The sequence below is a fragment of the Shewanella litorisediminis genome, assembly GCF_016834455.1.
GTDB lineage: Bacteria > Pseudomonadota > Gammaproteobacteria > Enterobacterales > Shewanellaceae > Shewanella > Shewanella litorisediminis.
Window position 1 is genome coordinate 165,343 of record NZ_CP069213.1, and the last position, 57,671, is coordinate 223,013.

Consider the following 57,671-nt stretch of genomic DNA (forward strand, 5'->3'; position numbering starts at 1 on the left):
ACAGTACCGTGCAGGGTTTCGCCATCGGCCTGTATAAGTATTGCCGCCCCCGGGGCTTCTGCGAGTTTGCGCTCTATGTTGGCGGTGATCCTTTCCATGTCGACCTGACGCCCTTCCATGGTTACAAGCCCGGTTTTACTGACGGTGATCAGCACGTTATCGCCCTTGGCACGGGACTTTTGCGCCGACTCGGGCTTGTTGTAGTCAATGCCCATGGGCTTGACGAATGAGGTGGTCACAATAAAGAAAATCAACATGATGAAAATGATATCCAGCATGGGGGTCATGTCGACCTTGGCTTCTTCATGCTCGGCAGCGTATTTTTTAAATGCCATATCAATTCCCCCTTTTCAGCTGTCACTTTACTGCGCAGATGGTGCTATACCGATGAGGGTTTGCGCGGAAAAGAAACTGATAATTTATACATCGCATTGTCCTAATGGAATGTCCAACGCTTTTCGCCACGTATCAGTGAGTGAATGCTAAATCAGTGACGGGGCTCACTTTTATGGGGGATTTTTGAGGCGGCGAAAGGAGGTGTGGTCATGGGCTGGCTTCGTTGCTTAAGTCGGGGTGCAAGGCCAGGATAGCCAACAGGCCCCGAACATTTGCAAAAAAACGGCGTTACTTGCGGGAAGGTTCAAATGCCTCGTAGCGGGGAAGGCTGGCATCCAGGTCGTCCCAGTTGGCTTTTGAGGTGACGAAATTGTGAGACAGGGGACGCTCGCAGATGTCGGAATCGAGGGAGCCAATTCGCAGACGATAACGGCCCGGATACTTGGCGTTGGCGCTGTAAAGGGGAGAGGCGCAGACTCTACAAAAATACTTGCGCTTGCCCGGTTCGCTCTCGTAGAAGGTCAGCATGTTGTCGGAATCACTGAGCTGTAAATCTTTTGCTTCAATAAAGCCATTGGTGGCATAGGCACTGCCGGTGGATTTGCGGCACAGGGAACAGTGACAGTGAATAATGTCGCTGATAGCCCCATTCAGGCTGTACTGAATCGCACCGCACAAACAACTCCCTTTGTACATAACGTCCTCTGAAATCTGATAAGTATGAGCCAGGGTGGCTCGTTATTTTAACCGTTCATCAGGATTGTCTAAAGCGGATAAACCTTCGGATGGCTTGCACTGGCGTGCTCATGGAAGAGGTCATCCAAATAGGTGGCCAATTCTTCGGGCTTCAATGCGGCGGGGATGATGACGTCATAAACAGGGCGTCTCATACCCGTGCCGGACACCAGAAATAAGTGCCACGCTCCATTTTCACGGTGTACTGACATACGTTTGCCAAATACATCAAAGAGGTAGCTTTCTGTCATGGTTGGTCCCGGTGATAGTTTGTGTGCTGGCATCTATGGTGGATTGATAGTGGAATAGCTTTGATGCGCTTTCAACAGCAATTTTGTGCTGATTAAAACAACAGAGGTTTATCCCTGGCGGTGCCTTAGGGAGTTGGGGGCATCAGAGCGTTTGCCTCAGGAATCATTTGGTGCGGACAATAAAAACGGCTCCCAAAGGAGCCGTTTTAACTGTCTTACTTCAAGACGCTATCAGGCTTTTGGGCCGGCGTTCTTGATGGAGTCAGGTACCTGGTACTTGGCAAAGTTGGCCTGGAACTCTTCGGCCAGCTTCTGCGCGTATTCGGCGTACTTGGCCTTGTCGGCCCAGGTGTTAACCGGATTCAGCAGGGCTGTATCAACACCTGGAACGGCCACAGGCACTTCCAGATTCAGCTTCTCCAGGTGTACGGTTTCAACACTGGCCAGTTCGCCGCTCACGATGGCATCAACGATGGCGCGGGTGGTTGGGATGTCGAAACGCTTGCCCACACCGTAAGGACCACCGGTCCAGCCGGTGTTCACCAGGTAAACCTGGCTGCCGAATTCTTCGATACGCTTCATCAGCAGTTCGGCGTAAACACCGGCTGGGCGTGGGAAGAATGGGGCACCGAAACAGGTTGAGAAAGTTGACTGGATAGCGGCGGTAGAGCCCATCTCAGTGGAACCTACCTTGGCGGTATAGCCAGACAGGAAGTGGTAAGCGGCCTGTTCCTTGGTCAGCTTGGACACAGGAGGCAGAACACCGGATACGTCACAGGTCAGGAACACCACGGCGCGTGGCTCGCCGCCACGGTTTTCTTCCTGGCGCTGGGCAATGTGCTCCAGTGGGTAGGCGGCGCGGGTGTTTTCGGTCAGGCTGGAGTTTTTGTAGTCAGGTACGCGCTTGTCGTCCAGAACCACGTTTTCCAGCACGGTGCCGAAACGGATGGCATCCCAAATTACCGGCTCATTCTTCTGGCTCAGGTCGATACACTTGGCATAGCAGCCGCCTTCGATGTTGAATACGCTGCCTGGTGCCCAGCCGTGCTCGTCGTCACCGATAAGGAAACGCTTGGGATCGGCAGACAGGGTAGTCTTACCGGTACCGGACAGACCGAAGAACAGGGTGGTGTCGCCGTCTTTGCCTACGTTGGCAGAGCAGTGCATTGGCAGCACGCCCTTGGCAGGCAGCAGGAAGTTCTGCACGGAGAACATGGATTTCTTCATCTCACCGGCGTACTTGAGACCGGCGAGCAGCACTTTGCGCTCGGCAAAGTTGATGATAACTGTGGCTTCTGAGGCGGTGCCATCGCGCTCTGGCTCACACACGAAGCCGGGGGCGTTCATGATTTGCCAGGTGGGCTTGCCGGCCTGGTTGAAGTGCTCAGGGATAATAAACAGGTTGCGGGCAAACAGCTGATGCCACGCGTATTCGGTGGTCACTGTCACTGGCAGGTAGTGTTCTGGGTCGGCACCGACTTCCAGATCGGATACGAACACTTCTTTGTCGGCCAGGTAAGCGGCTACGCGATCCCACAGGGCATTGAAGGCCTCTGGAGCGAAGGGCTTGTTGACGTTGCCCCATTCGATATCGGCTTCAGAACCGGCTTCTTTGACGATGAAGCGGTCATTGGGAGAACGGCCTGTACGGGCTCCGGTTTTGGCAACCAGGGCGCCATTGGCGGTTAATTCTCCTTCACCTCTTCTCAGCGCCAGTTCTACCAGCTCGGCCGTTGAGGGATTACGGTGTACGCGGTTAATTCCTTCCGCCATAGGTAAGGTCTCCAAATATCAAGAGGTTTTGTTTTATGGGTACCGATCTGTGTTGCCGGTTTGTGGTACGCCCTGATTTATCGGGTCGAGCGCCCGCGGCGATTGTAACTTAAGCGGCCTTGAATGTGTGAGCCGGATCTGAAAAAACGTCAAAAAAAACGGACGCCCCCGGGCGTCCGTTATCAGTCGGTGATCTGGCTCACTGTTTGGTGGCCTGGTCATCTGAGAGGGGCACATTGGCATAGAGGGCTTCTATGTCGATGGCATCAAATCGGTAGAAGGTATTACAGTACTCACAGCCCAATTCCACCTGACCTTGCTCCGCCAGTAAAGACAGGATTTCTTCCTTGTCTATGCTGCGGATGGCACTGGCGCTGCGCTCCCGGGAACAGGTGCACTTAAAGCTGACGTTGATGGGGTCAAACAGACGTACCTGCTCTTCGTGGTAGAGACGATGCAGCACTTCTTCTGAGGGCAGCTCCAGCAACTCTTCCTGCTTAATGGTGGCAGTGAGGGTGGTCAGATGCTCGTACTCGGCGTTGTGATCGCCTTCGCTTGGCAACACCTGCAGGAAGATACCGGCGGCGCGCTCGCCATCGGCGAACAGCCAAATGCCCGTGGGCAGCTGCTCGGATTGCAGGAAGTACTCCTGAATGCATTCGGCCAGGGTGGGTTTGTCCAGTGCGACCACGCCCTGATAACGCTCGCCGTCATCCGGTGTCAGGGTGATAACGATATAGCCGTCACCAAACAGGTCGTTCAGGCTGGCATCATCGGCCAGAGTGCCTTCCCAACGCGCAACGCCACGCAGTTGCTGGTGGTTATTGCCATTGATCACGGCCAGTGACACAGGACCATTACCCTGTACCTGTACGGCGATGTCGCCGCTGAACTTGAGGGTGGCGGTGAGCAGTGAGGTCGCGGCCATCAGCTCGCCGAGGAAGCGGCGCAGTACGGCAGGATACTCATGGGCGTTCACCACGGATTGGTAAGTATCGGCCAGTTGTACCAGTTCGCCGCGCACGTCGGCATTTTCAAACAAATAGCGGTATAAAGTGTCTTTGTTCATCACGTTAATCTTCATGCGCCAGGCGCTGGGTTAATAATCGCCGGACTTGGCCCTGAGCAGCTCACGGCGCTGCTTCTTGTCGGGTTTGGTGTCCGGTGACGGATTGTTCAATATATTCAGGCGTCGTGCCTCGGCATTGGCGGTACGTTTCTGTATGCTCTGTGCCGTTTCTTCATACAGGCTTTGCGCCAGAGTGGCATTTTGTCGCTGTTCCGACAATTCTTTAATGACCACCTCTTTTTCGTCATATCCCTGACGTATTTTGAGCACAGCGCCAACTTCCGCATTCTTGCTGGATTTGGTGCGGGCCCCGTTGTAATGTACTTTACCGCCGTTAATCATTTCCTTGGCCAGAGCTCGGGTCTTGTAAAAACGAGCGGCCCAGAGCCATTTATCGAGGCGGACGGATTGTGGTATTTGATTCCCGGATTCCATGAATGCTCCACATTTGCAATTATTTGCTACATATAGATAGTGGCCGGATCACGTTGTGCAGGTTCATACGCTTGATCCATACACAGAAATGCCATTTTAGCGGCCTGCCTCACACCCTTTTTGGGCGCGCAAAGTTAGCATAAATGGCGAAAAATCGCCACAGCCTGCGCTGTTATGGGGTTGTTGCCATCCAGTGGCTGAGTTAGCATGTTGCAGGTTTTCCTAAATTATTCTAATCAGAACAGAGACCTGTTAGAGGGTCCGTAAATTATGGATTTATTGGATAAAGTTATCGCCCGGGCAGGACGCATCCCGCACAAGCCACTGAGTCGGCTGGTCTTTTGGCTGGCCTTTGCGGCTTGTTGCTATTTGGCAGCTCAAATCAGCTGGCGCTTGATACCTGCCCAGTCTGAGTCGGCGGCCTGGCGTCCCAATCCCCCTTCCTCCAGTACCAACGGTAGCGGCGGCGTCGATGTCGATGGGCTTAAGTCTCTGTCTCTATTCGGTAAAGCCGATACCAGCAAGCCCAAAGAGCAGCCGGTACAAGATGTCATAACCGATGCACCCAAAACCTCGTTGTCGATTGTGCTGACCGGTATTGTGGCTTCCTCCGCCGAACAAAAAGGCCTGGCCATCATCGAGTCCGGCGGCAGTCAGGAAACCTACGAGCTGGGTGAAAAAATCAAGGGCACTTCCGCTTCGCTCAAGGAAGTGTATGCAGATCGGGTGATTATCACCAATGCGGGACGCTACGAAACCCTGATGCTGGACGGTGTGCCTTACACCAGCGGTGCCAGTGCTCCCGCGATGAATACGAGTCGTCAGCGTGGCTTTGAAGATGAGGTTCGCCGCATCGACAAGCGCGGAGACGAAGACGTGGCGGCAGAACTCTCTTCTTCGCGGGATGAACTTCTCGCCGACCCAAGCAAGTTAACAGATTACATTTCGATTTCTCCGGTCACCCAGGGCGAAGAGCTGGTGGGTTACCGATTGCAGCCCGGTAAAGATCCCGGACTCTTTTCCCAGGCAGGTCTCAAACCGGGAGATCTGGCCAAATCCATTAACGGCTATGATTTGACTGTCAGCACCCAGGCTCTGGAGCTGATGGGACAGCTGACTGAACTGACCGAAATCTCTGTCATGGTAGAGCGGGAAGGTCAGCTGATTGAAATCATGTTCAGTTTGCCGCAATAAGCGAAGTTTTAGGGGACAATAATTAGATGAACAATCAAGGATTCCGACGCAAACTGATCGCCAGCCTGGTGGCTGGTACAGTGCTCCTTTCGCCTGCGATTGCCTGGTCTGCCAACGAACAGCTGGCACCCAGTTTCAAAAATGCCGAGATTCAGGAATTTATTAATACTGTTGGCAAGCGACTGAACAAAACCATCATTGTCGATCCGACCATCCGCGGCAAAATCAACGTCAGAAGTTACGATAACCTCACCGAAGATCAGTACTTCCAGTTCTTTCTGAACGTGCTGCAGGTGTATGGCTACGCCGTGGTGGAAATGGAAAATGGCGTACTCAAGGTCATCAAGGACAAGGATGCCAAAACGTCCAATATCCGTGTGGCCGACGACAACGCGCCGGGTCTGGGTGATGAGCTGGTCACCCGCATCGTGCCCCTGTACAACTCTGAGGCCAAACAGCTGGCGCCGCTTTTGCGTCAGCTTAACGACAACGCCGGCGGCGGTAACGTGGTTAACTACGATCCCTCCAACGTGTTGATGCTCACTGGCCGTGCTGCCGTGGTGAACAAGCTGGTGGAAATCGTTAAACGTGTGGATAAGCAGGGTGATACCGAAGTCCTGGTGGTGCCTTTGCAGCACGCTTCCGCCTCTGAAATGGTGCGGATTATCGATACGCTTTACCGCGCTTCTGCCAACCAGGCACAGCTGCCCGGTCAGGCGCCCAAGGTGGTGGCCGACGAGCGGATTAACGCTGTAGTCATCAGCGGCGATGAAAAGAGTCGCCAGCGCGTAGTGGAATTAGTCAAGCGTCTCGATGCCGAGCAGGCCAGCACAGGCAACACCAAGGTACGCTACCTGCGTTATGCCAAGGCAGAGGACCTGGTCGAAGTGCTCACCGGCTTTGCCCAGAAACTGGAAGAGAGCAAAGAAAGTACGGCTCAGCAAGGCCCCGGCAAGCGTCGCAGCCACATCAACATCATGGCGCACACAGACACCAATGCTCTGGTGATAAGCGCCGAACCCGATCAGATGCGCACCCTCGAGAGCGTAATCAATCAGCTGGATATCCGTCGTGCCCAAGTGCTGGTTGAAGCCATCATCGTGGAAGTGGCAGAAGGTGACGATGTGGGCTTCGGGGTGCAGTGGGCTACCGAATCCGGTGGTGGAACCCAGTTCAACAACCTCGGCCCCACCATAGGTGAGATTGGCGCGGGTATCTGGCAGGCCCGTGGTGAAGAAGCCTCTGAAGTGACCACCATCGACGGTAACGGTAACCCAATCGTTTCCAAAAACCCTGAAAAACGCGGTGACATCACACTGCTGGCTCAGGCGCTGGGTAAAGTTAACGGCATGGCATGGGGTGTGGCCATGGGCGACTTTGGTGCTCTGATTCAGGCCGTGTCCTCCGACACCAACTCCAACGTGCTGGCAACGCCGTCCATCACCACCCTGGATAACCAGGAAGCGGCATTTATTGTGGGTGATGAAGTCCCCATTCTTACCGGTTCGCAAAACTCCAGTAACGGTAACTCCAACCCCTTCCAGACCGTAGAACGTAAAGAAGTGGGTGTGAAGCTGAAAGTGACCCCACAAATCAACGAAGGCAACGCGGTAAAGCTTGCCATCGAACAGGAAGTCTCGGGTATTAACGGCAAGACGGGTGTGGACGTGACCTTCGCCACCCGCCGTTTAACCACCACCGTCATGGCCGACTCGGGCCAAATCGTGGTGCTGGGCGGTTTGATCAACGAAGAAGTGCAGGAGAGCGTGCAGAAGGTGCCTATCCTGGGCGACATTCCGCTGCTTGGTCATCTGTTCAAGTCGTCTTCCAGTGGCAAGAAAAAGAAAAACCTGATGGTGTTTATCAAGCCCACCATTATTCGTGATGGCATTACCATGGAAGGCATCGCCGGGCGTAAGTACAACTATTTCCGTGCCCTGCAGCTTGAGCAACAGGAACGTGGCGTTAATCTGATGCCAAATACCGATGTGCCCGTGCTTGAAGAGTGGGACCAGTCGCAGCATCTGCCACCGGAAGTGAACGATATCCTTGAACGCTACAAAGAAGGCAAGGGGTTGGACACTGACATGCGTGAAAAGGACGCCGCACTGAATTACATCAACGAGAACAAGTAACGGGCGTGCCTATGAGTGACATCAATCAGGGCGAAGTGCTGGAACGCCTGTCCGATGAGCTTGGCGTAGAGGCCGAGACCCAGGTAGACGAGGCGTTTCGCTCCAACAGCCGCGAGCGACTGCCCTTTGCCTTTGCCCACCGTTTTGGTTTGGTGCTCGCCAAAGACGAGCAGGGTGTGCTGGGGCTGTATTACACCGACAAAACACCGCTGGCTGCCTTACTGGAAGTGCGCCGCTACGCCGGTGAAACCGTGCCATTGCAGCGTCTTGACGCTGGCGCCTTCGAGGCCAAATTGACCCAGGCCTATCAGGCCAATTCTTCCGAGGCCCAGCAGCTGATGGAAGACATTGGCAATGAGATGGACCTCTTCACCCTGGCCGAAGAGCTGCCTCAGACCGAGGATCTGCTGGAGGGTGACGATGATGCGCCCATTATCCGGCTTATCAACGCGCTTTTGTCGGAAGCCATCAAAGAAGAGGCCTCGGATATCCATATCGAGACCTACGAGAAGCAGCTGGTGGTGCGTTTCCGGGTGGATGGCGTGCTCAAAGAAGTGCTTAAGCCCAACCGCAAACTCTCGTCACTGCTGGTCAGCCGTATCAAGGTAATGGCCCGTTTGGACATCGCCGAAAAGCGCGTCCCCCAGGATGGCCGTATTTCGTTGCGTATCGGCGGCCGTGCCGTGGATGTGCGGGTGTCGACCATGCCGTCTAGCCATGGTGAGCGCGTGGTGTTGCGTTTGCTTGACAAGAATGCCGGTAATCTGGATTTGGCCCAGCTTGGGATGACAGAAGCCATTCGCGAGCAATTCGACGAGCTTATCCGCAAGCCCCACGGTATCTTGCTGGTAACCGGGCCCACGGGTTCGGGTAAGAGTACCACCCTCTATGCGGGCCTCACCGAAATCAACTCCCGTGACACCAACATCCTCACGGTGGAAGACCCCATCGAATACGAGCTCGAAGGCATAGGTCAGACCCAGGTGAATACCAAGGTGGACATGACCTTTGCCCGCGGCCTGCGTGCCATTTTGCGTCAGGACCCTGACGTAGTGATGATTGGTGAAATCCGTGACCTGGAAACCGCCCAGATTGCGGTGCAGGCGTCCCTTACGGGCCACCTGGTGATTTCGACTCTGCACACCAACACCGCATCCGGTGCCATTACACGTCTGCAGGACATGGGGGTTGAACCTTTCCTGGTGTCGTCCAGTTTGCTCGGTGTATTGGCTCAGCGACTGGTGCGGACCCTGTGCCCAAGCTGTAAGGCGCCCCATGTGCCCGATGAGCGTGAACGTGAACTTCTCGGTATTGGCGGCGGTGATGCGGTTATCTACCGCGCCACCGGCTGTAAGGCCTGTGGCCACAATGGTTATCGCGGTCGTACCGGCATCCACGAGCTGCTGCTGGTGGATGACACTGTGCGTGAACTTATCCACGGCGGCAGGGGCGAGCTGGCGATTGAGAAGTATATTCGTCAATCGGTTCCCAGTATTCGCCACGATGGTATGCAAAAGGTCCTGGCGGGCATTACCACCCTCGAAGAAGTACTGCGGGTGACCCGCGAGGAGTAAGGCATGCCGGCTTTTGAATACAAGGCGCTCGATGGCAAGGGCAAACAGCAAAAAGGCGTAATCGAGGCCGACAGTGCCCGCCATGCCCGCAGTCAGCTACGCGACATGCGCCTGATGCCGCTGGAAATCGAGCCCGTTGTCGAAAAGGAAACCAAGGCCAAGTCCGTCGGCTTCAGTCCCTTCAAGCGTGGGATAAGTGTGGCGGAGCTGGCGCTGATCACCCGTCAGATTGCCACCCTGGTGGCGTCTGGCCTGCCGGTTGAAGAAGCGCTTAAGGCCGTGGGGCAACAGTGTGAAAAGGACCGTCTCGCCTCCATGGTGATGGCGGTGCGCTCACGAGTGGTTGAGGGTTACTCCCTCGCCGATTCCATGGCCGAATTCCCTCATATCTTCGATGATTTGTATCGCTCCATGGTGGCCTCGGGTGAAAAGTCCGGTCATCTGGAGGTGGTGCTCAATCGTCTGGCCGATTACACCGAGCGGCGTCAGCAGCTCAAATCCAAACTCACTCAGGCCATGATTTACCCCGTGATGCTGACCCTGGTCGCCATTGGCGTGGTTGCCGTGTTGCTCGCCGCTGTGGTGCCCAAGGTGGTATCCCAGTTTGAACATCTGGGCCAGGAATTGCCTGCGACCACCCAGGCCCTGATGGCTTCGTCTGCCTTTGTGCAGGACTACGGTCTGCTGATTTTGCTCTTGGTGGTGGTGGCCTTTGTGGTATTTCAGCGGTTGCTTGCCAACGATAACTTCAAGATGAAATACCATCAGTTTTTGCTGCGTCTGCCGGTCGTTGGCCGGGTCAGTCGCAGTATCAACACCGCCCGTTTCGCCCGCACCCTGAGTATTCTCAGCGCCAGTGCAGTGCCGCTGCTGGATGGGATGCGTATCGCCGGTGAAGTGATGCAGAACTTAAGGGTGCGCGAAGCGGTCGAAGAAGCAACGGCCAGAGTGCGCGAAGGAACCAGCCTGGGAGCGGCATTGACCAATACCAAGTTGTTTCCGCCCATGATGCTGTACATGATTGCTTCGGGTGAGAAGAGTGGTCAGCTGGAGAACATGCTCGAGCGGGCTGCGGATAACCAGGACAGGGAATTTGAGGCCAACGTGAACCTGGCGCTGGGGGTGTTTCAGCCGGCACTGGTGATCAGCATGGCTGCGGTGGTGCTTTTTATCGTACTCGCCATCCTGCAACCTATTCTGGAAATGAACAATTTGATTGGTGGCTAAGTACCACCTCAGCGGTTTTTACAAGGAGAAAGCGTCAATGCAAAAGCGCAAGCAACAAGGTTTTACCCTGCTGGAAATCATGGTGGTTATCGTGATCCTGGGCCTTCTGGCCGCCATGGTGTTGCCAAACGTGTTGGGTAACAAAGAATCTGCCGACATCAAAAAAGCGGTGGCCGATATTGTGGCTCTGGAAAATGCACTGGATATGTACAAGCTGGATAACAGCGTGTATCCCACCACTGAACAGGGCCTGGATGCCCTGGTGCAAAAGCCAACCATGTCTCCTGAGCCACGTAACTACCGTGACGGTGGCTATGTGAAGCGTCTGCCCCAGGACCCATGGCGCAGCGATTACATGCTGCTCAGCCCAGGTGAAAACGGCAAAATTGATATCTTCAGTGCTGGCCCCGATATGCAGCCAGGTACCGAGGATGATATCGGTAACTGGAACCTGCAAAAATACCAGTAATACGGGTGTGATGTGAGACAACGCGGTTTTACCCTGATAGAAGTCTTGCTGGTGGTGCTGCTGATGGGCATCGCTGCGGCTGCGGTTACCCTGAGTTTACCGGGTTCCGGGGTAAAGCCTGTGTTGGATAAGGCCGCGAGTCAGTTTCTCGTGGCCACAGATTTGATTCGGGATGAGGCCGTGCTCAGCGGCCAGTTTCTCGGAGTGGTTGTCGATGAAGATAACTACCAGTATGTGGTGCTCCATGAAGGCAAGTGGCACAAACTCGAAAACGACCGCTTACTGGCCGCCAGGAACATGGAGCCCGGCGTTCGTATGAGCCTTGTGGTAGAGGGCTTGCCGCTGGATCAGGAAGAGGAAGACGAGTCCTGGTTCGATGAGCCTTTTATCGATGAACCCACGGCTGAGCAAAAAGCCAAAAACCCCGAACCGCAGATATTGGTATTCCCCAGCGGCGAGATGACCGCCTTTGAACTGACCTTTCTTGGCCGTGATGATTTGGGCCAGGAGGTGGACGTGCTGATAAGTGGTGATGCCTTGGGTCGACTCAAGCTGGGAAGGGGGGATGATGAAACCCCTTAACTCGCTGACCCGACCTGTGAAGATGAAATCGCGGGGCATGACGCTGCTGGAAGTCATGATGGCGCTGGTTATTTTCTCCATTGCCGCCATTTCACTGACCAAAAGCATGAGCGAGATGATGGGCAACTTGCCCATCCTCGAAGAGCGCACCCTGGCTCAATGGGTCGCCGATAATCAGATGGTGGATGCCAGGCTGGAAAAAGGTTTTCCCTCCATCGGTAAAAAAGACGGTGAAGTGGAGCTGGCCGGACGTACCTGGTACTGGCGCAAAGAGGTGGTGAAAACCACCGACGATAATTTTCGCATGATCCGCATCAAGGTCAGCGACGATGACAGATATTCACGGACCCTGGCCGAGATAAGCAGTTATGTCTTCAAGAGAGAATAAGCCTCAGCGGGGATTTACCCTGATTGAGATGCTGCTGGCCATTGCCATTTTTGCCTTGCTGGGGCTGGCGGCCAATGCGGTGCTGGGGACTGTGCTGAAAAATGATGAAGTGACCCAGGACTTCAGCAACAGACTGCGTTACCTGCAACAGGGATTTGGCGCGATTGAGCGTGATTTGGGCCAAATGGTGGCCCGCACCCCGAGACTGCTGGAAGGCGGACGTGGTACCACAGTGCTTCAATCGGGCAGCGATATGCTGGACAGCGAGAGTGAGGCTTTATCCTTTTTTCGTATCGGTTGGCTCAACCCCGATGGCAAGTTGCCCAGGGGCAGTGTGCAGTCGGTGGCCTATGTGGTTGTTGAGGGTAAGCTGGAGCGTTGGTACTACCCTTATCCTGAGCCAGAGTTTGGGGCGCAGCCGCTGAAAACCGTGCTCTTTGACAAGGTATTGTCGGTGGAATACGCCTTCTTCGTTGGCGATAAATGGGAAAAGCGCATCGAGGCGACCACTCTGCCGGAAGCCATCGCCATGGAAGTGGAACTTGAGGGCATAGGCAAAATCCAGCGTAAATTTTTACTGCCAAAAGGCAGCATGCCCAAGTCAGATGATGACGAGGACAAAGATAAGGATAATGGCACAGGCCCCGGTGATGGTTCGGGCAATGAGGCTGGTAATGGCTCCGGCGAAGACAAAGGCAACGGCAATGCGGATGAGTCGGAAGATGACACTGGCCGCCAGGGCAGGGAGGACATCTGATGAACAAACAGCGTGGTGTCGCTCTTATTGTCGTTTTGCTGATCATTGCCATCGTGGCCGTGATAGCCTCCAACGTGACGGCGCGTAACCAAATCAGCATGCGCCGCACCATGAATCTGGCCCAGTACGATCAAGGATACTGGTATGCGCTGTCGGCTGAAGAGTTGGCCCGTAAGGTGCTGAAACAGGATTTGGACGACAGCGAAGGCAAGGTGCATCTTCAGCAGTACTGGGCGCTGGCCAATGTAGTTTTTCCGGTGCAGGGCGGTGAAATCGCCGGCAAGATTTCAGATATGCGGGCCTGCTTCAATCTCAACGCCCTGTCTGTGGCGTCAAAAGAGGTCGAAAACGGGCAACCACAGTTGCCCCTGGCGGCCAAGCAGTTTAAGGCCTTGCTGGTTGCACTGGGAGTGGATGATTTTGGTGCCGAGCGCCTGACTCATACCCTGAAAGATTATTTGGATGAAGACACTGTTACCAGCCCCTTCGGTGCTGAGGATGCAGAGTATGAATCCCGGCCTTCGCCTTACCGCGCGGCCAATACCCTGATGAACCACAAGAGTGAACTCAGGGCGGTGATTGGATTTAACGAAGAGGTGTATCGCAATCTGTCACCCTATGTGTGTGCCATTCCCGGAAATGACAGGCAATTGCTGAACGTTAATACCCTCAAGGTGGAGCAGGCAGCACTCCTGGTGGGAATGCTCGATGGACAGGTCAGTGTGGGCGAGGCCGAAAGCATTATTAATCAGCGGCCATCGGAAGGTTTCGATAATCTGGATGAGTTCTGGCAGTTGACCGGCGCCAAACCCGACGACAAGCTCAAGTCCAGCATAGTGCTCGACAGTAAGTTCTTTTTACTGGAAGCCGGGTCAAAATTGGATGACCGGATTTTCAGGCTCGACAGCGTGCTGGCCCGCACCGGTGGTAACCAGATGGACACCCTGACACGCCAATATGGCGGCCAGCAGTAGAGGCATGGTGACACAGAATAACAACACAGCCTCCCCAGTGTGGGGGCCGGAGAATGACAGTGAGTGAAAGGCTATTTATCCGCCTGGGCACCAAGGCTCAGGACAGCTGTTCCTGGCTGATTTGGTCTGAGCAGGAACAGGAGATCATCGCCTCGGGAGAGCTGCCGGGTGCAGAGTCTCTCGCCAGTCTGACCGAAAGAGCGGGAAACCGACCGGTAGACATTCTTGTGCCCGCGTCCAGCATGACGCTTACCGAAATACACTTGCCGGAAAAAGGCCAGCGTCAGGCGCTCAAGGCGTTGCCATTCATGCTGGAAGAAAACATCGCCCAGGATGTGGATGACATGCACTTTGTGGTGGGCAGCCGCGATGGTGAGCGCCTGTCTGTGGCCGCGGTAGCCCATGAGCAGATGCAAACCTGGCTTGGCTGGCTCGCCGACGCGGGGTTAAAAGCGCGCAAGCTGGTGCCGGACTGTTTGGCTCTGCCACTGGAAAGCTGTGAATGGGCAGCCATGTTGATGGGGCAGGAGCTCTTGGTGCGCACCGGTAAAGGTTCGGGTCTTAACCTGCCACAGGACTGGTTGCCGGTGGCCTTGCCGATGATGCTTGCAGATAAAGCCGCAGCGCCCACGGTGGCCACCTACAACGACATGAACATTCCCGGCGCCGATGTCAGGCCGCAAACCCTCGACCTGCCCATGTTGGTGCTGGCCCGTGGCGTATTGCAGGCGCCAATGAATCTGCTGACCGGTAGCTATAAACCCAAGCGAGAGCTCAGCAAGCATTTGCTGCAGTGGAAGAATGCCCTGATTGTGGTGGCAGTGGCGCTCTTGTTGTCTTTGGTGGACAAGGGGCTGACCATCTATCAGGTGGGTAATCAGGCCGATGTGCTCAAGGCCGAAAGTGAGGCCATCTATCGTCAGGTTGTGCCCGGCTCCAGCCGTATCGTTAACCTGCGCTCTCAGTTGGATAACGAAGTACGCAAGTTGTCCGGCAGTGGCAGCGGCGCTGAGTTTTTCAGCATGCTGCAGCGTCTGAAAACCTCGTTTTCAGACGTGCCAGAGCTAAAACCCAATAGTCTCAGATTTGACAGTGCCCGCAGCGAAATCCGCATGCAGGTGACTGCGAAGGATTATGCCCAGATAGAAAAGTTCAAAGAGCTGGTGGGCAAAGATTTTGAATTGGAAGCCGGTGCCATGAACAGCAGTGACGAAGCCGTCACCAGCACCCTGACCCTGAGGAGTCGCTAAGATGGACAAGCTGAAAACCTGGTGGGATGGACTGGCGACCCGTGAGCAGCAGTTGGTGGGCGCGGGCGGATTCATGCTCGCTATCGCCGTGTTTTATTTTGGCATCTGGAGCCCAATCTCGAGTGCAGAAGAGGCGGCTCTGGGGCGGCTTAAAGCGCAGCAGCAGACACTGAGCTATGTGAAGGACACGGCCAACCGTCTTGCCGGTTTGCGCCAAAGTGGCAGTCGTCCTCAACTGACAGGCAGTATCACCAATGTAGTGAACCAAACAGCCAGCCGTTATGGGCTGACCATTACCCGGATGCAGCCACAGGGAAATAAAATACAGCTGTGGATGGACGATGTGCCCTTCGATGCCTTACTGGGTTATTTGGGCGATCTGGTGCAGCAAAAAGGCCTGTCGCTGGAGCTGCTGGATGTGGGGGAAACCGACACTCCCGGCATGGTAAAGGTTCGTCGTATTCAATTGGCCCAGTAAGGGCAAAAGGGTTTAACGAGTGTTTAAAAAGATAGTTATTGGCGTACTCCTCTATCTGGTATTTATGATTGCACTGCTGCCGGCCTCACTGGTGGTGGCCATCGCACCCCTGCCTCAGGGGATCAGTATTGGCGGTGTAACAGGCACCCTGTGGCAGGGTGAAGCGGCCACGGTACAGGTCAAAGACCGGCAGCTTGAGCAGGTTAAATGGGATATACATGCCCTTAAGTTGCTCACAGGTGCCCTGGTGGCCGATGTGCAGATAGGCGGCCGGGCATCAGCGCTGCAGATGAAAGGCGAGCTTGGCTGGTCTTTTTCCGGTGCACGGGTTGCCAACCTTAAACTGGATACCGGGCATGGATTTTTGCTGGGTAACACCAAGCTGCCTTTTGGTGCCAAGGTGCAGGGTGATGTCAGCCTGATGTTGGCTGAGTATCGCCAGGGTCAGCCTTTGTGCGACGCCCTCACTGGCAAGGTATTTATTCAAAACGCCAATCTTAACAACCAATTTGGTGAGTATCCCCTTGGCAGCGCTGAGCTGAATCTGACCTGCGATGCCGGACAGGTGCAACTGATGGCCATGGAAGATAAAAACCAGCTGGGTCTGACTGGCACTGTGCTGCTGGCTGACCAGGGTAAACTGGTAGTGAAGGCGAAAATCCGCGAAACCGATTTTCAGACTGAAGATATGAAAAAGGCACTGGCGTTCCTTGGCCGAAAAGATGCAGAGGGTTACTACCCGCTGGTGTGGCAGGGAAAGGTGCCCGGCCTCTGATTGAGCCCCCAATAAAAAAGGCGCCATTGGCGCCTTTTTTATTGGGGGCAAGTTGCCTCATTCCTGAATGGCGTGCTGGCAGCTACCTACCTGAGAGGTTTTTCAATTCCTACCGAAGGACACAAGTCCTCACCCTGAGAGACTGGTATGTAGAGCTTCTTCTGAAAATCAGCTCAACCAATATCTCACCGGGTACTAATTTATACGCTGCAGCTCTTTCAATAACATCCGGTAGTCATGGATGGCAGGGAAGTCATTGAAGATTTTATTGGGCTGCCTGCTGTCGGGATTATTGATCCCAAGCTGAAAGCCCACACCGGCATGCTTGGCAGCAGTGAGTATTGCTTCACTGTCGTCGATAAAGAGACATCGCTTGGGGTCGAGTTCGAAACGGGAAAATACCGCTTGCCAGAATAGCGGCGACTCTTTCGGATAGCCGGTTTGATGGCTGGACAGCATCTCATCCAAACCTGTCGCCAGTTCGGTATGTTCGAGCTTCAATGCCAGACTGTTCGGGTGGGCGTTGGTGAGCAGGATACGGCGTTTCCCGGCGTTTTTGAGCGCATTCAGAAAGGGCATGCTGTCCTGTCGCAGTTGTATGCGGTCTACCAGGGTGCGGTGCAGGGCCATGATATCCAAACCGAGTTCCCGCTCCCAATAGTCGAGGCAATACCATTCCAGAGTGCCTGCTACCTTGTCGTATGCTGCTCTGACATGGATGGCTGCGGCCTCGCTGCTGATGCCGTGCAGGCGGCTCAGTGTGCCGGGGACCAGTGATAACCAAAAGTGGTTGTCAAAATGCAGGTCGAGCAAGGTGCCGTCCATGTCGAGCAGTACTGTGTCAATTCGGTCCCAGGGAAACATTGGAAAATTCCATTGGTAGATTAAAAATGGGGTAGTAAGATTGTACCCCATCATGATTGATGAAACTCAAGAGTCAGGGGCGAGCATGGGAGAGCGGCGCCAGAAGCCGGAAATACTGCACACTGAGGTCGTGGCCAAAAGCCGCTTATTTCAGATAGAGCAGGTGCATCTGCGCTTTGCCAATCAGGTAGAACGCTACTATGAGCGCATGAAGGGCTCGAATCGTGGCGCTGTCATGGTTGTGCCCGTGCGAGGTGAGCACTTGTTGCTGGCTCGGGAGTATGCCGCCGGCACTGACAACTATGAGCTGGGCTTTCCCAAGGGTTTGGTGGATCCGGGCGAATTGCCCGCCGAGGCCGCCAACCGGGAATTGCAGGAAGAAATTGGCTTTGCAGCCCGTAAACTTACCCTGCTTAAGGAGTTGAGTCTTGCGCCGGGATATTTTTCCAGCAAGATGCAGATTTTTCTGGCCGAAGATCTCTACGAAAGTTGCCTCGAAGGTGATGAACCCGAGCCGATTGAGGTAGTGCCATGGCCTCTCGAGGATTGGCAACAGCTTCTTGAACTTAATGATTTTTCTGAATCCCGCAGCGTCAGTGCTTTGTTTTTGGCACAAAAGCATCTAAACCTTAAATAAAGAGTTCCGGGCCGCGTGAGGCAGTGCCCCCCTTCTGGAGTGGTTATGAAGCCAGAACACTTGGTCGATGAGGCAATTGCCATCGCGACCCAGGCAGGTAACAAGATCCGTGAAATTTACCTGGCCGGTGATTTTGAGCGGATAGTGAAATCAGACAATACCCCTGTGACTTCTGCCGATCTTGCCGCCAATCAAATCATCATGGATGGGCTCAGGCAACTGACGCCGCACATCCCGATTTTATCGGAAGAGGCCGCCGATATTCCGCTATCTGACCGAGCCCACTGGCCTTGCTATTGGCTGGTTGATCCCCTCGATGGCACCGGTGAGTTTATTGCTGGCAGTGGCGATTTTTCTGTCATTATCGCGCTGGTGGAACATAACCGTCCTGTGATGGGAGTGGTGTATGTGCCCATGACGGGAGTGTGTTACTACGCGGTGGCGGGCCTTGGCGCTTACAAGCGCAGTGGTGGCATGGAAGTCAGGATCACCAGTCGTCAGCTGCCTTCCGGCGTTGTCCCTTCGCTGCGACTTGCCGTCAGCCGTCGTCAGGATCCTCAATCGGTATTGAAGCTCTTTCATCACCCCCGCCATTGTGAGCTGGTGGTGATGGGCGGCGCAGCCCTGAAAAGCTGTCTGGTGGCAGAAGGCCGTGCCGATTGTTATGTCCGGGTGGGACCCACAGGTGAGTGGGACACAGGGGCGGCGCAGATCATTATCGAAGAGGCCGGCGGCCAATTGATGGATATAGAGCTGCAACCCCTCAGCTATAACGAACGTGACACCTTTGAAAATCCCAATTTTGTGGTGGTAGGTTCGCCCAATCTCGATTGGGACAAGATTCTTGTTGGTGAATAATATTTTGCAAATTCAATCTCTCTGTGCGCGCGACTGGCAGGATGCCTATGATGTCGAACGTACCTGTTTTGGTTCTCACGCCTATCCCGACTTCTTCTTTCGCCAGGCGGTGGATGCCTGGCCCGATGGTTTGATTGGCGCCTTTATCGACGGTGAGCTGGTGGGGTACGCCCTGTGCGTCCCCGGGAAAGAGCCCACTATCGGCTGGATCCTCTCTGTTGCCGTGCTCGACTCCCATCGAGGCTGTGGTGTGGGTAAAGCGCTGATGAACCAATGCTTGTCGTTGGGGTTTGCCAGCCTCAAGCTCACGGTGGCACCGGACAATCCTGCCAGACACCTCTACTTCAAACTTGGCTTTCAGCAACAGGCATTCGAGCGGGATTATTTTGGTCCCGGTGAAGACAGGTTGCTGCTTGTGCGTTGAGTGAACTTCGTGGAATTCCTGGCTGAAAACAGTGTTTTTTATTATTGTGAACGTTGTTTTTAATTTTTGCAGCTGTTAGCTTGTCACTACTGATTGAGACGGCAAACAGGGTGAGGGATGGCAAGGCGCAAGGAACACAGCCATGAGCAAATCCGCGAGATGGCAATTAATGAGGTAGAGCGCTGGTTGGAGGCTGAGCCCCTGCAGGATCTCAGTCTTCGCAAGGTGGCTCAGCGAATAGGTTATGCCCCCAGTACTCTGGTGAAGGTATTCGGCAGTTACCCCTGTTTGCTGCTCGCCGTTGCCGGGCGCTCGCTTGAAGTGCTGGACAATATCTTTGCCAGGCACTTGGCCAATAGCCAATCCCACAACGTCCAGGGCTCCAAGCCCCACTTGGATGCATCACAGGCGAAAGCGGCACTCAATGCGATGGCGCAGAGTTACGGGCAGTTTGCCCTGTCCTCACCGGGGCGTTTTTCTCTGGTGTTTGAGCTGAAATTGCCCGCCGAAGCGCCACTGCCTTCGGAGCACTGCGCCCTGATAGAATCCCTGTTGCACCGACCAGAATCTTGCTTAAGTGCCATGTTTCCTTCGCTGGGTGCATCCCAGCTCAGATATCAAACCCGCCTCCTGTGGGCTGCGCTTCATGGTCTCGTCGCCTTGTCGCTGCAGGACAAGCTGTTTTTGCTCGAACATTCGTTGGCCGAACTCCTGACGGTTCAGCTTGGAAACCAATTGCACGCGATTTCTGTGCTCGATGCCCTGCACACGGAGGTGAAGCCATGATATTCAGTCGCCGATTTTTGCCCTATTTTTTGACCCAGTGCCTGGGGGCGCTCAACGACAACATATACAAGAATGTGCTCTTGCTGCTGGTGGCCTACAGTCAGGTCGACAAGTTGCCCATGGACCCCAACTTGTTTGTAAACTTGGCCGCCGGGGTGTTTATTCTGCCGTTTTTCCTGTTTTCGGCCCACGCCGGTGGTATCGCAGACAGCATGGACAAGGCGAAGCTTATCCGCAGGCTTAAGCTGCTGGAGCTGGGTATTATGTCCTGTGCTGCGGTGGCGCTGGTCAGCGAGCATTATCTTGCCATGCTTCTGCTGTTGTTTATGACCGGTAGCCAGTCGGCCTATTTTGGTCCTGTGAAATACTCCCTGTTGCCTCAGGCGCTGAAAGAAGATGAGCTGGTGAGCGGTAACGCCTGGGTTGAAATGGGCACCTTTTTATCCATTCTGGTGGGCACCCTGAGCGCGGGATTGCTGGTTGCCAGTGAAGGTGCCACCTGGCTTGCTGCCATCACAGTGGCAACCCTCTCACTGGCGGGCTATCTCAGCAGTCGCGCCATTCCGGCACTGCCACCCCAGGGCAAGGTTCACAAGATACAGTTTGCCCCTCTGTCGGGCACCTGGCGTAGCGTACAGCGGGTAAGGCGCAGTCCCACCATTTGGATGGCGATTCTGGCCATCAGTTGGTTTTGGTTTCTGGGAGCCACTTACCTGACCCAGTTCCCCAATTTTGCCCGTGAACACCTCCATGGCGATGCCACCGTGGTCTCTGTACTGCTCGCCCTCTTTTCCATTGGCATAGCAGTGGGTTCTTTTGTGTGCGAGCGCATATCCTTTGGCCGGGTAGAGTTGGGGGTCTTACCCTTCGGTGTGGCCGGTTTAACCCTGTTTGGGGTAGATATGCTGTTTGCCCTGCCGGGCCTGTCAGCACCTCTGACGCTCTATGGTGCAGCCGAGTTTGTACAGCTGAGTGCCCACTGGCGTCTGATGTTCGATCTCTTTATGGTGGGGGTGAGCGGAGGCCTCTTTATCGTGCCTCTGTACGCCTTCATCCAGACCCGTGCGGCCAGGGGCGAGTGTGCCCGCGCCATTGCGGCAAACAACATAGTCAATGCCCTCTTTATGGTGGTGTCGGCGCTGCTTTCCATGTTGCTGCTTGGCCTGGTTGGGCTGGGTATACCCGAGCTGTTTTTGCTGCTGGCACTGATGAATGCCGTGGTGGCCTTTTATGTCTATCGCCAGGTGCCTGAATTTGCGCAGCGTTTTATCTCTTACTTGCTGAGTCATTTGATGTATCGGGTGACTATCAAGGGGCGGCATTTTATTCCCAAAGAAGGGGCGGCGCTGATGGTGTGTAATCACGTCAGTTATGTCGATGCCTTACTGCTGCTCGGGGCATCAACCCGACCGGTGCGCTTTGTGATGGACAAGAGCATCAGTGAAATGCCGCTGCTGAAGTACTTGTTCCGTCATGCCGGCGTTATCCCTATCTGTTCCCCAAAACAATGTGAGGCCACCTATAACGCCGCTTTTGAACGCATTGATGAGGCACTGATGGATGGGGAGTTGGTGTGCATTTTCCCCGAAGGACGATTGTCACCGGATGGGGCCTTGGGCGAGTTCCGGCCTGGGGTTGAGAAAATCCTCACCCGCCGACCTGTACCTGTCATCCCCATGGCACTTAAGGGTTTATGGGGTTCTTTCTTCAGCCATAAGGATGGCCATGCCCTGACATCGCGTCCAAAGCGATTCTGGTCAAAGGTTGAAATTGAAATCGCGCCGGCCTTAGATGGCAATAAGACAGATCGCCATCAGTTGCAAAACCAGGTGGCTCAATTGCTGGCCGGGACTTAATCCCTGGCCATTGTTATCAGGCTGAAGAACATATTAACCCAGTACTGAAAAGCCCTCGAAAGAGGGCTTTTTTATGTGTCAGCTTTTCAGGCTGCTGAGGTAGTCGTGCATCTCTGCGTGGGTACCGGTAAAGCGCACCCGGGCGGCTTTTTTACCGAGCTGATAGTGGTACATGGGGTCGTAATAACTTTCCAGCAGCAGCGAGATCCACTCAAGGTGAGCACTGGTGTCATTGGTGTTTTGCTGCTTTGAGAGCGCGGCGTTCATCAGTTCTGTCATTTCACCGTGCAGTTTGCCGCCCAGACGTTTGTAGATACCTTTAAGGCTGTCCAGCAGATAGTCACGATAGGCGATAAAGCCCTCTTCTTCCCCCAGACGTTCCACATAACCCGCGTGCATCTTATGCACGTAATCATCCAGCAGGCGAGGCAGACGTTCTTCAAGCGAAGAAGTCAGCACCAATACAGGCGCCTGTTGCATCTTCTCGAAAAAGACCTTGGGGATGGCATTGCGGCCAATGAGAAAGCTTTCATCTTCCAGCAGGAGTCTCGCTTGCTCACGCTCCTGATGGCGCATCAGCTCGATGGCGAGGCGATTCTCAAAATCAATCTGACTGGGCTGCCCCTCGTGCTGACGACCAAAGCTGGAACCCCTGTGGTTGGCGATGCCCTCCAGATCGACCGACTCACTGCGAAGACGTACAAAGTCCGTTTTACCACTGCCGGTAATGCCACTGAGGATAAGCATTTCACGCTCACCGGGCGCTGCTTCAATCTCATCAATCAGATATTGACGCATGGCCTTGTAACCGCCCTCGATAAAGGGAATATCGAGTCCGGCTTCCTTGAGCCAACGTTGGGTAATTTGCGATCTGAGACCGCCCCGGAAACAGTAAAGATAGCCATCGGGATGCTTGCTGAAAAAGTCTTGCCAGGCTTGGACCCGCGCGGCTTTCACCTTGCCAGATACCAGCTGGTGGCCAAGTTCAATCGCCGCCTCCTGACCATGCTCTTTGTAGCAGGTACCCACCTTTTGCCGCTCGCTGTCGGTCATCAGAGGCAGATTCACCACGTTGGGAAACGCACCCTTGGTAAACTCGATGGGGGCGCGCACGTCCATCATCGGATGGTTTGCGAGAAATATGGCCCTGTATTGGCTGGCTGGAACGCGGTTTGTACTCATTCGCCGCTTCCACCCTTGAGCGTCAGCTTGCCACTGCCTGAGACCAGCTCGCCTATGCAAACTGGGGTGATGCCCTGTTCGCGCAGCAAAGCGCAAAGTGCGTCTTCGCCGGTTGCGTCGACCGCAACCAGCAGGCCACCGCTGGTTTGAGGGTCGCACAGCAGCGCTTTCTCACGCTCGCTAACCTGTGGCAAATGTTCGCCGTAGCTGTCGTAGTTTCTGTGGGTGCCGCCCGGGATGCAGCCAAGGTTCAGATAGTACTCCACCTTGTCGAGTAAGGGGACAGCAGTCAAATCCAACACGGCATCCAGGTTTGCACCCTGGCACACCTCGAGCAAATGTCCGGCAAGGCCGAAGCCGGTGACGTCTGTCATGGCATTGACGCCAGCTATGACAGAAATATCGGCGCCAATCTTATTGAGGGTGCACATGGCTTCGGGGGCGATGTGGGCGTCGGCGTCTTCAAGCTTTTTCTGCTTTTGCGCCGTGGTGAGAATGCCTATACCAATAGGCTTGGTGAGGTACAGCTTATCTCCCGCGCGGGCCGTGTTGTTCTGTTTCAGGCGCTCCAGCGGCAATTGACCGGTAACGGCCAGGCCAAAGATAGGCTCTGGCGCATCAATACTGTGGCCACCGGCGAGCATGATACCTGCATCCATACAGGCCTGACGGCCACCATCCACCACTTGCTGAGCCACTTCGGCGGGCAACTTGTTCACAGGCCAACCCAGAATGGCAATCGCCATAATCGGCGTGCCGCCCATGGCGTAGATATCGCTGATGGCATTGGTGGCAGCGATGCGGCCGAAGGTGAAGGGGTCGTCCACAATGGGCATGAAAAAGTCGGTGGTACTGATAATGCCAGTGGTTTCATTCAGCTTATAAACGGCGGCATCATCGCGGCTGGCATTACCAACCAGCAGATTGGGGTCGACAAAGCTCGGCAGCTGCGATTCAAGAATGGTACCCAGTACCTTGGGCGAGATTTTGCAGCCACAACCGGCTCCGTGGCTGTATTCGGTCAGTTTGATGGGCTGTGAAAGTTGCGATGACATACGGATTTGCCTGCCTGAATGGAATGGCAACCATGATAGTCAGATACGGCCTCCTTGCAAGGAGGCCGTGTTGATTCTTGTAACGGGATCAGCGGCAGGCGGCTGTCAGTGAGGCCCAGTTTTGCTGCGCCAAGCGCAGACGGTCCTTAAGCTCCGCGACCTTGGGTAAGAGGTCTTTGACACAAAGCTCGGCGCGACGGGCTTCCAGCAGTTCCTTCTTGGCTTCGTAGTAGGCCAGTAACTGTTGCTTCAGACGCTCGTACTCCAGCTGCAGGGATTCCAGCAGCTCATCGGCATCTTTTCGGCCGGCAATACGGTGTTGGCTGCGCTTGAGCTGCATCTGCAGTTTGGCGCTTTCGATACGCTCCTGCGGTACTTTACGCAAGTCACCCGCCATACCACACCAGGACAGGCCCTTGATAAGCCACTTGGTTGGGTCGTAGTCCCACCAGTGGATGCCGTTGCGGTAGTCGTTCTCGAAGATATGGTGGAAGTTGTGGTAGCCCTCACCATAGGTCAAAAACGCCAGCAGCGGATTGTCACGGGCGGTGTTTTTGTCTGTGTAAGGCTGAGAGCCCCAGATGTGTGCCAGCGAGTTGATAAAGAAGGTGCAGTGATGAACCAGCACCAAACGCGCCAAACCTGCCAGCAGTAACATCGACAGCACATCACCATGGATCCAGCCAAGCAGCGCCGGCAGACCCACATTCATCAAAATGGTCAGCAACAAATAGTGCTTGTGTTGCCACATGACGATGGCGTCGTTTTGCAGATCGCGCACGTTGTTGTAATCGTGATATCTGTGTGCCTGATATTCTCTCAGCATCCAGCCGATATGGCTGTACCAGAAACCCATGTTCGCTGAATAGGGGTCTTTGTCGTTATTGTCCACGTGCTTGTGATGCACCCGGTGATCCGAAGACCAGTGCAGTGCGCTGTTTTGCAACGCCAGCGCCCCGCCGAGCGCATAGAAAAAGCGAACCACGGCATTGGCCTTGTACGCTTTGTGGGACCAGAGCCTGTGGTAACCCGCGGTAATAGAGAGTCCGCTGTAAAATACCAGCACGACAAAGGCAACCCATTCCACAGCGTCAAACCCATGGGTAATGGCGCGCCAGGGAACCAGGGTAATTGCACCGCCTAGGGTTAAAACGAACAGAGAGAGGTTGAGCCAAATGATGGGAGGTTTATTCATTGTTGTTTCCATTTATCGCTTTAAGCGTACAGCTGTAAGCTAATTTAGTCGAGCTGGTGACCAAGGTCAAGGAAGGCGGGGCTGTGTTTTAGGGGCAAAAGGGTTATTATCCCGTGAATCAGTAAGATGAACGGACTATCACATGGGAGTTAGAGCACAGCAGAAAGAGAAGACCCGTCGTGCCTTGGTGGACGCGGCCTTCAATCAGCTCAGTGCCGAGCGCAGTTTTTCCAGCCTGAGCCTGCGGGAAGTCGCACGGGAGGCCAGCATTGCGCCCACTTCTTTCTATCGCCATTTCAAGGATATGAATGAGTTGGGGCTTACCATGGTGGATGAGGGCGGCCTGGCGTTGCGGCAGATGATGCGAAAAGGGCGTCAGCGCGCCGAGGCGGGGGGTAGCGTGATCCGCATTTCCGTCGATACCTTTATGGAAGTGCTCGACTCCAATCCCAACGTATTCCGAATTCTGCTGCACGAGCGCTCCGGGACTTCAGCTCCCTTTCGCGCAGCCGTGGCCAGAGAAATAGAGCACTTTATCTCTGAGCTTGCCCATTACACCGAGGAAAAAGCCAAGCGCAGCCCCGAGCTTGCCCGTGCCCAGGCCGAATCCATGGTGACCCTGGTGTTTAACGCAGGGGCGGCAGCGCTTGACATGAAAAAGTCAGAGCGCAAGATTTTGGCCGACCAGCTGGTGCTGCAGCTGCGGATGGTGGCCAAGGGGGCTGAGTTTTTGCAGCAAAAAGCGGATGCCAAATAAAAAACGGAGCCGAGGGCTCCGTTTTTTATGTGAATGGCGCTCAGGTCAGCGACGTTTCAGCATGACGCCCGCTTCGGTGTGGTGGGTGTAGGGAAACTGGTCAAACAGCGCAAAACGCACTATGTCGTGAGTGGTGCTGAGTACCTTGAGGTTGTCATTCAGGGTGTCGGGGTTACAGGAAATGTAGAGTATGTTCTCGTAACCCTGAACCAGCTTAACGGTTTCATCATCGAGGCCTGCTCTGGGAGGGTCCACAAAGATGGTGTTGCACTGGTAGCTTTGTAAATCAATATCGCCGAGACGGTTGAAACGCTTTTCACCCTTCATGGCCTCGGTGAACTCTTCCGCAGACATACGGACGATGTCGAGATTGGTCACCCGATTAATTTGGATATTGTACTGGGCAGCCTCTACCGAGGGTTTGGCCAATTCAGTCGCCAATACTTTGCCGAAGTTCGGGGCGAGAGCAATGGAAAAGTTGCCATTACCACAGTACAGCTCCAGCAAGTCGCCGCTGCTTTGCGCGGTAGCATCAAGAGCCCATTCCAACATCTTAACCGCGACGCCTGCGTTGGGCTGAGTAAAGCTGTTCTCTACCTGCTTATAGTGCAACGTCTTACCGGACACATTGAGCGACTCGACCACAAAGTCGCGGTCGAGCACAAACTTTTGCTTGCGGGCACGGCCGATAATGTCGACCTTAAAGTGCTCACCCAGACGGGCCTTGAGCGCACGGGCTTCTGCAAGCCATTGGTCGTCCAGCTGGCGGTGATATAAGAGGCTGACCAGAATCTCGCCGCTCAGGGTCGATAAAAAGTCTACCTGAAACAGCTTGTGGCGAAGGGCGCGATTGGGGCGAAGTTCGTCCAGCAGGGCCGGCATCATGCGGTTGATGAGTTCGCTTGCTGGCAAAAACTGATCGGTACGTACCTTTTCCTTGGCGACATTGTCGAACATACAGTAGTAGAGATCGTCACCGTCATGCCATACCCGGAACTCGCAGCGCATTCGATAATGGGCGGGAGCTGAAGGGAATACTTCCAGAGCCGGCGGACTATAGTGGGCAAATGCCTCCGTCAGTGCCTGGCACTTTTGTTCAAGCTGTTGCTCGTACTGTTGAGGGTCCATGGCTTGTGCGTTCATTTGCAATCTCGTCCGGCTTAAAAAATGGCCGCAAATTTTACCCCAGCAAAGCTGTATGTCCAGCTTTCTGGCTTTGCCCTTTATTTTAGGCTGTGGGAAAATTCATGGGTTTTCATTTTCCGGTGGAGTTTGGTTTGGCGCGTCCCATTCTGGTTTTCGATTCAGGTATTGGCGGTCTGTCAGTGTTGTCTGAGATACGGCAGCTGTTGCCATCCAATGACTTCTTTTACCTGTTTGATAATGCACGCCTGCCTTATGGTGAACTGGCAGAACAGGTGCTGGTGGATGGTTGTGTTGAGCTGGTAGTGGCCGCCGCCACAAAAATCAATGCCGCGCTGGTGGTCATCGCCTGTAATACGGCCAGCACCCTTGTGCTGCCGGTTTTACGAAGCCAGTTGTCAATACCCATAGTGGGCGTCGTTCCAGCTATCAAACCTGCTGCAAGCGATACGCTCTCCGGCCATATAGGCCTGCTTGCGACTCCAGCCACAGTGAAACGCCCTTACACCCATGAATTGGTGAACAAATTTGCCAGTCATTGTCAGGTACATATGTTTGGCAGTTCAGAGCTGGTGATGATGGCCGAGCAGAAGATGGCGGGAGTGCCAGTAGACATGGCGAGGCTGGCCGGGATTCTGGCTCCCATTAAGGCAACATCGCTGGATGTGCTGGTGCTGGGCTGTACTCATTTTCCCATGTTGGCAGATGAATTGTCCCAGGTGTTGGGGCAGGGGATTAAACTGCTCGACTCGGGTTTTGCTATTGCCACCCGGGTACAGCATTTACTGGAAGGCTTGGGTGAGCATGAACACTCAGCGCCAAATAGTATGAAGGCGTGGTATACCACGCCTTCATTGACACCGGGGTTAATCCAGAGCCTGACAGTCTATGGATTCAGCGAAATAGCGCCTTTTACCCCTTAAACCAAGACTCAGTCGTCAGACTTCTCTGACTCATTATCCTGATTCTTTGCTTCTCTCACTTTTAATGTCCGTTCCTGGAAGGTGTAGTCGTTTAACTTAACCATTGCCTTCTGGGCACCGCTTTCAGACATCTCAACAAAACCGAAGCCTTTGCGTCTGCCGGTCTTACGGTCCCGAACCAAGCGGACTGAATTGACAGGGCCAAATTCGGCAAACAGAGACTTCACGTCGCCCTCATGCACTCTATATGGCAGGTTACCCACGTAAAGCGTCATTGTTGGACCGGTATACTCAGCTTCTGTGGTAGCAGCGTCGTTACCTGAAGGCACAATGGCGAAAATACCTATGGCCAATACAGCACCGAGAATAAAGGCAAGATAAGCAGGGAAGGTGGGCAGAAACTGAAAAATTACCAAGGCACCCACTGCGGCGGCTATTAGCGCAACAAGAAATGATTTCTGCATAAGCAAATTTACTCTGATGAAAATAAGGAAATGATAAATAACTGTTAACAGCAGGTATATAGTAATGAATTATCTGAGATTAAACCAGATCGCTGTAGAAAAAATGAACTCTGGTGATCCTTTAAAACACTGGCAATTAGGTGTTTTTGCAGCAAAGGTGCGCCCAAAGTGCCAAAATCGATGGGTATTTGCCCTTATTGATTGAATTACAGACGAACGATCCTGTGATCGTAGAAAAGATCTTGTGAATGTTGTCTCGCCCCCTATAATGCGCCCCATTCCCGCCGGACATGATGAATCAGACGAGTGGGAATAACGCCTAATCAAAAATTAGGCGGTTGATGAAAAGCCTTGAAAAAGCGCTTGACGTCAAAACGGGATGGCGTAAAATACGCAGCCCTGACCAGATGAAAGTCGGTCACGTTCTTTAAAAATTTATCAAGCAATCTGTGTGGATACTCGTAGGTTGATGAAGTCGACAAAACGATTTTATCAATGAAAGAGTTTTCATGCAGAAGCATGACAGCAGAAATTCATTGAGACCAAAACTTTAATTGAAGAGTTTGATCATGGCTCAGATTGAACGCTGGCGGCAGGCCTAACACATGCAAGTCGAGCGGTAACACAAGGGAGCTTGCTCCTGAGGTGACGAGCGGCGGACGGGTGAGTAATACCTGGGGATCTGCCCAATCGAGGGGGATAACAGTTGGAAACGACTGCTAATACCGCATACGCCCTACGGGGGAAAGAAGGGGACCTTCGGGCCTTTCGCGATTGGATGAACCCAGGCGGGATTAGCTAGTAGGTGAGGTAATGGCTCACCTAGGCGACGATCCCTAGCTGTTCTGAGAGGATGGACAGCCACACTGGGACTGAGACACGGCCCAGACTCCTACGGGAGGCAGCAGTGGGGAATATTGGACAATGGGGGCAACCCTGATCCAGCCATGCCGCGTGTGTGAAGAAGGCCTTCGGGTTGTAAAGCACTTTCAGTGGGGAGGAAAGGTTGATGGTTAATACCTATCAGCTGTGACGTTACCCACAGAAGAAGCACCGGCTAACTCCGTGCCAGCAGCCGCGGTAATACGGAGGGTGCAAGCGTTAATCGGAATTACTGGGCGTAAAGCGTGCGCAGGCGGTCTGTTAAGCGAGATGTGAAAGCCCCGGGCTCAACCTGGGAACTGCATTTCGAACTGGCAGACTAGAGTCTTGTAGAGGGGGGTAGAATTCCAGGTGTAGCGGTGAAATGCGTAGAGATCTGGAGGAATACCGGTGGCGAAGGCGGCCCCCTGGACAAAGACTGACGCTCAGGCACGAAAGCGTGGGGAGCAAACAGGATTAGATACCCTGGTAGTCCACGCCGTAAACGATGTCTACTCGGAGTTTGGTGTCTTGAACACTGGGCTCTCAAGCTAACGCATTAAGTAGACCGCCTGGGGAGTACGGCCGCAAGGTTAAAACTCAAATGAATTGACGGGGGCCCGCACAAGCGGTGGAGCATGTGGTTTAATTCGATGCAACGCGAAGAACCTTACCTACTCTTGACATCCAGAGAACTTTCCAGAGATGGATTGGTGCCTTCGGGAACTCTGAGACAGGTGCTGCATGGCTGTCGTCAGCTCGTGTTGTGAAATGTTGGGTTAAGTCCCGCAACGAGCGCAACCCTTATCCTTACTTGCCAGCGGGTAATGCCGGGAACTTTAGGGAGACTGCCGGTGATAAACCGGAGGAAGGTGGGGACGACGTCAAGTCATCATGGCCCTTACGAGTAGGGCTACACACGTGCTACAATGGTCGGTACAGAGGGTTGCGAAGCCGCGAGGTGAAGCTAATCCCAAAAAGCCGGTCGTAGTCCGGATTGGAGTCTGCAACTCGACTCCATGAAGTCGGAATCGCTAGTAATCGTGGATCAGAATGCCACGGTGAATACGTTCCCGGGCCTTGTACACACCGCCCGTCACACCATGGGAGTGGGCTGCACCAGAAGTAGATAGCTTAACCTTCGGGAGGGCGTTTACCACGGTGTGGTTCATGACTGGGGTGAAGTCGTAACAAGGTAGCCCTAGGGGAACCTGGGGCTGGATCACCTCCTTACCTAAGCGACACATTACCCTGCTGAGTGTTCACACAGATTGCTTGATAGACGAAAAGAGACAAATGCGATGGGTCTGTAGCTCAGGTGGTTAGAGCGTACGCCTGATAAGCGTAAGGTCGGTAGTTCGAGTCTACTCAGACCCACCAAATCTCATTGATGCGTCGTTGGAAACGTCGTCGTTTACGCGAGTAAACTTCCTTCGTTCCCGCCTTGCCTGAATGAGATTTTTAATCAACGCATTTGTGTCAGACTGCATATTGCAGAAACGGGGCTATAGCTCAGCTGGGAGAGCGCCTGCTTTGCACGCAGGAGGTCTGCGGTTCGATCCCGCATAGCTCCACCACTATCAATATGTGAGTCTCAGGACTTAGGTCCCAAGGATAGAGACGCCAAAGATAAGTGATGAATTTATCTTTGGCTTTTTTAAGCCCGCTCTTTAACAATTTGGAAAGCTGATAGTAGAAACTGGATCTTCGGATTCAGTTAATACAAAAATTGAGTTCTCAAACACTTCAATCAAGTGTTTTGGAAATTCTTCAAGGCGAGTTCAGTAAAATGAACTATCGAAAAACCAGCTGGTTGCAATACAGCCGGTGAGGAAACTCATCCGGGTTGTATGGTTAAGCGACTAAGCGTATACGGTGGATGCCTTGGCAGTCAGAGGCGATGAAGGACGTAGTAACTTGCGAAAAGCGTTGGTGAGGTAGTAACAACCGTTATAGCCAGCGATGTCCGAATGGGGAAACCCGGCAGCATAAGCTGTCATCACTACATGAATACATAGTGTAGTGAGGCGAACGAGGGGAACTGAAACATCTAAGTACCCTCAGGAAAAGAAATCAACCGAGATTCCCTCAGTAGCGGCGAGCGAACGGGGATTAGCCCTTAAGTCTTCGGGGTGTTAGTGGAATGGTCTGGAAAGTCCAACGGTACAGGGTGATAGTCCCGTACACGACAACTAACCAAAGATGAAATCGAGTAAGGCGGCACACGTGATATGTTGTCTGAATATGGGGGGACCATCCTCCAAGGCTAAATACTCCTGACTGACCGATAGTGAACCAGTACCGTGAGGGAAAGGCGAAAAGAACCCCTGTGAGGGGAGTGAAATAGAACCTGAAACCGTATACGTACAAGCAGTGGGAGCGGTTCTTGAGACCGTGACTGCGTACCTTTTGTATAATGGGTCAGCGACTTACGTTTTGTAGCGAGGTTAAGCGAATAGCGGAGCCGTAGGGAAACCGAGTGTTAACTGCGCGTTTAGTTGCAAGGCGTAGACCCGAAACCCGGTGATCTAGCCATGGGCAGGTTGAAGGTTGAGTAACATCAACTGGAGGACCGAACCGACTAATGTTGAAAAATTAGCGGATGACTTGTGGCTGGGGGTGAAAGGCCAATCAAACCGGGAGATATCTGGTTCTCCTCGAAAGCTATTTAGGTAGCGCCTCGGACGAACACCTTTGGGGGTAGAGCACTGTTAAGGCTAGGGGGTCATCCCGACTTACCAACCCTTTGCAAACTCCGAATACCAAAGAGTGCTATCCGGGAGACAGACGGCGGGTGCTAACGTCCGTCGTCAAAAGGGAAACAACCCAGACCGTCAGCTAAGGTCCCAAAGTAATTGCTAAGTGGGAAACGATGTGGGAAGGCTTAGACAGCTAGGATGTTGGCTTAGAAGCAGCCATCATTTAAAGAAAGCGTAATAGCTCACTAGTCGAGTCGGCCTGCGCGGAAGATGTAACGGGGCTAAGCAATTCACCGAAGCTACGGGTGTGCACGATAACGTGTACGCGGTAGAGGAGCGTTCTGTAAGCCGTTGAAGGTGAAGGGGTAACCCACACTGGAGGTATCAGAAGTGCGAATGCTGACATGAGTAACGATAAAGGGGGTGAAAAACCCCCTCGCCGAAAGACCAAGGGTTCCTGTCCAACGTTAATCGGGGCAGGGTGAGTCGACCCCTAAGGCGAGGCCGAAAGGCGTAGTCGATGGGAAACGGGTTAATATTCCCGTACTTCTGCTAACTGCGATGGAGAGACGGAGAAGGCTAGGCCAGCACGGCGTTGGTTGTCCGTGTTTAAGGTGGTAGGTAGTGTGCTTAGGCAAATCCGGGCACACATATACCGAGAGCTGATGACGAGGTGCTACGGCACTGAAGTGGTTGATGCCATGCTTCCAGGAAAATCTTCTAAGCTTCAGGTTAGCAGGAATCGTACCCCAAACCGACACAGGTGGTCGGGTAGAGAATACCAAGGCGCTTGAGAGAACTCGGCTGAAGGAACTAGGCAAAATGGTACCGTAACTTCGGGAGAAGGTACGCTGCTGTTGGTGACGGGACTTGCTCCCTGAGCTGACGGCAGTCGCAGATACCAGGTGGCTGCAACTGTTTATCAAAAACACAGCACTGTGCAAACTCGCAAGAGGAAGTATACGGTGTGACGCCTGCCCGGTGCCGGAAGGTTAATTGATTGGGTTATCGCAAGAGAAGCTCATGATCGAAGCCCCGGTAAACGGCGGCCGTAACTATAACGGTCCTAAGGTAGCGAAATTCCTTGTCGGGTAAGTTCCGACCTGCACGAATGGCGTAATGATGGCCACGCTGTCTCCAGCCGAGACTCAGTGAAGTTGAAATTGCGGTGAAGATGCCGTATACCCGCGGCTAGACGGAAAGACCCCGTGAACCTTTACTATAGCTTGGCACTGAACATTGACCCTACATGTGTAGGATAGGTGGGAGACTTTGAAGCGGGAACGCCAGTTCTCGTGGAGTCGACCTTGAAATACCACCCTTGTAGTGTTGATGTTCTAACCTCGGTCCGTGAATCCGGACTAGGGACAGTGCCTGGTGGGTAGTTTGACTGGGGCGGTCTCCTCCCAAAGAGTAACGGAGGAGCACGAAGGTTGGCTAAACACGGTCGGACATCGTGTGGTTAGTGTAATGGCACAAGCCAGCTTAACTGCGAGACAGACACGTCGAGCAGGTACGAAAGTAGGTCATAGTGATCCGGTGGTTCTGCATGGAAGGGCCATCGCTCAACGGATAAAAGGTACTCCGGGGATAACAGGCTGATACCGCCCAAGAGTTCATATCGACGGCGGTGTTTGGCACCTCGATGTCGGCTCATCACATCCTGGGGCTGAAGTCGGTCCCAAGGGTATGGCTGTTCGCCATTTAAAGTGGTACGCGAGCTGGGTTCAGAACGTCGTGAGACAGTTCGGTCCCTATCTGCCGTGGGCGTTGGAAGATTGAGGGGGGTTGCTCCTAGTACGAGAGGACCGGAGTGAACGAACCGCTGGTGTTCGGGTTGTCATGCCAATGGCATTGCCCGGTAGCTACGTTCGGAATCGATAACCGCTGAAAGCATCTAAGCGGGAAGCGAGCCCCAAGATGAGTCTTCCCTTGGACCTTGAGTCCACTGAAGAGCCGTCCGAGACCAGGACGTTGATAGGCAGGGTGTGTAAGCGTTGTGAGGCGTTGAGCTAACCTGTACTAATGACTCGTGCGGCTTAACCATACAACCCAGATGGGTTTTGACTGATGGTTGAAGTAGATAGTCTTGAAGAACCAGACTTGATTGAAGTGATAACTCAATAACACAGAATACCGGTCGCTTAGCTCAGCCGGGAGAGCACCTCCCTTACAAGGAGGGGGTCACTGGTTCGATCCCAGTAGCGACCACCATCTTTTTCTGCGAAATGCAGCTTTCCAAATTCAGGAACGAATTTATCAAATACATCCTTGTATTTGACCCTAACGGGCCGCGCTAAAGCGCGTTTAAAATTTGTTCCATACAATTTTATGTCTGGTGACAATAGCGCTCTGGTCCCACCTGATCCCATTCCGAACTCAGTAGTGAAACGGAGCAGCGCCGATGGTAGTGTGGGGTCTCCCCATGTGAGAGTAGGTCATCGCCAGACGCCTAATAAGTCGAAGAGGCCACCCAAGCGGGTGGCCTTTTTGCGTTTGGGACTACGCATCCCTTTTCGTTAGTTTCCAACTTCTCCCGTCCCAGCACCTGCGGGTTTGCAGTTTCTCTACTCCAATAATGCGATTAATGCTGCCCTTGGTTACAATGGCACTTTATTGCTGGCGGAAAGTGGTATGCCCGTTTCTCTCAAGTCCTACAACACCTTTGGTATCGATTATCAGTGTGCTGAACTTATCGAAGTCACAGACACGGCTAAATTGCCTGAACTTGTCCATTCGTTAGATACCCAAGGGCAGTCTTATTTTATCTTGGGTGGTGGCAGTAATGTGCTTCTGACGTCAGATATTGATGTCACTGTGCTTAAGATGGCTAATCTTGGGGTAGAGATCACTGAAGACGAAGACCATTGGTTTTTAAGTGTGGCCGCTGGCGAGAATTGGCATCAGTTGGTGAGTTGGACGCTTGCACAAGGGATGCCAGGGCTTGAGAATCTGGCGCTGATCCCGGGTACTGTCGGTGCTGCACCAATTCAAAACATAGGTGCCTATGGTGTCGAGCTGATGGACGTCTGTGACTGGGTCGAATATCTGTCTTTACCTGACTGCCAAACAGTCCGACTTAAGAATGATGAATGCGAGTTCGGTTATCGGGAATCCATCTTCAAAAGCCGGCTTAAAGATAAGGCAATCATTACCCGTGTTGGCTTCAGGCTCCCCAAACTATGGCAGCCAAAACTGAACTATGGTCCCTTGGCGGAGTTCAGCGTTGATACTGTTACGCCACAGATGATATTTGAGCGCGTTATTGCCGTGCGCTCGGACAAACTCCCGGACCCAGCGAAACTGGGTAATGCCGGTAGCTTTTTTAAAAACCCCATTGTCGATGCCGCAACCTTTGCTGCCATCGTAAAACAGTATCCGGACGCGGTTGCCTATGCGCTGGACGACGGTCGTATGAAACTGGCGGCGGGCTGGCTTATCGATAAGGCCGGTTTGAAAGGCTTCCGACAGGGAGATGCCGGGGTACATGATAAGCAGGCGCTGGTGCTGGTAAATTTTGGCGGTGCCAGCGGTAAAGAAATACTGCAACTTGCCAAGCATGTCATTAGTGAAGTGCGCAGCCGTTTTGGTGTGTTGCTCGAGCCAGAGCCCAATGTGGTGGGCAAACTTTCAATCTTAAGAGAATAATTCTCAGCAGGGAGCTGCAAATGGAACAGTGGCAACGTAAACGCGACATTCTCGCTATGCTGTCTACCCAGGAGTTTGTATCAGGTGAGGCCCTGGCTGAGCGTCTGGGCATTTCCCGTGCGGCAATCAGCAAGCACATTGATGTACTGGAAACCTTGGGTTTGAGTATTTACAGCGTCAAGGGCCGCGGCTACAAGCTCGCCACGCCGGTATCGCTGATTGATGAGCAGCGGCTGAAACAGGGCATAGAACGTCGCTGCTTTTACTTTGATGATATTCCCAGCACCAACGCCTTTATGTTGTCCCACTCTGAAGAGCTCGAAAGTGGGGATGTGTGTATTGCAGAACACCAGTCTGCCGGCAGAGGCCGCAGGGGGCGCCGCTGGGTGTCTCCCTACGGAAGCCATTTGTACTTTTCCCTGTTTTGGCGTTTGACCGATGGCATGAGTAAAGCCATGGGGCTGAGTCTGGTCGTCGGCTGTTCTCTTGCGAAGGTGCTTGATGAACTCGGTGTTGAGGGTATCGGCCTCAAGTGGCCCAACGACGTCTATCTGGATGGTCGTAAACTCGCCGGTATTCTGGTGGAGATGAAAGGCCAGGCCGACAGCAATTGTGAGCTGATTATTGGCATAGGCGTGAATATGGCGATGCCGGAAGCACAGGGGGAAACCATCGATCAGCCCTGGGCCGATTTGCAGGCTCATTCCATGCCGGATAAAACCGAATTTGCTGTGCTGTTACAGCGGCAACTTCAGGCCGACCTGTCCCTGTTTGAGCGGGAAGGGCTCGGTGCTTTCGTTGAGCGTTGGCAAGTGTCAGATCTCTTTATCGGTAAGCCTGTGAACTTGATGATGGCCGATAGGGTGGAAACCGGTATTTGCCGTGGGATAGATGAGCAAGGGGCTTTGCTGCTTGAGCTTGCCGGCGGTGTGAAAAGCTTTGTCGGTGGTGAGATCAGTTTGCGGCCGGCGTAACCCGCAATCAGCCCAATGATGCCGACCATGTCTGTATACAGGCTGGTCGGCATTTTTTATGGCGCTTATTTGCGCAGCAGTACCCGGTTCATCAAATGATCGGCACCCTTGCGCAGGATAAGGTGTGCACGTTCACGGGTAGGCTGAATGTTCATTCGTAAATTGGGACCGTTGATGCCATCCCAAATTTGCGATGCTGTCTCAGTTGCCTGGACGTCATTCAAACTGGCGTAATGGCGGAAGTAGGAATTTTCATCGGCAAAAGCGCTGCTCCTGAATTGCAGGAAACGCTCGATGTACCAGGATTTCAGTAAAGACTCATCAGCATCAACATAGATCGAGAAGTCGACAAAGTCCGACACAAAAGGCCTGCGGATATCGACGGGGGAGTCGAGCCCGGTTTGCAGAACATTCAATCCTTCCAGAATGAGGATGTCCGGTTTTTGAATGACTTGCCGCTCATAGGGAAGACGGTCATAGATGATGTGTGAATAGAGCGGCACTTCGACACGCTCGGCACCGGATTTTACCTCCGACACGAAATCAATCAACATCTTGGTGTCGTAGCTTTCTGGAAAACCTTTGCGTTGCAGCAGCCCCCTGCGTTTGAGTTCTGTCAGCGGGTAGAGGAATCCATCGGTGGTGACCAGGTCGACCTTGGGGTGTTCGGGCCATTGCTTAAGCAAAGCTTGCAGAATACGTGCGGTGGTACTTTTACCGACGGCGACGCTGCCGGCGATGCTGATGATATAAGGGCTATCCGATTGCTTATTGCCCAAAAACTGATTGAGGACCACGCCTCGCTGTTGACGCGCACCCACAATCAGATTGAGCAGTCTGCTCAGCGGGAGATAGATATCGGTTACTTCAGACAGAGAAATACGTTCATTAATACCGCGTAACCGGGTTAGCTCGCCCTCGCTCAGTGTCAGGGGGACTGAGTTTCTCAACTCGGCCCAGCGCGCTCTGTCGAAGTCGAGATAAAGCGCTTCTTGCGTCTGGTTATTAATCATTCAAATTCCTCGCCTTAGGCTGCGCACAGTACAACAGCTATAGTGCTTTAACAATAGTCCAACGGCTTTTGTGCACTGACAGATGCAATTTGTCATAGGTAGTCTAAGTTGGCGTGCAAAAAAGCGCCGCTTGGCACTTTTTTTGGTTGAAATTGGATTTTTCTATTGCAACCCAAGCCACATTTACCTAATATCCGCTACCGAAATGAAATGCCGGCATAGCTCAGTTGGTAGAGCAACTGACTTGTAATCAGTAGGTCCCGAGTTCGACTCTTGGTGCCGGCACCATTTTCTTGGAGGGGTTCCCGAGTGGCCAAAGGGATCAGACTGTAAATCTGACGGCTCCGCCTTCGAAGGTTCGAATCCTTCTCCCTCCACCATTTTCTAGGTACTAGGTAGCCTACAGTTAGGTTGCGCGGGCATCGTATAATGGTATTACTCCAGCCTTCCAAGCTGATAACGCGGGTTCGATTCCCGCTGCCCGCTCCAAAATTTAAGAGATGCTGATATAGCTCAGTCGGTAGAGCGCATCCTTGGTAAGGATGAGGTCGGCAGTTCGATTCTGCCTATCAGCACCAGCCTCTCTTAACATGCTGCCTATTATCTAACAAACGGTTCGATGTCATTTGATGGCATCGGATTTTTTCTATATGCAGGTTTTCATCACCAAGACTCTTGGATTGAGGCAATACCATGGCTAAAGCTAAATTCGAACGTACTAAACCCCACGTAAACGTGGGCACCATCGGTCACGTTGACCATGGTAAAACCACTCTGACCGCTGCTATCTCTCACGTACTGGCTAAGACCTACGGTGGTGAGGCGAAGGACTTCTCTCAGATCGACAACGCCCCAGAAGAGCGTGAGCGTGGTATTACCATCAACACCTCTCACATCGAGTACGACACTCCTACTCGTCACTACGCCCACGTAGACTGCCCAGGCCACGCTGACTATGTTAAAAACATGATCACCGGTGCTGCCCAGATGGACGGCGCTATCCTGGTAGTAGCTGCGACTGACGGCCCAATGCCACAGACTCGTGAGCACATCCTGCTGTCTCGTCAGGTAGGTGTACCTTTCATCATCGTGTTCATGAACAAGTGTGACATGGTAGATGACGAAGAGCTGCTGGAACTGGTAGAGATGGAAGTTCGTGAACTGCTGTCTGAATACGACTTCCCAGGTGATGACCTGCCAGTAATTCAGGGTTCTGCTCTGAAAGCACTGGAAGGCGACGCTGCATGGGAAGGCAAGATCATCGAGCTGGCCGAGGCCCTGGATTCTTACATCCCTGAGCCAGAGCGTGCAATCGACAAAGCATTCCTGATGCCAATCGAAGACGTATTCTCTATCTCTGGCCGTGGTACTGTAGTAACAGGTCGTGTAGAGCGCGGTATCATCAAAGTTGGTGAAGAAGTAGAAATCGTAGGTATCAAAGATACCACCAAGACTACCTGTACTGGCGTAGAAATGTTCCGTAAGCTGCTGGACGAAGGTCGTGCCGGTGAGAACTGCGGTATCCTGCTGCGTGGTACCAAGCGTGATGAAGTTGAGCGTGGTCAGGTTCTGTCCAAGCCAGGCACCATCAAGCCACACACCAAGTTCGAATCAGAAGTATACGTACTGTCTAAAGAAGAAGGTGGTCGTCACACTCCATTCTTCAAAGGCTACCGTCCACAGTTCTACTTCCGTACAACTGACGTGACCGGTACCATCGAACTGCCAGAAGGCGTAGAGATGGTAATGCCAGGCGACAACATCAAGATGGTTGTAACCCTGATTTGCCCAATCGCGATGGACGAAGGCCTGCGCTTCGCTATCCGTGAAGGCGGCCGCACAGTAGGTGCTGGTGTAGTAGCCAAGATCCACGAGTAATCTCGTAGACTTGGAAGAAGGCGACCTCAGGGTCGCCTTTTGTTTTTCCAAAGTACAATAAACTTGATTCACAGCGGCTTAACCGGGAGTTGTGGCCTTGCTAAGCAAGCTGAATAAGAATACAATCTATGGCCGATTTTTGAGCCCCGAGCCGATGAAAAGGTATCTTTAAGGGGAAATTGGACAGGCGGATCCCGAAAGGGGATACCTAGCTCAGGCCGTAGTGAGTAACGGAATTAACCGATGACGACAAATACTGAAAACCAGGGCAGCTCTCTGGATATCGTAAAGTGGGGCATAGTCATACTGCTGCTGGCAGTTGCCGTAGTGGGTAACCAGATGTACAGCGAGGCCAGTGTGGTCGTGCGTGCATTGGGTGTGATCGTGGCCTTTGCTATTGCCGGATTTATTGCTCTGCAGACCGTGAAAGGAAAGCAGGCGCTGGCATTTGCCCGTGAGTCTCACATCGAAGTGAAAAAAGTGGTTTGGCCTACCCGTCAGGAAGCCTTAAACACCACCTTCATCGTGCTGGCTGCAACCGCCGTTTTGGCACTGATCCTGTGGGGTCTTGATGCGTTGCTGCTGAAAATCGTTAATTTGATCACCGGTGTATAACTCGATGACTGAAGCTAAAGAAGCAAAGAAAAGATGGTATGTGGTACAGGCTTTCTCAGGTTATGAGGGGCGTGTAGCCAAGTCTCTGGTCGAGCACATCAAGATGCACGGCATGGAGCAATATTTCGGTGAAGTGCTGGTGCCCACCGAAGAAGTGGTTGAAATGCGTGCCGGTCAGCGTCGCAAGAGCGAACGCAAGTTTTTCCCTGGCTACGTACTGGTGCAGATGGAAATGAACGATGATTCCTGGCACCTGGTCAAGAGTATCCCACGCGTGATGGGTTTTATCGGCGGTACTTCAGACCGTCCAGCGCCTATCACTGACCGTGAAGCCGATGCCATCCTGCGTCGTCTGCAGGAAACCACTGAGTCTCCGACTCATCGCGTAATGTACGAACCCGGTGAAGTGGTGCGTGTGGTCGATGGCCCATTCGCTGACTTCAACGGTACTGTGGAAGAAGTGGATTATGACAAGAGCCGCGTAAAAGTGTCTGTCATGATCTTCGGTCGTTCTACACCGGTTGAATTGGACTTTAATCAGGTTGAAAAAAGCTGATTAAATAAAATACAAGATCCGTTTGGCAACGGGTGCGGGTTTCTGTATAATCCGCACCCGTTGTTTTCGGGGAGCCCCTTGCATGTTGCTTGGAGCGTTTGAACCCAAACTGAGGAAAATCAGATGGCAAAGAAAATTGAAGCTTATATTAAGCTGCAAGTTAAATCAGGATCTGCAAACCCTTCACCACCAGTTGGTCCAGCTCTGGGTCAAAAAGGTGTGAACATCATGGAATTCTGTAAAGCGTTTAACGCCCGTACAGAAAAAATGGAAAAGGGCATGCCTATCCCTGTAGTGATCACTGTATACAGCGATCGCTCATTCACTTTCGAAACTAAGACGCCTCCAGCTTCATTCCTGCTCAAGCAGGCTGCTGGCCTGAAGTCAGGTTCTAGCCGTCCTAACACCCAGAAAGTGGGTACTATCAAGCGTGCAAAAGTTCAGGAAATCGCTGAGCTGAAAGCAGCTGACATGACTGGTGCTGACATTGAAGCGATGACTCGCTCAATCGAAGGTACTGCACGTTCAATGGGCTTGGTAGTAGAGGACTAATAGAATGGCTAAGCTGACTAAACGCATGCGCGTAATCCGCGACAAAGTGGATGCCACCAAGGCTTACGACATCAACGAAGCTATCTCTCTGCTGAAAGAACTGGCCACTGCCAAGTTCGTTGAAAGCGTAGACGTTGCTGTAAACCTGGGCGTAGACCCACGTAAATCTGACCAAAACGTTCGTGGCGCTATCGTACTGCCACACGGTACTGGTCGTGATGTACGCGTAGCCGTATTCACCCAGGGTGCCAACGCTGAAGCTGCCAAGGCAGCCGGTGCTGAACTGGTTGGTATGGAAGATCTGGCTGAGCAGGTGAAAGCCGGCGAAATGAACTTCGACGTAGTGATTGCTTCTCCAGATGCAATGCGCGTTGTAGGTATGCTGGGTCAAATCCTCGGCCCACGTGGCCTGATGCCAAACCCTAAGACTGGCACTGTGACTCCTAACGTTGCTGAAGCTGTGAAGAACGCTAAAGCCGGTCAGGTTCGCTATCGCAACGACAAGAACGGTATCATCCACACCACTATCGGTAAGGTTGATTTCGATTCTGTTAAGCTGAAAGAAAACCTGGAAGCTCTGCTGGTTGCTCTGAAGAAGCAAAAGCCAGCTGCTGCCAAAGGCCAGTACGTTAAGAAAGTAAGCATCTCCACCACTATGGGTGCAGGTGTTGCGGTTGACCAGAACACTCTGGAAGCCACTGCTTAATTTTACAAGGTGCGCGCATTAGTCTATAATGCGCGCACTTTTGTGGGTTGAAGCCCGTTTTTGTCTCAGACAAATGCGGGTTTCCGTCCAAGACCGCAGGTGTAAATCATTAGATTCACTTAATTTCCTGCGTAGACGGTGACAGTCCCCAGTTTAGATTTTTTCTGCTGGATACTCTGCACCGTAAGTCACTCACCCTCGGGTGGGTAGGTAAATTCCGGGTTTTCCCGGGTAGAATCCAGGAGTATAGCCAATGGCATTAAGACTCGAAGACAAAAAAGCGATTGTTGCTGAAGTCAACGAAGCTGCCAAAGGTGCACTGTCTGCAGTAGTTGCCGATTCTCGCGGTGTTACTGTAGGCGCCATGACCACTCTTCGTAAAACTGCTCGCGCCAACGGCGTGTACGTACGTGTAGTACGTAACACTCTGGCTCGTCGCGCAGTTGAAGGTACTGCTTTTGAGTGCCTGAGCGAAGTGTTCACTGGCCCAACTTTGATTGCTTTCTCTAACGAGCACCCAGGTGCCGCCGCACGTCTGTTGAAAGACTTCGCGAAAGAGCAAGCCAAATTCGAAGTTAAAGGTGCAGCTTTCGAAGGGAACTTCATCCCTGCAGCTGACATTGATCGTTTGGCAAAACTGCCAACTTACGAAGAAGCACTGGCACAGCTGATGATGACTATGAAGGAAGCATCTGCTGGCAAGTTCGTTCGTACTCTGGCCGCGCTGCGCGATCAAAAACAAGAAGCCGCTTAATTTTAAGCTGGCCGCTTGAATTAATTGAATTCAGAACATTAGGAAATTTTTGTTATGTCTATCACTAAAGACCAAATCCTCGAAGCCTTTGCAGCTATGTCTGTAATGGAAGTTGTTGAACTGATCGAAGCTATGGAAGAGAAGTTCGGTGTTTCTGCCGCTGCTGCCGTAGTTGCCGGTGGTGCTGCTGATGCTGGCGCTGCTGCTGAAGAGAAGACCGAGTTCGACGTAGTTATGACCTCTCACGGCGACAACAAAGTTGGCGTGATCAAGGCCATCCGTGGCGCTACCGGTCTGGGTCTGAAAGAAGCCAAAGCTATGGCTGAAGCTGCTCCAGTAGCCATCAAAGAAGCTGTTTCTAAAGAAGAAGCCGAAGCTCTGAAGAAAGAGCTGGAAGAAGCTGGCGCTCAGGTAGAGATCAAGTAAGCTATTATTTAGCTTATAACATTCGGGCTTAGGCTCGGATGGAGGCTGACGGTTTTTTAGCCGTCGGCCTTTTTTGCGCTGTAAGCGCCGGCGATTTTTTTTCACCGTTTATCGCCAAAGTCTGCAGTCCCTAGCAGTGATTATTGGTTAGGTTCTTGCCTTCAACGGTGATGGGCAAACGTGCTGGATTAACAAAGAGTTAGTTCAGTCTTGGTCACATCTCGCAAGCAAGAGGAAACCCATGGTTTACTCCTATTCTGAAAAGAAGCGTATTCGCAAAGACTTTGGTAAGCGTCCGCAAGTACTGGACATCCCTTACCTGTTGTCTATTCAGTTAGATTCTTTCAAGAAGTTCACCGATCAAGATCCTACCGGTGAGCGCGGTTTGGAAGCCGCCTTCCGCAGCGTTTTCCCCATCAAGAGCTTTTCCGGTAACTCCGAGCTGCAATATGTCAGCTATAAGCTGGGTGAGCCTGTATTTGATGTGAAAGAATGCCAGATCCGTGGTGTTACATATTCTGCCCCCCTGCGCGTAAAACTGCGCATGGTATTGTTTGACCGTGAAGCCGCTCCCGGCACGGTTAAAGACATTAAAGAACAAGAAGTCTACATGGGGGATATCCCTCTGATGACTGAAAACGGTACCTTCGTTATCAACGGTACCGAGCGTGTTATCGTTTCTCAGCTGCACCGCTCTCCAGGTGTGTTCTTCGACCACGACCGTGGCAAGACTCACTCATCAGGTAAAGTGCTGTATAACGCGCGTATTATCCCTTACCGTGGTTCCTGGCTGGACTTCGAGTTCGATCCGAAGGACGCGCTGTTCGTTCGTATCGACCGTCGTCGTAAACTGCCTGCAACCATCATCCTGCGCGCTCTGGATTTCTCTACTCAGGACATCCTGGATATCTTCTTTGAACGTGTAGACTTCACCATCAAGAAAGATTCTCTGGTGATGAAGCTGCTGCCTGAGCGTCTGCGCGGTGAAACTGCCAGCTACGACATCAAAGATGCCGAAGGCAACATCGTGGTTGAAAAGGGCCGTCGTATCACTGCCCGTCACATCCGTCAGCTGGAAAAAACCAACACTACTGAACTGGAAGTACCGGTTGAATACATCGTTGGTAAATTTGCCGCTCAGGACTATATCGATCCGGACACCGGTGAAGTGTTGGTGACTGCCAACAACGAAATCCGTCTGGAAGATCTGGCTCAGCTGTCGCTGGCTGGCATCAAGGATATCTCAACTCTGTACATCAACGAGTTGGATCACGGTGCCTACATTTCTGACACTCTGCGTATCGATTCCACCACTAACCGCCTCGAGGCGCTGGTTGAAATCTATCGCATGATGCGTCCTGGCGAGCCACCAACCAAGGATGCTGCCGAAGCCCTGTTCCAGAACCTGTTCTTCAGTGAAGAGCGTTATGACCTGTCCAAAGTAGGTCGTATGAAGTTCAACCGTCGTCTGGAAATCGCCGATGACGTGGGCACTGGCGTTCTGTCCAACGACGACATCGTTGCGGTGATGAAGAAGATCATCGAAATCCGTAACGGTAATGACGAAGTGGACGACATCGACCACCTGGGTAACCGTCGCATCCGCTCTGTGGGCGAGATGGCCGAGAACCAGTTCCGTGTAGGTCTGGTACGTGTTGAGCGCGCTGTACGTGAGCGTCTGTCTCTGGGCGACCTGAACGAGCTGATGCCTCAGGACCTCATCAACGCCAAGCCAATTTCTGCTGCAGTGAAAGAGTTCTTCGGTTCTTCTCAGCTGTCTCAGTTTATGGACCAGAACAACCCGCTGTCTGAAGTAACCCACAAGCGCCGTATTTCGGCCCTGGGTCCAGGCGGTCTGACCCGTGAGCGCGCTGGCTTCGAAGTCCGCGACGTACACCCAACTCACTACGGCCGTCTGTGTCCAATTGAGACCCCTGAAGGTCCAAACATTGGTCTGATCAACTCGCTGGCTACCTTCGCCCGCACCAACTCATACGGCTTCCTGGAAACTCCATACCGTAAAGTAGTTGATGGCGTTGTAACCGACGACGTTGAATACCTGTCTGCCATCGAAGAAGGCCGCTATGTGATTGCACAGGCCAACATCGAGCTGGACGGCGAAGGTCGCATCCTCGAAGAGCAGGTTGCCTGTCGTCATAAGGGTGAATCTACCTTTATGCGCGCCTCTGACATCCAGTATATGGACGTATCGCCACAACAGATCATCTCTGTTGCAGCATCTTTGATTCCGTTCCTTGAACACGACGACGCCAACCGCGCACTCATGGGCGCGAACATGCAACGTCAGGCCGTTCCAACCCTGCGCTCTGAAAAGCCGCTGGTAGGTACCGGTATTGAACGTGCTCTGGCTGTGGACTCAGGCGTAGTTGTTGCTGCCAAGCGTGGCGGTGTGATTGACTACGTTGATGCCAGCCGCATCGTGGTGAAGGTGAACGAAGATGAGCTGCGCCCAGGCGAAGCCGGTATCGACATTTACAACCTGACCAAATACACCCGTTCTAACCAGAACACCTGTATCAACCAGCGTCCTTGCTGTCAGGTAGGCGACCCAATCGTACGTGGTGACGTACTGGCTGACGGTCCTTCTACTGACCTCGGCGACCTGGCTCTGGGTCAGAACATGCGCGTGGCGTTCATGCCATGGAACGGTTACAACTTCGAAGACTCCATCCTCATCTCTGAGCGTGTAGTTCAGGACGACCGTTTCACCACCATTCACATTCAGGAACTGTCCTGTATCGCCCGTGACACCAAGCTCGGTAGCGAGGAGATCACAGCTGACATTCCAAACGTAGGTGAGTCTGCGCTGTCCAAGCTCGACGAGTCCGGTATCGTTTACATCGGTGCCGAAGTGAAGGGCGGCGACATTCTGGTAGGTAAGGTAACGCCAAAAGGCGAAACCCAGCTGACTCCGGAAGAGAAACTGCTGCGCGCCATCTTCGGTGAAAAAGCCTCTGACGTTAAGGACAGCTCTCTGCGTGTTCCTAACTCAGTGACCGGTACCGTAATCGACGTTCAGGTATTTACCCGTGACGGCGTTGAGAAAGACAAGCGTGCCATCGAAATCGAAGAGATGCACATCGCCCAGGCCCGTAAGGACCTGTCCGAAGAGTTCAAGATCCTCGAAGAAGGCGTTCTGAGCCGTGCCCGAAACCTGCTGCTTGCCGGTGGTTACACTCAGGCCCAGCTGGATGCCATCCCACGCAAGGAACTGCTGACTCAGGTTATCGATGACGAGACCAAGCAGACCGAACTTGAGCAATTGGCCGAACAGCACGAAGAGCTGAAAGCCGACTTCGACAAGAAGTTTGAGCACAAGCGTCGCAAGATCACCCAGGGCGATGACCTGGCTCCAGGCGTACTGAAGATCGTTAAGGTTTACCTGGCGGTTAAGCGTACCATCCAGCCTGGAGACAAGATGGCCGGTCGTCACGGTAACAAGGGTGTGATCTCCAAGATCTGTCCTATCGAAGATATGCCATACGACGAGCAGGGTAACCCTGTGGACATCGTACTGAACCCACTCGGTGTACCATCCCGTATGAACATCGGTCAGGTTCTGGAAGTTCACATGGGCGCTGCTGCCAAGGGTATCGGTAACCGCATTCAAGCCATGCTCGAAGAGCAGCGTGAAGTGGCCGAGCTGCGTGGCTATATCAAGCAGGCTTACGATCTGGGTGAAACCCAGCAGAAAGTGGATATCGAGTCCTTTACCGACGAAGAAGTTATCCGCCTGGCCAAGCACCTGAAAGATGGTCTGCCAACTGCGACTCCAGCGTTCGACGGCGCCAAAGAGAAAGAGATCAAGCAGATGCTTGAACTCGCTGGCCTGCCGACTTCTGGTCAGCTGCGTCTGTTTGATGGTCGTACCGGTAATGCATTCGAGCGTGAAGTGACCGTAGGTTACATGTACATGCTCAAGCTGAACCACTTGGTCGACGACAAGATGCACGCCCGTTCTACCGGTTCTTACAGTCTGGTTACCCAGCAGCCACTCGGCGGTAAGGCCCAGTTTGGTGGTCAGCGTTTCGGTGAGATGGAAGTGTGGGCCCTGGAAGCATACGGTGCTGCGTACACCCTCCAGGAAATGCTCACTGTTAAGTCCGATGACGTGAACGGCCGTACACAGATGTATAAGAACATCGTGGACGGAAACCACCAGATGCAACCTGGTATGCCTGAGTCCTTCAACGTACTGCTGAAGGAGATCCGCTCACTCGGTATCAACATCGAGCTGGATCAAGAGTAACAGGGCGCCAAGCGCGTTTGGCAATTAACACGGTGTCCCGTCTGCAGGGACGGGGCACCTGGTTTAACTCCTTCAGGAGAGAAACGTGAAAGACTTATTAAAGTTTCTGAAACAGCAGGGTAAGACCGAAGAGTTTGAAGGTATCAAGATTGGTCTGGCTTCGCCCGACCTGATCCGTTCATGGTCTTTTGGTGAAGTTAAAAAGCCAGAAACCATCAACTACCGTACCTTCAAGCCTGAGCGTGAAGGTCTGTTCTGTGCCCGTATCTTTGGTCCTGTGAAGGACTACGAGTGTCTGTGTGGTAAGTACAAGCGTCTGAAGCACCGCGGTGTTATCTGTGAGAAGTGCGGCGTTGAAGTTACCCAGACCAAGGTGCGTCGTGAGCGCATGGGTCACATCGAACTGGCCAGCCCAGTTGCCCACATTTGGTTCTTGAAGTCACTGCCGTCCCGTATCGGTCTGATGCTGGATATGACGCTGCGTGACATCGAGCGCGTGCTGTATTTCGAATCTTACGTAGTAATCGAGCCAGGCATGACCAGCCTGGAGCGCGGTCAGATGCTGACCGAAGAAAACTACCTGGATGCACTGGAAGAATACGGTGATGAATTCGAAGCCAAAATGGGCGCCGAAGCCGTATTGGATCTGCTGCGTGCCATCGACCTCGAGAAAGAAATCGAGCAGATGCGCGAAGAGCTGCCTTCTATCAACTCTGAGACCCGTCGCAAGAAAGTGACCAAGCGTCTGAAGCTGATTGAAGCCTTTTACACCTCTGGCAACAAGCCAGAGTGGATGATCCTGAAAGTGCTGCCAGTACTGCCACCGGATCTGCGTCCGCTGGTTCCGCTGGACGGTGGCCGCTTCGCGACTTCGGATCTGAACGATCTGTATCGCCGCGTGATCAACCGTAACAACCGTCTGAAGCGTCTGCTGGATCTGGCTGCCCCGGACATCATCGTACGCAACGAAAAGCGTATGCTGCAGGAGTCTGTGGATGCGCTGCTGGACAACGGTCGTCGTGGCCGTGCCATTACCGGTTCCAACAAGCGTCCTCTGAAGTCCCTTGCCGACATGATCAAGGGTAAGCAAGGTCGTTTCCGTCAGAACCTGCTGGGTAAGCGCGTAGACTACTCAGGCCGTTCGGTAATTACCGTAGGTCCTACTCTGCGTCTGCATCAGTGCGGTCTGCCAAAGAAAATGGCACTCGAGCTGTTCAAGCCCTTTATCTACGGCAAGTTGGAAGGTCGTGGCCTGGCCACCACCATCAAAGCCGCCAAGAAGATGGTAGAGCGCGAAGTTGCTGAGGTTTGGGACGTACTGGATGAAGTGATCCGCGAACACCCAGTGATGCTCAACCGTGCACCAACACTGCACCGTCTGGGTATTCAGGCGTTCGAACCTGTACTGATTGAAGGTAAGGCAATCCAACTGCACCCATTGGTGTGTGCGGCATACAACGCCGACTTCGACGGTGACCAGATGGCGGTACACGTACCTCTGACTCTGGAAGCTCAGTTGGAAGCCCGTGCGCTGATGATGTCTACCAACAACATCCTGTCGCCAGCCAACGGTGAGCCAATCATCGTTCCTTCTCAGGACGTGGTATTGGGTCTGTACTACATCAGCCGTGAGCGTGTAAACGGTCGCGGTGAAGCCATGGCGTTCGAGTCTGTTGCTGAAGCTGAAAAAGCTTACCGCGTAGGTGCTGCCGAGCTGCACGCCCGCGTGAAAGTACGTATTACCGAAACCATCATTGGTGAAAACGGTGAGCGTACCAAGCAGCGTCGTATCGTGGACACCACTGTAGGTCGTGCCATCCTGTCTCAAATCCTGCCAGCCGGTCTGTCTTTCGACCTGGTGAACCAGGACATGGGCAAGAAGCAGATCTCCAAGCTGCTGAACACCTGTTACCGTCAGCTGGGTCTGAAAGATACGGTTATCTTCGCTGACCAACTGATGTACACCGGTTTCCAGTATGCCACCATCTCCGGTGCCTCTGTGGGTATCAACGACATGGTGATCCCGGAAGAGAAATACTCTCTGGTTGCCGACGCCGAAGCCGAAGTTATCGAAATCCAGGAGCAGTTCCAGTCTGGTCTGGTAACCGCAGGTGAGCGTTACAACAAGGTCATCGACATCTGGGCAAGTGCCAACGAGAAGGTGTCCAAGGCGATGATGGAAAACCTGTCTTCCGAGACAGTGATCAACCGTCATGGCGAAGAAGAAAAGCAGAAGTCGTTCAACAGCATCTACATGATGGCCGACTCAGGCGCGCGGGGTAGTGCCGCTCAGATCCGCCAGTTGGCGGGTATGCGTGGTCTGATGGCCAAGCCAGACGGCTCCATCATCGAAACGCCCATCGTGGCGAACTTCCGTGAAGGTCTGAACGTACTCCAGTACTTTATCTCTACCCACGGTGCCCGTAAGGGTCTGGCGGATACCGCACTGAAGACAGCGAACTCCGGTTACCTGACTCGTCGTCTGGTAGACGTGGCACAGGATCTGGTAATCATCGAAGACGACTGTGGCGCGACCGAAGGTCTGTCCATGAAGCCGCTCATCGAGGGTGGTGATGTGGTTGAGCCGCTGCGTGAGCGCGTGCTGGGCCGTGTGGTTGCCGAAGACGTTATGTACCCAGGTACTGACGAAGTGCTGGCACCTCGCAACACCCTGCTGGATGAAGCCTGGTGTGACAAGCTCGAACAGCACAGCGTTGACGAAGTTCAGGTTCGCTCGGTAATTACCTGTGAAACCGACTTTGGTGTGTGTGCCAAGTGTTACGGCCGAGATCTCGCCCGTGGCCACATCATCAACATGGGTGAGGCCATCGGTGTGGTTGCCGCCCAGTCAATCGGTGAACCCGGTACACAGCTGACGATGCGTACGTTCCACATCGGTGGTGCGGCGTCTCGAGCGTCTGCTGAAAACAGTGTACAGGTGAAGAACGCCGGTACCCTGAAGCTGCACAACGCCAAGTTCGTTACCAACAGTGACGGCAAACTGGTTATCGTGTCCCGTTCTTCTGAACTGGCCATTATCGATGAACTGGGTCGTGAGAAAGAGCGTTACAAGGTGCCTTACGGTACCGTGCTTGACTCCAAAGAAGGTGCCGAGGTGAATGCCGGCCAGATCATTGCGAACTGGGATCCGCACACTCACCCAATCATCACTGAAGTGGCGGGTAGCATTAAGTTCGTAGACATGATTGACGGTGTAACCATTACCCGTCAGACCGACGAACTGACCGGTCTGTCTTCTATCGTGGTACTGGACGTGGGTCAGCGTACCTCCGCCGGTAAAGAAATGCGTCCAGCAGTTCGTCTGGTAGATGACAACGGCAACGACCTGACTATCCCAGGCACCGACGTTCCTGCACAGTACTTCCTGCCAGGTAATGCGATTGTGAACCTGGACGACAACGCCAAGATCAGCGTGGGTGACGCCCTGGCGCGTATTCCTCAGGAATCGTCCAAGACCCGCGACATCACCGGTGGTCTGCCACGGGTTGCTGACCTGTTCGAAGCCCGTCGTCCAAAAGAGCCTGCGATCCTGGCCGAAATCAGCGGTACTATCTCCTTCGGTAAAGAAACCAAGGGTAAGCGCCGTCTGGTTATCACCCCGAACGACGGTGGCGATGCTTACGAGGAAATGATTCCTAAGTGGCGTAACCTGAACGTGTTCGAAGGTGAAAAGGTTGAGCGTGGTGAAGTTATCGCCGATGGTCCAGAGTCAGCCCATGACATTCTGCGTCTGCGTGGCATCCACAACGTAGCCAACTATATCGTGAACGAAGTACAGGACGTTTACCGTCTGCAGGGTGTGAAGATCAACGATAAGCACATCGAGGTGATCATTCGCCAGATGCTGCGTAAGTGCATCATCACCCAGGCCGGTGACTCTGAGTTCCTGGAAGGTGAACAGGTAGAAGTGGCCCGCGTGAAGATTGCCAACCGCGATCTGGAAGCTGCCGGTAAGCTGCCAGCCAAGTTCGAACGTGAACTGCTGGGTATTACCAAGGCGTCTCTGGCGACTGAGTCCTTCATCTCTGCGGCCTCGTTCCAGGAAACCACCCGCGTTCTGACCGAAGCGGCTGTTGGCGGCAAGTCCGACAACCTGCGTGGTCTGAAAGAGAACGTGATCGTGGGTCGTCTGATCCCAGCCGGTACCGGTTTCGCTTACCACAAGAATCGCGCCAAGGCGCGTGCTTCTGGTGAAGAAACTGTGGCTCCGACCGTTACTGCCAGCGAAGCTGAGCAGAACCTGGCGGATCTGCTGAATCTGGCCGGAAGTCAGGAGTAAGTTACCACTCTGTAAAAAAGGCGCCTCTGGGCGCCTTTTTTGTGTCCAGAAGGCCTCAATAGTTGGCTATTTCTTGACAGTTTGCCTCGACCTTTCTAAAATTCCGCGTCCCACTACTGTGGGATTAGATTTTTACACCCTTACGTTGAGCTTTTTCAACTAAACGGAGCAATAAATGGCAACTGTAAATCAGTTGGTACGTAAGCCACGTGCACCTAAAGTCGACAAGACTAACGTGCCAGCGCTGGAAGCGTGCCCACAGAAGCGTGGTGTTTGTACTCGTGTGTACACCACCACCCCTAAGAAACCAAACTCTGCACTGCGTAAAGTAGCTCGTGTGCGTTTGACCAACGGTTTTGAAGTTACTTCATACATCGGCGGTGAAGGCCACAACCTGCAGGAGCACAGTGTGATCCTGATCCGTGGCGGTCGTGTTAAAGACCTGCCAGGTGTTCGCTATCACACCATTCGTGGCGCTCTGGACTGTGCTGGTGTGAACGCTCGCCGCCAGGCTCGTTCTAAGTACGGTGCCAAGCGTCCTAAGTCTTAATGGTTATCCGTTAAGTAAGGCCAAGCTTAATTTAAATACTTCCAGTTTTGGAAATACCTGAAGCATACGGAGAATTGTTATGCCAAGACGTCGCGTAGTAGGTCAGCGCAAGATCCTGCCTGATCCAAAGTTCAATAGTGAGTTGCTGGCTAAGTTCATCAACGTCATTATGCAAGACGGTAAGAAGTCCGTCGCTGAAAAAATCATTTACAAGGCTCTGGATGTAGTTGCCGAGAAGAAAGGCCAAGACCACCTGATGGTTCTGGAAGCTGCTCTGGACAACGTTCGTCCTTCTGTTGAAGTTAAGTCCCGCCGTGTTGGTGGTTCTACTTACCAGGTTCCTTGTGAAGTCCGTCCAGTACGTCGCAACGCTCTGGCGATGCGCTGGTTGGTTGAAGCTGCTCGTAAGCGTGGTGAAAAATCTATGGCTCTGCGTCTGGCCGGCGAAATGCTGGATGCATCCGACAACAAAGGCACTGCAGTGAAGAAGCGTGAAGACGTTCACCGCATGGCCGAAGCGAACAAAGCGTTCGCTCATTACCGCTGGTAATAAAAATGGCGAGGACAGCCCTGGCTGTCCTCGCCACTACGGATTTTGCCGGAAGTCTTTCCGGTATAGAGGATTATTATCGTGGCTCGTACAACTCCCATTGAGCGTTACCGTAACATCGGTATCTGTGCTCATGTTGACGCAGGCAAAACTACCACCACCGAGCGTGTGCTGTTTTACACTGGCCTGTCTCATAAAATCGGTGAAGTACACGATGGTGCCGCGACCACTGACTGGATGGTTCAGGAGCAGGAACGTGGTATTACCATTACCTCGGCTGCCGTAACCACCTTCTGGCGCGGTATGGACGCTCAGTTCACCGAACACCGCATCAACATCATCGACACCCCCGGACACGTTGACTTTACCATTGAAGTAGAGCGCTCTTTGCGCGTACTCGACGGTGCCGTCGTTGTTTTCTGTGGCGCCTCAGGCGTTGAGCCTCAGTCTGAGACTGTATGGCGTCAGGCCAACAAGTACGGCGTGCCACGCATGGTGTTCGTAAACAAGATGGACCGTGCCGGTGCTGACTTCGATCGCGTATGCAACCAGATCCGTAAGCGTCTGGGCGCAACCTGTGTGCCTATCCAATTGAACATTGGAGCGGAAGAACACTTCAAAGGCGTGATTGACCTTATCAAGATGAAAGCCATCAACTGGAACGAAGCGGACCAGGGGATGACCTTCACCTATGAAGAAATTCCTGCGGATCTCTTGGACAAAGCCACTGAGATGCGCGAGTACCTGGTAGAAAGTGCCGCCGAAGCGACTGAAGAGCTGATGGAAAAGTACCTGGAAACAGGCGAACTGACCGAAGCAGAAATCAAGGCCGCACTGCGCCAGCGTACTATCAACAACGAAATTGTTCTGGCCACCTGTGGCAGTGCCTTTAAAAATAAAGGCGTGCAAGCAGTGCTGGATGCCGTTGTTGAATATCTGCCAGCCCCTGTCGATGTGCCTGCCATTAAGGGTATCGATGACGATGAGAAAGAAGTTGAGCGTCATGCCGACGACAACGCGCCTTTCTCCGCACTGGCATTCAAGATTGCGACTGACCCATTCGTGGGCACCTTGACCTTTATTCGTGTGTACTCTGGTGTGCTGGAATCCGGCGCGTCTGTGTACAACTCGGTCAAGCAAAAGCGTGAGCGTATTGGTCGTATCGTGCAGATGCACGCCAACGATCGTACAGAACTCAAAGAAGTACGTGCCGGTGATATTGCCGCTGCTATTGGTCTGAAAGAAGTGACCACAGGTGATACCCTGTGTGATTCAGACAATAAGGTAATCCTGGAGCGTATGGAGTTTCCAGAGCCTGTGATCACCATTGCCGTGGAGCCACGTTCCAAGGCAGACCAGGACAAGATGGGTATCGCGCTGCAAAAACTGGCTGCCGAAGATCCGTCTTTCCGGGTTGAGACTGACGCTGAGTCTGGTCAAACTCTGATTTCCGGCATGGGTGAGCTACACTTGGACATTATCGTAGACCGTATGCGTCGCGAATTTAACGTCGAGTGTAACGTGGGTAAGCCTCAAGTGGCCTACCGCGAAACTATCCGTGCCAAGGTCGAAGCCGAAGGTAAGTTCGTGCGTCAATCCGGTGGTCGTGGCCAGTTTGGTCACGTCTGGTTGCGTATCGAGCCTAACGAAGAAGGCGCCGGCTATGAATTTGTCAACGAAATCGTGGGTGGTGTGGTTCCCAAGGAATACATCCCTGCCGTTGACAAGGGTATCCAGGAGCAGATGAAGAACGGCGTGCTCGCCGGCTTCCCTGTGCTGGACGTGAAGGTCACCCTGTTCGATGGCTCCTACCACGATGTGGACTCGAACGAAATGGCCTTCAAAGTTGCAGGTTCAATGGGCTTCAAAAAGGGCGCGCTCGAGGCGAACCCTGTGTTGCTCGAGCCTTGCATGAAGGTAGAGGTAACTACCCCTGAAGACTACATGGGTGACGTAGTAGGTGATCTGAACCGTCGTCGTGGTCTGATTGAAGGTATGGACGATGGCGTCGGTGGCGTTAAGATAGTCCATGCCGTTGTGCCTCTGTCTGAAATGTTTGGTTATGCGACTGATTTGCGCTCTGCAACTCAGGGTCGTGCGTCATACTCCATGGAGTTCTTTAAGTACGCCGACGCGCCGCAGAACATAGCAAAGGCAGTTATTGAAGCCCGCAGCTGATGTCCAGCAAGGGTGTAACTGTTATATTAACTGATATTGCCCGCTCGTATTGACGGGTATTTCTGAAAAGAAAGGAATATATCGTGGCTAAAGCTAAATTCGAACGTACTAAACCCCACGTAAACGTGGGCACCATCGGTCACGTTGACCATGGTAAAACCACTCTGACCGCTGCTATCTCTCACGTACTGGCTAAGACCTACGGTGGTGAGGCGAAGGACTTCTCTCAGATCGACAACGCCCCAGAAGAGCGTGAGCGTGGTATTACCATCAACACCTCTCACATCGAGTACGACACTCCTACTCGTCACTACGCCCACGTAGACTGCCCAGGCCACGCTGACTATGTTAAAAACATGATCACCGGTGCTGCCCAGATGGACGGCGCTATCCTGGTAGTAGCTGCGACTGACGGCCCAATGCCACAGACTCGTGAGCACATCCTGCTGTCTCGTCAGGTAGGTGTACCTTTCATCATCGTGTTCATGAACAAGTGTGACATGGTAGATGACGAAGAGCTGCTGGAACTGGTAGAGATGGAAGTTCGTGAACTGCTGTCTGAATACGACTTCCCAGGTGATGACCTGCCAGTAATTCAGGGTTCTGCTCTGAAAGCACTGGAAGGCGACGCTGCATGGGAAGGCAAGATCATCGAGCTGGCCGAGGCCCTGGATTCTTACATCCCTGAGCCAGAGCGTGCAATCGACAAAGCATTCCTGATGCCAATCGAAGACGTATTCTCTATCTCTGGCCGTGGTACTGTAGTAACAGGTCGTGTAGAGCGCGGTATCATCAAAGTTGGTGAAGAAGTAGAAATCGTAGGTATCAAAGATACCACCAAGACTACCTGTACTGGCGTAGAAATGTTCCGTAAGCTGCTGGACGAAGGTCGTGCCGGTGAGAACTGCGGTATCCTGCTGCGTGGTACCAAGCGTGATGAAGTTGAGCGTGGTCAGGTTCTGTCCAAGCCAGGCACCATCAAGCCACACACCAAGTTCGAATCAGAAGTATACGTACTGTCTAAAGAAGAAGGTGGTCGTCACACTCCATTCTTCAAAGGCTACCGTCCACAGTTCTACTTCCGTACAACTGACGTGACCGGTACCATCGAACTGCCAGAAGGCGTAGAGATGGTAATGCCAGGCGACAACATCAAGATGGTTGTAACCCTGATTTGCCCAATCGCGATGGACGAAGGCCTGCGCTTCGCTATCCGTGAAGGCGGCCGCACAGTAGGTGCTGGTGTAGTAGCCAAGATCCACGAGTAATCTCGTAGACTTGGAAGAAGGCGACCTCAGGGTCGCCTTTTTTATGAGGATTTGGCGGAGTTTGGCGCTGTGCATAAAAGGCTGGTAATTTGTGCAAAAGTCCGTATAATGCCCCGCTACTTACGTTACGACAGAAAACTGTCGACGAATTGCGCAACTGACTTGATCCTGCTTGCCGGCCGTGTATAATAAGCCGCTCGCAAACTCAGGTTAGCGACATAGTTGACCGGGCTTTAAGCCATGGTAACTACTACAGCGACCCCGATTGGGGGTCGAACGGTTAAATCATCTCGCTCTGTCTTTCCCGGATGGGAAATGGCTAGAGGGTGATTTTTTATGTGTTCATTTTAGGAGCTCTGGTCAATGCAGAACCAAAGAATCCGTATCCGCTTGAAAGGATTTGATCATCGTTTGATCGATCAGTCCACTGCGGAAATCGTTGAAACTGCTAAGCGCACTGGCGCTCAGGTTCGTGGTCCTATCCCACTGCCTACTCGCAAAGAGCGTTTCACCGTTTTGATCTCTCCGCACGTTAATAAAGATGCTCGTGACCAGTACGAACTGCGTACTCACAAGCGTCTGGTTGACATCGTTGAGCCAACTGAGAAAACCGTTGACGCACTGATGCGTCTGGATCTCGCTGCTGGCGTTGATGTCCAGATTAGCTTGGGTTAACAGAGATCCTTATAAGAGGTTTGTAGAGATGGCTATCGGTCTTATTGGTCGTAAAGTGGGCATGACCCGCATCTTCACCGAAGATGGCGTGTCTATCCCTGTTACTGTAATCGAAGTAGAAGCCAACCGCGTAACCCAGGTGAAGACTCTGGAAAACGACGGTTATCGCGCACTTCAAGTTACAACTGGTGCCAAAAAAGCCCATCGCGTTACTAAGCCAGAAGCTGGCCACTTTGCCAAGGCAGGCGTTGAAGCCGGCCGTGGTCTGTGGGAAATGCGTCTGGGCGAAGGTGAAGGCGAAGGCATTGAAGTTGGTGCTGAGCTGAATGTAGAGATCTTCGCTGACGTTCAGAAAGTTGACGTGACTGGTCAATCCAAAGGTAAAGGCTTCCAGGGCGGTGTTAAGCGCTGGAACTTCCGTACTCAGGACATGACTCACGGTAACTCTTTGTCACACCGCGCTAACGGTTCTATCGGTCAGAACCAGACGCCAGGTCGTGTATTCAAAGGCAAAAAGATGTCAGGTCACATGGGCGCTGAGCGCGTTACCACTCAAAATCTGGACGTAGTACGTGTAGATGTTGAGCGTAACCTGCTGCTGGTTAAGGGTGCCGTTCCAGGCGCTACTAACGGCGACCTGATCATCAAGCCA

General features: G+C 53.1%; 49 protein-coding genes, 7 tRNA genes and 3 rRNA genes (2 of these 59 only partly in view). 46 read left to right on the forward strand and 13 right to left on the reverse strand.

All coding sequences use genetic code 11. From position 1 onward, the window contains the following. The 6 genes from JQC75_RS00725 to hslR form a co-directional block, all read right to left on the reverse strand. A protein-coding gene (locus JQC75_RS00725) for an ExbD/TolR family protein (RefSeq protein WP_203325663.1) crosses the window boundary here: on the reverse strand, positions 1–335 show its 5' portion. The gene continues 70 nt to the left of window position 1, outside the view; only the first 335 of its 405 coding nucleotides appear in the window; it begins with the start codon at positions 333–335; its stop codon lies off the left edge, out of view. Between the two features lie 289 nt (positions 336–624). Next, a complete protein-coding gene (locus JQC75_RS00730) occupies positions 625–1,032 on the reverse strand; it encodes a GFA family protein (RefSeq protein WP_203325664.1) in 408 nt (135 codons plus the stop codon). Between the two features lie 68 nt (positions 1,033–1,100). After that, entirely contained in the window at positions 1,101–1,322 is a 222-nt protein-coding gene (locus JQC75_RS00735) for a DUF7661 family protein (RefSeq protein ID WP_203325665.1), read from the reverse strand. A gap of 231 nt (positions 1,323–1,553) precedes the next feature. Further along, on the reverse strand, positions 1,554–3,095 hold the full coding sequence (locus JQC75_RS00740; protein WP_203325666.1) for a phosphoenolpyruvate carboxykinase: 1,542 nt from the start codon (positions 3,093–3,095) through the stop codon (positions 1,554–1,556). Between the two features lie 199 nt (positions 3,096–3,294). Beyond that, complete coding sequence (gene hslO / locus JQC75_RS00745) at positions 3,295–4,164, reverse strand: Hsp33 family molecular chaperone HslO (RefSeq protein ID WP_203325667.1); 870 nt, start codon at positions 4,162–4,164, stop codon at positions 3,295–3,297. Between the two features lie 30 nt (positions 4,165–4,194). Next, positions 4,195–4,599: a ribosome-associated heat shock protein Hsp15 gene (gene hslR / locus JQC75_RS00750; protein ID WP_203325668.1), complete on the reverse strand. Its 405-nt coding sequence runs from the start codon at positions 4,597–4,599 to the stop codon at positions 4,195–4,197. 270 nt (positions 4,600–4,869) lie between these two features. Between hslR and gspC the strand changes: the two genes are divergently transcribed. From gspC to JQC75_RS00810, 12 genes are read left to right on the forward strand one after another with little or no spacing between them, the layout of a single operon-like run. Then, positions 4,870–5,793, forward strand: a complete 924-nt coding sequence (gene gspC, locus JQC75_RS00755) for a type II secretion system protein GspC (RefSeq protein ID WP_203325669.1) — start codon at positions 4,870–4,872, stop codon at positions 5,791–5,793. A 26-nt stretch (positions 5,794–5,819) separates the two neighbouring features. Further along, positions 5,820–7,928, forward strand: coding sequence for a type II secretion system secretin GspD (gene gspD / locus JQC75_RS00760; protein ID WP_203325670.1), 2,109 nt, complete (start codon positions 5,820–5,822; stop codon positions 7,926–7,928). A gap of 11 nt (positions 7,929–7,939) precedes the next feature. Further along, positions 7,940–9,502: a type II secretion system ATPase GspE gene (gene gspE / locus JQC75_RS00765; protein ID WP_239002057.1), complete on the forward strand. Its 1,563-nt coding sequence runs from the start codon at positions 7,940–7,942 to the stop codon at positions 9,500–9,502. Positions 9,503–9,505: 3 nt separating this feature from the next. Next, entirely contained in the window at positions 9,506–10,729 is a 1,224-nt protein-coding gene (gene gspF / locus JQC75_RS00770; protein WP_203325671.1) for a type II secretion system inner membrane protein GspF, read from the forward strand. Positions 10,730–10,766: 37 nt separating this feature from the next. Further along, entirely contained in the window at positions 10,767–11,198 is a 432-nt protein-coding gene (gene gspG / locus JQC75_RS00775; protein WP_203325672.1) for a type II secretion system major pseudopilin GspG, read from the forward strand. Positions 11,199–11,210: 12 nt separating this feature from the next. After that, positions 11,211–11,780 (forward strand): type II secretion system minor pseudopilin GspH, encoded by a 570-nt coding sequence (gene gspH, locus JQC75_RS00780; protein ID WP_203325673.1) that lies wholly within the window; start codon positions 11,211–11,213, stop codon positions 11,778–11,780. A gap of 22 nt (positions 11,781–11,802) precedes the next feature. Then, positions 11,803–12,168: a type II secretion system minor pseudopilin GspI gene (gspI, locus tag JQC75_RS00785; RefSeq protein ID WP_203327085.1), complete on the forward strand. Its 366-nt coding sequence runs from the start codon at positions 11,803–11,805 to the stop codon at positions 12,166–12,168. Beyond that, positions 12,149–12,925: a type II secretion system minor pseudopilin GspJ gene (gene gspJ / locus JQC75_RS00790; protein WP_203325674.1), complete on the forward strand. Its 777-nt coding sequence runs from the start codon at positions 12,149–12,151 to the stop codon at positions 12,923–12,925. The genes gspI and gspJ overlap by 20 nt, the downstream gene beginning before the upstream one ends. After that, on the forward strand, positions 12,925–13,899 hold the full coding sequence (gene gspK, locus JQC75_RS00795; RefSeq protein ID WP_203325675.1) for a type II secretion system minor pseudopilin GspK: 975 nt from the start codon (positions 12,925–12,927) through the stop codon (positions 13,897–13,899). Before gspJ ends, gspK begins: the two co-directional genes overlap by 1 nt. A 59-nt stretch (positions 13,900–13,958) precedes the next feature. Then, positions 13,959–15,149 carry a type II secretion system protein GspL gene (gspL, locus tag JQC75_RS00800; protein ID WP_203325676.1) on the forward strand — a complete coding sequence of 397 codons (1,191 nt, stop codon included), beginning with the start codon at positions 13,959–13,961 and terminating at the stop codon, positions 15,147–15,149. Position 15,150: 1 nt separating this feature from the next. Continuing rightward, a complete protein-coding gene (locus JQC75_RS00805; RefSeq protein ID WP_203325677.1) occupies positions 15,151–15,627 on the forward strand; it encodes a type II secretion system protein M in 477 nt (158 codons plus the stop codon). 19 nt (positions 15,628–15,646) lie between these two features. After that, a complete protein-coding gene (locus JQC75_RS00810; protein WP_203325678.1) occupies positions 15,647–16,402 on the forward strand; it encodes a type II secretion system protein N in 756 nt (251 codons plus the stop codon). 195 nt (positions 16,403–16,597) lie between these two features. Here the strand turns inward: JQC75_RS00810 and yrfG are convergent, their stop codons facing one another. Then, positions 16,598–17,266: a GMP/IMP nucleotidase gene (gene yrfG / locus JQC75_RS00815; protein WP_203325679.1), complete on the reverse strand. Its 669-nt coding sequence runs from the start codon at positions 17,264–17,266 to the stop codon at positions 16,598–16,600. An 85-nt stretch (positions 17,267–17,351) separates the two neighbouring features. Between yrfG and nudE the strand changes: the two genes are divergently transcribed. From nudE to JQC75_RS00840, 5 genes are all read left to right on the forward strand, one after another. Continuing rightward, a complete protein-coding gene (gene nudE, locus JQC75_RS00820) occupies positions 17,352–17,903 on the forward strand; it encodes an ADP compounds hydrolase NudE (protein ID WP_203325680.1) in 552 nt (183 codons plus the stop codon). Between the two features lie 45 nt (positions 17,904–17,948). After that, positions 17,949–18,761 (forward strand): 3'(2'),5'-bisphosphate nucleotidase CysQ, encoded by an 813-nt coding sequence (gene cysQ, locus JQC75_RS00825; protein ID WP_203325681.1) that lies wholly within the window; start codon positions 17,949–17,951, stop codon positions 18,759–18,761. Beyond that, positions 18,754–19,185, forward strand: coding sequence for a GNAT family N-acetyltransferase (locus JQC75_RS00830; RefSeq protein WP_239002058.1), 432 nt, complete (start codon positions 18,754–18,756; stop codon positions 19,183–19,185). The genes cysQ and JQC75_RS00830 overlap by 8 nt, the downstream gene beginning before the upstream one ends. A gap of 117 nt (positions 19,186–19,302) precedes the next feature. After that, a complete protein-coding gene (locus tag JQC75_RS00835; RefSeq protein WP_203325682.1) occupies positions 19,303–19,971 on the forward strand; it encodes a TetR/AcrR family transcriptional regulator in 669 nt (222 codons plus the stop codon). Further along, entirely contained in the window at positions 19,968–21,827 is a 1,860-nt protein-coding gene (locus JQC75_RS00840) for an MFS transporter (RefSeq protein ID WP_203325683.1), read from the forward strand. Before JQC75_RS00835 ends, JQC75_RS00840 begins: the two co-directional genes overlap by 4 nt. Before the next feature lie 78 nt (positions 21,828–21,905). Here JQC75_RS00840 and mnmH read toward each other — a convergent pair whose 3' ends face one another. The 3 genes from mnmH to JQC75_RS00855 all read right to left on the reverse strand — a co-directional run bounded on the left by mnmH (position 21,906) and on the right by JQC75_RS00855 (position 25,259). Next, the gene (mnmH, locus tag JQC75_RS00845) at positions 21,906–23,009 is read right to left on the reverse strand and encodes a tRNA 2-selenouridine(34) synthase MnmH (RefSeq protein WP_203325684.1); all 1,104 of its coding nucleotides are present in this window, start codon (positions 23,007–23,009) and stop codon (positions 21,906–21,908) included. Next, positions 23,006–24,064 (reverse strand): selenide, water dikinase SelD, encoded by a 1,059-nt coding sequence (gene selD, locus JQC75_RS00850; protein WP_203325685.1) that lies wholly within the window; start codon positions 24,062–24,064, stop codon positions 23,006–23,008. Before selD ends, mnmH begins: the two co-directional genes overlap by 4 nt. Positions 24,065–24,152: 88 nt before the next feature. Next, positions 24,153–25,259: a fatty acid desaturase gene (locus JQC75_RS00855; RefSeq protein ID WP_203325686.1), complete on the reverse strand. Its 1,107-nt coding sequence runs from the start codon at positions 25,257–25,259 to the stop codon at positions 24,153–24,155. A gap of 142 nt (positions 25,260–25,401) precedes the next feature. On the opposite strand from JQC75_RS00855, the gene fabR reads away from it, so the two are divergent. Next, a complete protein-coding gene (gene fabR / locus JQC75_RS00860; RefSeq protein ID WP_203325687.1) occupies positions 25,402–26,016 on the forward strand; it encodes an HTH-type transcriptional repressor FabR in 615 nt (204 codons plus the stop codon). A gap of 45 nt (positions 26,017–26,061) precedes the next feature. On the opposite strand, the gene trmA is transcribed toward fabR, so the two are convergent. After that, a complete protein-coding gene (trmA, locus tag JQC75_RS00865) occupies positions 26,062–27,159 on the reverse strand; it encodes a tRNA (uridine(54)-C5)-methyltransferase TrmA (protein ID WP_203325688.1) in 1,098 nt (365 codons plus the stop codon). A 134-nt stretch (positions 27,160–27,293) separates the two neighbouring features. On the opposite strand from trmA, the gene murI reads away from it, so the two are divergent. Beyond that, the gene (gene murI / locus JQC75_RS00870; protein WP_203327087.1) at positions 27,294–28,082 is read left to right on the forward strand and encodes a glutamate racemase; all 789 of its coding nucleotides are present in this window, start codon (positions 27,294–27,296) and stop codon (positions 28,080–28,082) included. Positions 28,083–28,090: 8 nt separating this feature from the next. On the opposite strand, the gene JQC75_RS00875 is transcribed toward murI, so the two are convergent. After that, complete coding sequence (locus tag JQC75_RS00875) at positions 28,091–28,546, reverse strand: RNA recognition motif domain-containing protein (RefSeq protein WP_203325689.1); 456 nt, start codon at positions 28,544–28,546, stop codon at positions 28,091–28,093. A gap of 551 nt (positions 28,547–29,097) precedes the next feature. On the opposite strand from JQC75_RS00875, the gene JQC75_RS00880 reads away from it, so the two are divergent. From JQC75_RS00880 to birA, 8 genes are all read left to right on the forward strand, one after another. After that, positions 29,098–30,640, forward strand: a 16S ribosomal RNA gene (locus JQC75_RS00880). A gap of 70 nt (positions 30,641–30,710) precedes the next feature. Then, positions 30,711–30,787: transfer RNA gene (locus JQC75_RS00885), tRNA-Ile, on the forward strand. Positions 30,788–30,908: 121 nt separating this feature from the next. Further along, positions 30,909–30,984, forward strand: a tRNA-Ala gene (locus JQC75_RS00890). 275 nt (positions 30,985–31,259) lie between these two features. Then, positions 31,260–34,153: ribosomal RNA gene (locus JQC75_RS00895) — 23S ribosomal RNA — on the forward strand. A gap of 91 nt (positions 34,154–34,244) precedes the next feature. Next, positions 34,245–34,320, forward strand: a tRNA-Val gene (locus tag JQC75_RS00900). Positions 34,321–34,440: 120 nt separating this feature from the next. Further along, positions 34,441–34,556: ribosomal RNA gene (gene rrf, locus JQC75_RS00905) — 5S ribosomal RNA — on the forward strand. The 16S, 23S and 5S rRNA genes sit together here with 3 tRNA genes alongside, the layout of an rRNA operon. 184 nt (positions 34,557–34,740) lie before the next feature. Continuing rightward, on the forward strand, positions 34,741–35,754 hold the full coding sequence (murB, locus tag JQC75_RS00910; RefSeq protein WP_203325690.1) for a UDP-N-acetylmuramate dehydrogenase: 1,014 nt from the start codon (positions 34,741–34,743) through the stop codon (positions 35,752–35,754). A gap of 20 nt (positions 35,755–35,774) precedes the next feature. Then, positions 35,775–36,728, forward strand: a complete 954-nt coding sequence (birA, locus tag JQC75_RS00915) for a bifunctional biotin--[acetyl-CoA-carboxylase] ligase/biotin operon repressor BirA (RefSeq protein WP_203325691.1) — start codon at positions 35,775–35,777, stop codon at positions 36,726–36,728. Between the two features lie 65 nt (positions 36,729–36,793). Here the strand turns inward: birA and coaA are convergent, their stop codons facing one another. Continuing rightward, the gene (gene coaA / locus JQC75_RS00920) at positions 36,794–37,741 is read right to left on the reverse strand and encodes a type I pantothenate kinase (RefSeq protein ID WP_203325692.1); all 948 of its coding nucleotides are present in this window, start codon (positions 37,739–37,741) and stop codon (positions 36,794–36,796) included. 212 nt (positions 37,742–37,953) lie between these two features. Between coaA and JQC75_RS00925 the strand changes: the two genes are divergently transcribed. The 19 genes from JQC75_RS00925 to rplC all read left to right on the forward strand — a co-directional run. Next, positions 37,954–38,029, forward strand: a tRNA-Thr gene (locus JQC75_RS00925). Positions 38,030–38,036: 7 nt separating this feature from the next. Then, positions 38,037–38,121 (forward strand) — tRNA-Tyr (locus tag JQC75_RS00930). A gap of 35 nt (positions 38,122–38,156) precedes the next feature. Next, positions 38,157–38,230: transfer RNA gene (locus JQC75_RS00935), tRNA-Gly, on the forward strand. A 13-nt stretch (positions 38,231–38,243) separates the two neighbouring features. Then, positions 38,244–38,319 (forward strand) — tRNA-Thr (locus JQC75_RS00940). Positions 38,320–38,434: 115 nt separating this feature from the next. Next, entirely contained in the window at positions 38,435–39,619 is a 1,185-nt protein-coding gene (gene tuf / locus JQC75_RS00945; RefSeq protein ID WP_011758321.1) for an elongation factor Tu, read from the forward strand. A gap of 243 nt (positions 39,620–39,862) precedes the next feature. After that, positions 39,863–40,234: a preprotein translocase subunit SecE gene (gene secE, locus JQC75_RS00950; protein WP_203325693.1), complete on the forward strand. Its 372-nt coding sequence runs from the start codon at positions 39,863–39,865 to the stop codon at positions 40,232–40,234. 4 nt (positions 40,235–40,238) lie between these two features. After that, positions 40,239–40,790 (forward strand): transcription termination/antitermination protein NusG, encoded by a 552-nt coding sequence (nusG, locus tag JQC75_RS00955; protein WP_011758323.1) that lies wholly within the window; start codon positions 40,239–40,241, stop codon positions 40,788–40,790. Between the two features lie 123 nt (positions 40,791–40,913). Further along, positions 40,914–41,342, forward strand: coding sequence for a 50S ribosomal protein L11 (gene rplK, locus JQC75_RS00960; protein WP_203325694.1), 429 nt, complete (start codon positions 40,914–40,916; stop codon positions 41,340–41,342). 4 nt (positions 41,343–41,346) lie between these two features. Further along, positions 41,347–42,048 carry a 50S ribosomal protein L1 gene (gene rplA, locus JQC75_RS00965; protein ID WP_203325695.1) on the forward strand — a complete coding sequence of 234 codons (702 nt, stop codon included), beginning with the start codon at positions 41,347–41,349 and terminating at the stop codon, positions 42,046–42,048. Between the two features lie 253 nt (positions 42,049–42,301). After that, positions 42,302–42,802: a 50S ribosomal protein L10 gene (rplJ, locus tag JQC75_RS00970; protein ID WP_203325696.1), complete on the forward strand. Its 501-nt coding sequence runs from the start codon at positions 42,302–42,304 to the stop codon at positions 42,800–42,802. A gap of 54 nt (positions 42,803–42,856) precedes the next feature. Continuing rightward, positions 42,857–43,228: a 50S ribosomal protein L7/L12 gene (gene rplL / locus JQC75_RS00975; protein WP_203325697.1), complete on the forward strand. Its 372-nt coding sequence runs from the start codon at positions 42,857–42,859 to the stop codon at positions 43,226–43,228. 241 nt (positions 43,229–43,469) lie between these two features. Continuing rightward, on the forward strand, positions 43,470–47,498 hold the full coding sequence (gene rpoB / locus JQC75_RS00980; RefSeq protein WP_203325698.1) for a DNA-directed RNA polymerase subunit beta: 4,029 nt from the start codon (positions 43,470–43,472) through the stop codon (positions 47,496–47,498). Between the two features lie 85 nt (positions 47,499–47,583). Next, on the forward strand, positions 47,584–51,798 hold the full coding sequence (gene rpoC, locus JQC75_RS00985; RefSeq protein ID WP_203325699.1) for a DNA-directed RNA polymerase subunit beta': 4,215 nt from the start codon (positions 47,584–47,586) through the stop codon (positions 51,796–51,798). Positions 51,799–51,973: 175 nt separating this feature from the next. Beyond that, positions 51,974–52,348 carry a 30S ribosomal protein S12 gene (gene rpsL / locus JQC75_RS00990; protein WP_126169079.1) on the forward strand — a complete coding sequence of 125 codons (375 nt, stop codon included), beginning with the start codon at positions 51,974–51,976 and terminating at the stop codon, positions 52,346–52,348. Between the two features lie 79 nt (positions 52,349–52,427). Beyond that, positions 52,428–52,898 (forward strand): 30S ribosomal protein S7, encoded by a 471-nt coding sequence (gene rpsG, locus JQC75_RS00995; protein ID WP_203325700.1) that lies wholly within the window; start codon positions 52,428–52,430, stop codon positions 52,896–52,898. Positions 52,899–52,979: 81 nt separating this feature from the next. Next, a complete protein-coding gene (gene fusA, locus JQC75_RS01000; protein WP_203325701.1) occupies positions 52,980–55,076 on the forward strand; it encodes an elongation factor G in 2,097 nt (698 codons plus the stop codon). Positions 55,077–55,159: 83 nt separating this feature from the next. Then, on the forward strand, positions 55,160–56,344 hold the full coding sequence (gene tuf / locus JQC75_RS01005; protein ID WP_011758321.1) for an elongation factor Tu: 1,185 nt from the start codon (positions 55,160–55,162) through the stop codon (positions 56,342–56,344). Between the two features lie 363 nt (positions 56,345–56,707). Continuing rightward, a complete protein-coding gene (gene rpsJ, locus JQC75_RS01010; RefSeq protein ID WP_011758333.1) occupies positions 56,708–57,019 on the forward strand; it encodes a 30S ribosomal protein S10 in 312 nt (103 codons plus the stop codon). Positions 57,020–57,047: 28 nt separating this feature from the next. Beyond that, positions 57,048–57,671, forward strand: partial view of a 50S ribosomal protein L3 gene (rplC, locus tag JQC75_RS01015; protein ID WP_011758334.1) — the 5' portion only. 15 nt of this gene lie beyond the right edge of the window; the window shows 624 of its 639 coding nt (coding positions 1–624); it begins with the start codon at positions 57,048–57,050; the stop codon falls past the right edge of the window.

Coding starts and splice junctions, on each gene's coding strand:
- gspK (WP_203325675.1), top strand. CDS start 12,925: ATGAACAAACAGCGTGGTGTCGCTCTTATTGTCGTTTTGCTGATCATT.
- birA (WP_203325691.1), top strand. CDS start 35,775: ATGGAACAGTGGCAACGTAAACGCGACATTCTCGCTATGCTGTCTACC.
- gspI (WP_203327085.1), top strand. CDS start 11,803: ATGAAATCGCGGGGCATGACGCTGCTGGAAGTCATGATGGCGCTGGTT.
- gspD (WP_203325670.1), top strand. CDS start 5,820: ATGAACAATCAAGGATTCCGACGCAAACTGATCGCCAGCCTGGTGGCT.
- gspF (WP_203325671.1), top strand. CDS start 9,506: ATGCCGGCTTTTGAATACAAGGCGCTCGATGGCAAGGGCAAACAGCAA.
- gspC (WP_203325669.1), top strand. CDS start 4,870: ATGGATTTATTGGATAAAGTTATCGCCCGGGCAGGACGCATCCCGCAC.
- rplJ (WP_203325696.1), top strand. CDS start 42,302: ATGGCATTAAGACTCGAAGACAAAAAAGCGATTGTTGCTGAAGTCAAC.
- tuf (WP_011758321.1), top strand. CDS start 38,435: ATGGCTAAAGCTAAATTCGAACGTACTAAACCCCACGTAAACGTGGGC.
- JQC75_RS00740 (WP_203325666.1), bottom strand. CDS start 3,095: ATGGCGGAAGGAATTAACCGCGTACACCGTAATCCCTCAACGGCCGAG.
- hslR (WP_203325668.1), bottom strand. CDS start 4,599: ATGGAATCCGGGAATCAAATACCACAATCCGTCCGCCTCGATAAATGG.
- selD (WP_203325685.1), bottom strand. CDS start 24,064: ATGTCATCGCAACTTTCACAGCCCATCAAACTGACCGAATACAGCCAC.
- JQC75_RS00840 (WP_203325683.1), top strand. CDS start 19,968: ATGATATTCAGTCGCCGATTTTTGCCCTATTTTTTGACCCAGTGCCTG.
- coaA (WP_203325692.1), bottom strand. CDS start 37,741: ATGATTAATAACCAGACGCAAGAAGCGCTTTATCTCGACTTCGACAGA.
- gspE (WP_239002057.1), top strand. CDS start 7,940: ATGAGTGACATCAATCAGGGCGAAGTGCTGGAACGCCTGTCCGATGAG.
- trmA (WP_203325688.1), bottom strand. CDS start 27,159: ATGAACGCACAAGCCATGGACCCTCAACAGTACGAGCAACAGCTTGAA.
- JQC75_RS00855 (WP_203325686.1), bottom strand. CDS start 25,259: ATGAATAAACCTCCCATCATTTGGCTCAACCTCTCTCTGTTCGTTTTA.
- murB (WP_203325690.1), top strand. CDS start 34,741: ATGCCCGTTTCTCTCAAGTCCTACAACACCTTTGGTATCGATTATCAG.
- JQC75_RS00735 (WP_203325665.1), bottom strand. CDS start 1,322: ATGACAGAAAGCTACCTCTTTGATGTATTTGGCAAACGTATGTCAGTA.
- rpsL (WP_126169079.1), top strand. CDS start 51,974: ATGGCAACTGTAAATCAGTTGGTACGTAAGCCACGTGCACCTAAAGTC.
- fabR (WP_203325687.1), top strand. CDS start 25,402: ATGGGAGTTAGAGCACAGCAGAAAGAGAAGACCCGTCGTGCCTTGGTG.
- rplK (WP_203325694.1), top strand. CDS start 40,914: ATGGCAAAGAAAATTGAAGCTTATATTAAGCTGCAAGTTAAATCAGGA.
- JQC75_RS00875 (WP_203325689.1), bottom strand. CDS start 28,546: ATGCAGAAATCATTTCTTGTTGCGCTAATAGCCGCCGCAGTGGGTGCC.
- nusG (WP_011758323.1), top strand. CDS start 40,239: ATGACTGAAGCTAAAGAAGCAAAGAAAAGATGGTATGTGGTACAGGCT.
- rpsG (WP_203325700.1), top strand. CDS start 52,428: ATGCCAAGACGTCGCGTAGTAGGTCAGCGCAAGATCCTGCCTGATCCA.
- cysQ (WP_203325681.1), top strand. CDS start 17,949: ATGAAGCCAGAACACTTGGTCGATGAGGCAATTGCCATCGCGACCCAG.
- mnmH (WP_203325684.1), bottom strand. CDS start 23,009: ATGAGTACAAACCGCGTTCCAGCCAGCCAATACAGGGCCATATTTCTC.
- rpoB (WP_203325698.1), top strand. CDS start 43,470: ATGGTTTACTCCTATTCTGAAAAGAAGCGTATTCGCAAAGACTTTGGT.
- hslO (WP_203325667.1), bottom strand. CDS start 4,164: ATGAACAAAGACACTTTATACCGCTATTTGTTTGAAAATGCCGACGTG.
- rpsJ (WP_011758333.1), top strand. CDS start 56,708: ATGCAGAACCAAAGAATCCGTATCCGCTTGAAAGGATTTGATCATCGT.
- rplL (WP_203325697.1), top strand. CDS start 42,857: ATGTCTATCACTAAAGACCAAATCCTCGAAGCCTTTGCAGCTATGTCT.
- yrfG (WP_203325679.1), bottom strand. CDS start 17,266: ATGTTTCCCTGGGACCGAATTGACACAGTACTGCTCGACATGGACGGC.
- gspJ (WP_203325674.1), top strand. CDS start 12,149: ATGTCTTCAAGAGAGAATAAGCCTCAGCGGGGATTTACCCTGATTGAG.
- rplA (WP_203325695.1), top strand. CDS start 41,347: ATGGCTAAGCTGACTAAACGCATGCGCGTAATCCGCGACAAAGTGGAT.
- JQC75_RS00835 (WP_203325682.1), top strand. CDS start 19,303: ATGGCAAGGCGCAAGGAACACAGCCATGAGCAAATCCGCGAGATGGCA.
- gspG (WP_203325672.1), top strand. CDS start 10,767: ATGCAAAAGCGCAAGCAACAAGGTTTTACCCTGCTGGAAATCATGGTG.
- JQC75_RS00730 (WP_203325664.1), bottom strand. CDS start 1,032: ATGTACAAAGGGAGTTGTTTGTGCGGTGCGATTCAGTACAGCCTGAAT.
- secE (WP_203325693.1), top strand. CDS start 39,863: ATGACGACAAATACTGAAAACCAGGGCAGCTCTCTGGATATCGTAAAG.
- nudE (WP_203325680.1), top strand. CDS start 17,352: ATGGGAGAGCGGCGCCAGAAGCCGGAAATACTGCACACTGAGGTCGTG.
- JQC75_RS00805 (WP_203325677.1), top strand. CDS start 15,151: ATGGACAAGCTGAAAACCTGGTGGGATGGACTGGCGACCCGTGAGCAG.